Annotated in this window: 39 protein-coding genes; 35 read left to right on the top strand and 4 right to left on the bottom strand. The window is 44.2% G+C overall.

Features of this window, described 5'->3' with window-relative positions; translation table 11 throughout:
- The first annotated feature begins 18 nt into the window (after positions 1 to 18).
- The gene (locus HZA10_02025; GenBank protein MBI5195081.1) at positions 19 to 495 is read left to right on the top strand and encodes a hypothetical protein; all 477 of its coding nucleotides are present in this window, start codon (positions 19 to 21) and stop codon (positions 493 to 495) included.
- 53 nt (positions 496 to 548) lie between these two features.
- Here HZA10_02025 and HZA10_02020 read toward each other — a convergent pair whose 3' ends face one another.
- Positions 549 to 1,511, bottom strand: coding sequence for an SDR family oxidoreductase (locus HZA10_02020; GenBank protein ID MBI5195080.1), 963 nt, complete (start codon positions 1,509 to 1,511; stop codon positions 549 to 551).
- A 207-nt stretch (positions 1,512 to 1,718) separates the two neighbouring features.
- Between HZA10_02020 and HZA10_02015 the strand changes: the two genes are divergently transcribed.
- From HZA10_02015 to HZA10_01915, 21 genes are all read left to right on the top strand, one after another.
- Complete coding sequence (locus HZA10_02015) at positions 1,719 to 4,412, top strand: valine--tRNA ligase (protein MBI5195079.1); 2,694 nt, start codon at positions 1,719 to 1,721, stop codon at positions 4,410 to 4,412.
- On the top strand, positions 4,405 to 4,887 hold the full coding sequence (locus HZA10_02010) for a hypothetical protein (GenBank protein MBI5195078.1): 483 nt from the start codon (positions 4,405 to 4,407) through the stop codon (positions 4,885 to 4,887). Before HZA10_02015 ends, HZA10_02010 begins: the two co-directional genes overlap by 8 nt.
- On the top strand, positions 4,884 to 5,768 hold the full coding sequence (gene nadC, locus HZA10_02005; GenBank protein MBI5195077.1) for a carboxylating nicotinate-nucleotide diphosphorylase: 885 nt from the start codon (positions 4,884 to 4,886) through the stop codon (positions 5,766 to 5,768). The genes HZA10_02010 and nadC overlap by 4 nt, the downstream gene beginning before the upstream one ends.
- A 36-nt stretch (positions 5,769 to 5,804) precedes the next feature.
- Positions 5,805 to 6,449 (top strand): fructose-6-phosphate aldolase, encoded by a 645-nt coding sequence (fsa, locus tag HZA10_02000; protein MBI5195076.1) that lies wholly within the window; start codon positions 5,805 to 5,807, stop codon positions 6,447 to 6,449.
- A 221-nt stretch (positions 6,450 to 6,670) separates the two neighbouring features.
- On the top strand, positions 6,671 to 6,892 hold the full coding sequence (locus tag HZA10_01995) for a zinc ribbon domain-containing protein (protein ID MBI5195075.1): 222 nt from the start codon (positions 6,671 to 6,673) through the stop codon (positions 6,890 to 6,892).
- A gap of 39 nt (positions 6,893 to 6,931) precedes the next feature.
- On the top strand, positions 6,932 to 7,780 hold the full coding sequence (locus tag HZA10_01990; GenBank protein ID MBI5195074.1) for a thermonuclease family protein: 849 nt from the start codon (positions 6,932 to 6,934) through the stop codon (positions 7,778 to 7,780).
- 318 nt (positions 7,781 to 8,098) lie between these two features.
- The gene (locus HZA10_01985) at positions 8,099 to 8,527 is read left to right on the top strand and encodes a peptidylprolyl isomerase (protein MBI5195073.1); all 429 of its coding nucleotides are present in this window, start codon (positions 8,099 to 8,101) and stop codon (positions 8,525 to 8,527) included.
- A gap of 219 nt (positions 8,528 to 8,746) precedes the next feature.
- Positions 8,747 to 9,547: a 3-methyl-2-oxobutanoate hydroxymethyltransferase gene (panB, locus tag HZA10_01980; protein MBI5195072.1), complete on the top strand. Its 801-nt coding sequence runs from the start codon at positions 8,747 to 8,749 to the stop codon at positions 9,545 to 9,547.
- Between the two features lie 18 nt (positions 9,548 to 9,565).
- Positions 9,566 to 10,324, top strand: coding sequence for an FAD-dependent thymidylate synthase (locus HZA10_01975; GenBank protein ID MBI5195071.1), 759 nt, complete (start codon positions 9,566 to 9,568; stop codon positions 10,322 to 10,324).
- 168 nt (positions 10,325 to 10,492) lie between these two features.
- Complete coding sequence (locus tag HZA10_01970) at positions 10,493 to 11,260, top strand: AAA family ATPase (protein ID MBI5195070.1); 768 nt, start codon at positions 10,493 to 10,495, stop codon at positions 11,258 to 11,260.
- A 154-nt stretch (positions 11,261 to 11,414) separates the two neighbouring features.
- Complete coding sequence (locus HZA10_01965) at positions 11,415 to 12,203, top strand: dihydropteroate synthase (protein ID MBI5195069.1); 789 nt, start codon at positions 11,415 to 11,417, stop codon at positions 12,201 to 12,203.
- A 141-nt stretch (positions 12,204 to 12,344) separates the two neighbouring features.
- Positions 12,345 to 13,283, top strand: coding sequence for an acetyl-CoA decarbonylase/synthase complex subunit delta (locus HZA10_01960; protein ID MBI5195068.1), 939 nt, complete (start codon positions 12,345 to 12,347; stop codon positions 13,281 to 13,283).
- A 101-nt stretch (positions 13,284 to 13,384) separates the two neighbouring features.
- Positions 13,385 to 14,728 (top strand): acetyl-CoA decarbonylase/synthase complex subunit gamma, encoded by a 1,344-nt coding sequence (locus tag HZA10_01955; GenBank protein ID MBI5195067.1) that lies wholly within the window; start codon positions 13,385 to 13,387, stop codon positions 14,726 to 14,728.
- Between the two features lie 90 nt (positions 14,729 to 14,818).
- Positions 14,819 to 17,032: a CO dehydrogenase/CO-methylating acetyl-CoA synthase complex subunit beta gene (gene cdhC, locus HZA10_01950; GenBank protein MBI5195066.1), complete on the top strand. Its 2,214-nt coding sequence runs from the start codon at positions 14,819 to 14,821 to the stop codon at positions 17,030 to 17,032.
- Between the two features lie 150 nt (positions 17,033 to 17,182).
- Positions 17,183 to 19,192 carry an anaerobic carbon-monoxide dehydrogenase catalytic subunit gene (gene cooS / locus HZA10_01945; GenBank protein MBI5195065.1) on the top strand — a complete coding sequence of 670 codons (2,010 nt, stop codon included), beginning with the start codon at positions 17,183 to 17,185 and terminating at the stop codon, positions 19,190 to 19,192.
- 4 nt (positions 19,193 to 19,196) lie between these two features.
- Entirely contained in the window at positions 19,197 to 19,670 is a 474-nt protein-coding gene (nuoE, locus tag HZA10_01940) for an NADH-quinone oxidoreductase subunit NuoE (protein MBI5195064.1), read from the top strand.
- 206 nt (positions 19,671 to 19,876) lie between these two features.
- Positions 19,877 to 21,679 carry an SLBB domain-containing protein gene (locus tag HZA10_01935; GenBank protein ID MBI5195063.1) on the top strand — a complete coding sequence of 601 codons (1,803 nt, stop codon included), beginning with the start codon at positions 19,877 to 19,879 and terminating at the stop codon, positions 21,677 to 21,679.
- A gap of 42 nt (positions 21,680 to 21,721) precedes the next feature.
- Positions 21,722 to 22,306 carry a 4Fe-4S dicluster domain-containing protein gene (locus tag HZA10_01930; protein MBI5195062.1) on the top strand — a complete coding sequence of 195 codons (585 nt, stop codon included), beginning with the start codon at positions 21,722 to 21,724 and terminating at the stop codon, positions 22,304 to 22,306.
- Positions 22,307 to 22,392: 86 nt separating this feature from the next.
- The gene (locus HZA10_01925) at positions 22,393 to 24,438 is read left to right on the top strand and encodes a molybdopterin-dependent oxidoreductase (GenBank protein ID MBI5195061.1); all 2,046 of its coding nucleotides are present in this window, start codon (positions 22,393 to 22,395) and stop codon (positions 24,436 to 24,438) included.
- 439 nt (positions 24,439 to 24,877) lie between these two features.
- A complete protein-coding gene (locus HZA10_01920) occupies positions 24,878 to 25,909 on the top strand; it encodes a response regulator (protein MBI5195060.1) in 1,032 nt (343 codons plus the stop codon).
- Positions 25,910 to 26,039: 130 nt separating this feature from the next.
- Positions 26,040 to 26,546 carry an NYN domain-containing protein gene (locus tag HZA10_01915; protein MBI5195059.1) on the top strand — a complete coding sequence of 169 codons (507 nt, stop codon included), beginning with the start codon at positions 26,040 to 26,042 and terminating at the stop codon, positions 26,544 to 26,546.
- A gap of 139 nt (positions 26,547 to 26,685) precedes the next feature.
- On the opposite strand, the gene HZA10_01910 is transcribed toward HZA10_01915, so the two are convergent.
- The 3 genes from HZA10_01910 to HZA10_01900 all read right to left on the bottom strand — a co-directional run bounded on the left by HZA10_01910 (position 26,686) and on the right by HZA10_01900 (position 30,552).
- A complete protein-coding gene (locus HZA10_01910; GenBank protein MBI5195058.1) occupies positions 26,686 to 27,363 on the bottom strand; it encodes a Crp/Fnr family transcriptional regulator in 678 nt (225 codons plus the stop codon).
- A 181-nt stretch (positions 27,364 to 27,544) separates the two neighbouring features.
- Positions 27,545 to 29,824, bottom strand: coding sequence for a cadherin repeat domain-containing protein (locus HZA10_01905; protein MBI5195057.1), 2,280 nt, complete (start codon positions 29,822 to 29,824; stop codon positions 27,545 to 27,547).
- 86 nt (positions 29,825 to 29,910) lie between these two features.
- Positions 29,911 to 30,552, bottom strand: a complete 642-nt coding sequence (locus tag HZA10_01900; GenBank protein MBI5195056.1) for a hypothetical protein — start codon at positions 30,550 to 30,552, stop codon at positions 29,911 to 29,913.
- 240 nt (positions 30,553 to 30,792) lie between these two features.
- On the opposite strand from HZA10_01900, the gene HZA10_01895 reads away from it, so the two are divergent.
- The 13 genes from HZA10_01895 (at position 30,793) to HZA10_01835 (ending at position 42,759) form a co-directional block, all read left to right on the top strand.
- Positions 30,793 to 31,161: a winged helix-turn-helix transcriptional regulator gene (locus HZA10_01895; protein MBI5195055.1), complete on the top strand. Its 369-nt coding sequence runs from the start codon at positions 30,793 to 30,795 to the stop codon at positions 31,159 to 31,161.
- 540 nt (positions 31,162 to 31,701) lie between these two features.
- Positions 31,702 to 32,490: a sulfite exporter TauE/SafE family protein gene (locus HZA10_01890; GenBank protein ID MBI5195054.1), complete on the top strand. Its 789-nt coding sequence runs from the start codon at positions 31,702 to 31,704 to the stop codon at positions 32,488 to 32,490.
- Between the two features lie 58 nt (positions 32,491 to 32,548).
- Positions 32,549 to 32,971: a DsrE/DsrF/DrsH-like family protein gene (locus HZA10_01885; GenBank protein MBI5195053.1), complete on the top strand. Its 423-nt coding sequence runs from the start codon at positions 32,549 to 32,551 to the stop codon at positions 32,969 to 32,971.
- 118 nt (positions 32,972 to 33,089) lie between these two features.
- Positions 33,090 to 33,611 (top strand): hypothetical protein, encoded by a 522-nt coding sequence (locus HZA10_01880; GenBank protein MBI5195052.1) that lies wholly within the window; start codon positions 33,090 to 33,092, stop codon positions 33,609 to 33,611.
- Between the two features lie 2 nt (positions 33,612 to 33,613).
- On the top strand, positions 33,614 to 33,940 hold the full coding sequence (locus HZA10_01875) for a winged helix-turn-helix transcriptional regulator (protein MBI5195051.1): 327 nt from the start codon (positions 33,614 to 33,616) through the stop codon (positions 33,938 to 33,940).
- 80 nt (positions 33,941 to 34,020) lie between these two features.
- Positions 34,021 to 36,381, top strand: coding sequence for an MMPL family transporter (locus HZA10_01870; GenBank protein ID MBI5195050.1), 2,361 nt, complete (start codon positions 34,021 to 34,023; stop codon positions 36,379 to 36,381).
- A gap of 142 nt (positions 36,382 to 36,523) precedes the next feature.
- The gene (locus tag HZA10_01865; protein MBI5195049.1) at positions 36,524 to 37,807 is read left to right on the top strand and encodes a sulfurtransferase; all 1,284 of its coding nucleotides are present in this window, start codon (positions 36,524 to 36,526) and stop codon (positions 37,805 to 37,807) included.
- Between the two features lie 11 nt (positions 37,808 to 37,818).
- The gene (locus HZA10_01860) at positions 37,819 to 38,259 is read left to right on the top strand and encodes a hypothetical protein (GenBank protein ID MBI5195048.1); all 441 of its coding nucleotides are present in this window, start codon (positions 37,819 to 37,821) and stop codon (positions 38,257 to 38,259) included.
- 64 nt (positions 38,260 to 38,323) lie between these two features.
- Positions 38,324 to 38,854, top strand: coding sequence for a rhodanese-like domain-containing protein (locus HZA10_01855; GenBank protein ID MBI5195047.1), 531 nt, complete (start codon positions 38,324 to 38,326; stop codon positions 38,852 to 38,854).
- A gap of 21 nt (positions 38,855 to 38,875) precedes the next feature.
- A complete protein-coding gene (locus HZA10_01850; protein ID MBI5195046.1) occupies positions 38,876 to 40,252 on the top strand; it encodes a YeeE/YedE family protein in 1,377 nt (458 codons plus the stop codon).
- 45 nt (positions 40,253 to 40,297) lie between these two features.
- Positions 40,298 to 41,083, top strand: coding sequence for an outer membrane lipoprotein-sorting protein (locus HZA10_01845; protein ID MBI5195045.1), 786 nt, complete (start codon positions 40,298 to 40,300; stop codon positions 41,081 to 41,083).
- Positions 41,080 to 42,369: a hypothetical protein gene (locus HZA10_01840; GenBank protein MBI5195044.1), complete on the top strand. Its 1,290-nt coding sequence runs from the start codon at positions 41,080 to 41,082 to the stop codon at positions 42,367 to 42,369. The genes HZA10_01845 and HZA10_01840 overlap by 4 nt, the downstream gene beginning before the upstream one ends.
- Positions 42,370 to 42,600: 231 nt before the next feature.
- Positions 42,601 to 42,759 carry a hypothetical protein gene (locus HZA10_01835; GenBank protein ID MBI5195043.1) on the top strand — a complete coding sequence of 53 codons (159 nt, stop codon included), beginning with the start codon at positions 42,601 to 42,603 and terminating at the stop codon, positions 42,757 to 42,759.
- Positions 42,760 to 42,924 lie beyond the last annotated feature (165 nt).

The following is a 42,924-nucleotide window of genomic DNA, read 5'->3' as shown; positions in this document are numbered from 1 at the left end:
ATCAAAAGGAGGATTACGATGAAAAAAACAATAGTTTTAACATTCAGTATTTTTATTTTTCTGTGCATGACGATGAGCGCCTATTCAGCAGTGGTTTCAATACATGACAAACATGCAGTTATTGGGGAAACGATTGAGATGCCTGTGCTGGTGGATGACGCCGCTGGCATAGCTGGATTTAAATTAAACATAACCTATGACGCATCTGTGCTGGAGGTTACCGGAGTAAGCGCGGGGAAATTAACTGCCGTCTGGATGGTGACACCAAATACAAATACAGCAGGCGAGTTAAGAGTGGCAGGAGTGGACATGACATTAAGCGGGCTTCAGGCAGGCAAAGGGAGTCTGGCAGTAGTGCAATTCAAGGTAATCGGCAAGACGACAAAAGACAGCGCCGCAGTGGGTTTTAATATCTGCACACTTTTAGATAGTAAGGGCGCTGTGATTAACTCTACAACTAATGCAGGAAAGATTAAGGTATCTGGCGGGAAGTGAAAGAATTAACATAAGGATTGAAACAATAAATGAAAGATAAAAAGAGGGATGGGTTAAGTGAAGAATGAAGACCTGACCCCATCCACTTCTATCTTCTTAAAATACGCGATTGTCTTTTTGAGCCCTTGTTCAAGCGGCACCTTGGGCTGCCATTTAAGAATTCTTTTGGCAAGCGTAATGTCAGGCTTCCTCTGCGTGGGGTCGTCTTCGGGCAGAGGCTCGAATACGATTTTTGAGCGGGATTTTGTGAGCTGTATAATTTTTTTTGCAAGCTCCATGATTGTAAATTCAGACGGATTGCCCAGATTCACGGGTCCCGTAAAATCATCAGGCGTGCTCATCAGCTTAATCAAGCCGTCAATCAGGTCGTCGGCATAGCAAAAACTCCTCGTCTGTTTTCCATTGCCGTAAATAGTAATGTTATCCCCTCTGAGCGCCTGAAGTATAAAATTACTTACAACCCTGCCGTCGTTGGGATGCATTTTAGGACCATATGTATTAAATATCCGAGCCACTTTTATCTTTAATTTATGCTGGCGCCGGTAGTCAAAAAAAAGCGTTTCGGCGCATCGCTTTCCTTCGTCATAGCAGGACCTGAAGCCGATGGGATTTACATTGCCCCAGTAAGTTTCAGGCTGGGGATGAATCATGGGGTCGCCGTAAACCTCGCTGGTAGATGCCTGAAGTATCTTTGCCTTCACGCGTTTAGCCAGTCCAAGCATATTAATCGCGCCGTGCACAGATGTCTTGGTCGTCTGCACCGGGTCAAACTGATAATGTATCGGTGATGCCGGGCATGCAAGGTTGTATATTTCGTCAACTTCAACATACAGGGGAAAACATATATCGTGTCTGATGACCTCAAAATACGGGTTTTTTAAAAGCTGTGCGATATTGGAGCGTGTGCCTGTATAAAAATTGTCAACACAGATTACTTCATTGCCTTCCTTAAGAAGTCTCTCACAAAGATGAGAGCCTAAAAAACCGGCGCCGCCTGTAACAAGTATTCTTTTCAACTGTAAGTCTCCTTTCCTGACACCAAATTAGTTTTCTTATCACTTTTTTTATAATAACTAAAAAAACTTGAAAGTTCAAATAGTTATTAAATGCTGTTAAAAACAGAAAGATACCGACAATAAAGTATGTGCTAAATATCTTGACATTTATTTATAATAGAAATACAATTTCACCACCATTAATTATTCAATTCGCAGGTATTCATAATGATTGAAAAAGGCTACAACCCTCAGGATATTGAAGAAAAGCGGTATAATTTCTGGCTTGAAAAAGGCTATTTTACGGCTGAATCAAAAAGCGATAAACCCGCCTACTGCATTGTAATTCCGCCGCCTAATGTCACTGGTTCCCTCCATTTCGGTCATGCGCTTGACGTGACGCTTCAGGATATTTTAATACGCTGGAAAAGGATGTCGGGGTTTAATGTTCTCTGGATGCCGGGCACAGACCATGCCGGAATAGCCACGCAGAATGTTGTTGAAAAAGAGCTGAAAAAAGAGGGTCTAAGCCGCCACGAAATCGGCAGGGAAGCATTTATCAAAAAGGTCTGGGAGTGGAAGGAAAAATACGGCGGCAGAATTGTGCATCAGTTGAAGCGTCTCGGCGCTTCATGCGACTGGAGCCGCGAAAGGTTTACGCTTGATGAAGGTTTATCAAAGGCCGTGAGGGAGGTCTTTGTACGGCTTTATGAAGAAGGTCTGATATACAGGGGAGATTACATTATAAACTGGTGCACGAGATGCCAGACTGCGCTTTCAGACTTGGAGGTTGAACATGAGGATGTAAAAGGCAAACTCTACTTCATAAATTACCCTTTTGCAGACGGGGAGGGCAGTGTCACGGTTGCAACGACAAGGCCCGAGACCATGCTCGGCGATACAGCCGTAGCAGTCAATCCTGAGGATGAAAGGTATAAAGATATTATAGGGAAGACTTTGAGACTGCCCCTCTTAAACAGGAAGATTCCTGTGATTGCAGACGAATTTGTTGATGCATCCTTTGGCACAGGCGCTGTGAAGGTGACGCCTGCGCACGACCCGAATGATTTTGAAATCGCAAAAAGGCACGGACTGCCTTTTATAAAGATAATGACCGGCGACGGCGTGATGTCAGAAGCGGCAGGCCCTTATCAAGGACAGGACAGATTTAAGTGCAGGGAAAACATCCTCAGGGCTCTCAAATCCGAAGGATTCCTTTCCGAGTATAAAGAGCATCTTATCGGGTTAGGCCACTGTTACAGATGCAAGACTGTTGTTGAACCGTATCTTTCAAAACAGTGGTTTGTGAAAGTAAAGCCCCTTGCAGACGAGGCGCTCAGGGCGGTTAAGGACGGCAGGATAAAGATAATGCCTTCAGGCTGGGAAAACAGTTATTTTGACTGGATGGAAAATATCAAAGACTGGTGCATATCAAGACAGATATGGTGGGGGCACAGAATTCCTGTGTGGTACTGTCAGAAAATGCAGAATGAAAAATGCAGAACGCAGAATGGAGTAATTGTATCAAGAGAAACACCTGCGGCGTGCCCCTACTGCGGCGCCGAATCTTCAGCATTGGTTCAGGAAAATGACGTGCTTGATACATGGTTTTCATCCGCGCTCTGGCCGTTTTCAACCCTCGGCTGGCCTGACGACACCGACGACCTGAAGACATTTTATCCGACGAGCGTACTTGTAACGGGTTTTGATATCCTGTTTTTCTGGGTTGCCAGGATGATTATGATGGGGCTTAAATTTATGGGAGAAGTTCCGTTTAAGGCAGTTTACATCCATGCGCTTATCAGGGATGCAAGCGGGCAGAAGATGAGCAAGTCAAAGGGCAACGTGATTGACCCCATAGAAATGATTGAGACCCACGGCGCAGATGCGTTTAGATTTACGCTTACGGCGTTTGCCGCTCAGGGCCGGGACATAAAGTTTTCCGTGGACCGGGTTGAAGGGTACAGGCACTTCATAAATAAAATTTGGAATGCCTCAAGATTTATCCTGATGAACATAAACCAACCCGGTGATGTAAAACCTGTAAGCGGGGTTGAGCATCTGAGCCTTGCCGACAGGTGGATTTTGAGCAGGCTTTCAACAGTGGCGCAGGATGTCAATGCGGCTCTTGCGGAATACAGGTTTAATGATGCGGCTGGAATTTTATATCACTTTATATGGCATGAATTTTGCGACTGGTATATTGAGATGGTCAAACCCGCTCTTTACGGAGAAGATGAGAATGTCAGGAGCGCCGCAATAAACACCCTTGTGCAAGTGCTTGAGGCGTCGCTCAGGCTTTTGCATCCGTTCATGCCTTTTATCACTGAGAAGCTCTGGCAGGACTTGCCGTCATCAGTGCGCGCCGGCGCGGAAAGTTTATGTGTGCAGAAGTATCCGTCTGCAAAAGATGGTATTATAGATGCAAGGGTAGAAGAGAAGATGGGCTTTATAATGGATGCCGTAACAGGGATACGCAATATCAGAGGCGAATTTAACCTGCCGCCGTCCCTTGAGTTGAAGGCGCTGATAAAGACTTCAGACGGCTCTAAAGACATTTTAAAGGAACATGTAGGTTATATTTCAAAGCTTGCAAAGGTCAAGGACGTTGAAATCGGCGACAATATACAAAAACCGGAAGACTCTGCTACTGTTGTAAAACCTGCGATGGAGATATTTGTTCCTTTAAGGGGGCTTTTTGATGTGGACATTGAGATTAAGAGGCTTCAGAAAGAGATTTCTAAAATTGAGGAGTCAGCCATTGTTCTTAAAAAGAAACTTACAAACCGGGAATTTGCAGCAAAAGCCCCTCAAGCTATTGTTGAAGAAAACAAGGCTAAGTATGAAGAATTTATAGGAAAAATTGAAAAAATTAAGGTGAACATACAAAAACTCAAAAAATGGGGGAGGCATGATGGGTAAGAAAGTTTTAGAGGTAAAATCAGGCGATGCCCAGATGGTGGAAGGCGAGTTTATTAATGTGAACCAGTGTTCTGTAAAGTCTGTTGAAGGCGGGCACGTTGAGCTTCAGCAGGTCGGCGCATTTACAATTGACGGCGAGAAGATTGATGTAACACAGGGCGCGGCGTTTATCTTAAGGGGCAATGAATTAAATATAAATCAGAGCGTCAGCGGAATGACTATAGCCGAAAACGCGTCATTGAATTTTTCTCTTACACCTTTAGCCGTGGCAAAGGAAAAAATCAGCATTGACAAAAGCGCAGTCGGCGTGATGATTTCAAAGGAAATAAAGGCAGGAAGCGCATCATCCCTGATAATGGTTGCAAATACTGTTAAGGGGAATGTCAACACGCTTCTTGACTGGCGTTCAGCCCTTGCATTCGGCGCTGTTGTCGGTGGAGTGCTGGGGTTAGTTAATCTGCTCAGAAATAAATGAAAAATTTCATCCTTCAACCTTCATCCCTGCCTGTCCGGCAGGCAGGCTTCAACCTTGATTTAATCTTGATGAATGCCCTTTCAGAGGATATAGGTCATTGCGATGTAACAACGTCTGCCGTTATACCCCCGGGCCATAAATCAAAGGCAGTGCTGATTGCTAAAGATGAATTTATCCTTGCAGGCATTTCTTTTGCCGGGAGGGTTTTCAGCCTGCTGGATGCCGGGATAAAATTTAATGCTGACAAAAAAGACGGCAGAAGAGTAAAAAAAGGAGATGTTATTGCACGGGTCAGCGGCAGTACGGCCGACTTACTGAAGGCTGAAAGGACTGCGCTTAATCTGCTTCAGCGTCTTTCGGGCATAGCAACCCTTACACACAAATTTGTTGAATGTGTGAAAGGGCTCCACGTTAAAATCACCGATACCAGGAAGACTGCTCCCAATCTCAGATTTTTTGAAAAATATGCGGTCCGGGCGGGCGGCGGCCACAATCACAGATTCGGTCTTTTTGACGGTGTGCTGATAAAGGACAACCACATTGCCGCAGCCGGCGGGATTACAAAAGCTGTGCGGCTTGCGCGGTCCAAAACGCATCACATTATGAAAATTGAAGTGGAGGCAAAAAACATCAAAGAAGTAAAGCAGGCGTTGTCCGCAGGCGCGGATATAATTATGCTTGACAACATGCCAGTCAAAGAGATGAAAAATGCCGTAAAAGTAATTCGCCGGCAAAATCCCAGCATACTCATTGAGGCATCCGGCAGTGTGACTTTGCAAAATGTCAGGCAGATAGCTGAGACCGGCGTTGACATGATTTCTTCAGGCACAGTCACCCATTCAGCCCCTGCGGTTGATATAAGCATGAAGGTACTTGACTGAAAATACCTACTATAAAAAAACAAAGGAGATTGAATTATGAAATTTTTTATTGATACGGCTAATGTCAAAGAAATCAAAGAGGCATACACGCTTGGAGTTATTGACGGCGTTACAACAAATCCATCGCTTATTTCCAAAGAAAACAGAAAACCCTTGGAATTACTAAAGGAGATCTGCGGTATAGTTAATGGTCCTGTGAGCGCTGAGGCGGTGAGCCTTGAGGCGGAAAAGATGATTGCAGAGGCAAAAGAATTATCCATGATTCATCAGAATATCGTTGTAAAAATTCCTATGACAAAAGATGGACTGAAGGCTACTAAAGCGCTGTCAAGCATTGGCATTAAAACCAATGTCACCCTCTTATTTTCTCCATCGCAGGCTTTGCTTGCGGCAAAGGCAGGGGCGACCTATGTAAGTCCTTTTGTGGGAAGGCTTGATGATATAAGCCATTACGGCATGGAACTTGTAAGCCAGATCCTTGAGATTTACGATAACTATGATTTTCGCACTGAAGTGATTGTCGCAAGCATACGGAATCCGCTTCACGTCGTTGACGCCGCAAGGATGGGCGCTCATATTGCGACAATACCTTTTTCCGTTATTGAACAGCTTGCCAAACATCCGCTGACCGACATAGGGATTGAGAAATTTTTAAAAGACTGGGAAAAGGTGCCGAAGTAAAAGGACTCTCCAGCAAAGGCATATATGCCCTCAAAATCTTTAGAAAGCAACAATGATTGTTGTCTGTCATGCTGCAAAAAGTTTTGAGCATTTGCTTTTGAACTGTTTATAAATGGCAACATGACATTTAGGTGTTGCACTACAGCTTTTTCGGACACACATGCCTTTGTAGTTGAGTAGTTTTTTGTTTGTCATTCCGGTGACAATAGAGAGGAACTGCAATGCCGATTTTTGAATATCACTGTCAGGAATGTAAAGAAGAGTTTGAAAAGCTCGTCTCCAATGCAAATAAAACTATTGAGATTTTATGCCCCAAGTGCAGTTCAAAAAATGTTAAGAAGAAGTTTTCAGTATTCGGCATGGGCGGCGTGGAAAAGAAGGTTGGTTCCTCAGGGTCAAACTGCGGCACGTGCAGTTCGTCGTCATGCAGTACATGCCGGTAAAAACAGTGTCAGAGTATCAAAGTGTCAAAGTGTCAGAGTATGATTAAGCATATCGCAGTTTTCATTTTATCCCTTTTTATCTTTACGGAATCCCTATGTGCTTCTTCCGCAGGCGGAAATAACCCGGAGCAGTGCGATTATCAGACAGTCACAAAGGTGATTGACGGCGATACCTTTGAATATTCAAAAGGAGTCAAGGTAAGGCTTATCGGCGTGGATACGCCGGAGACAGTTGACCCTCGCAAAGATATCCAGTGGTTTGGGACAGAGGCAGGCAAGAAATTAAGGGAATTAATTCTCGGCAGGAAGGTCTGTTTGAAACAAGAGAGGGACAGGACTCAGGACATTGATAAGTACGGAAGACTGCTCCGATATGCGTGGCTGGAGGATTTTTTTGTGAATGCCGAGATTATCAGGCAAGGCTATGGTTTTGTCTATACAAAATATCCGTTTCAATACATGGAAGATTTTAAGGTGTATGAAAGACATGCAAGGGAAAACAATCTCGGCTTATGGGACAGGGAAAAGCAGGTGCAATGGGAAAGGGAAGTTGAAAGGAATAAGTCCTTTGCTAAAACCTGCGGCGAGGTCAGAACCATATGTCCTGAAGAGGCCCTGAAAAACATCGGCAGGCACAGGACTGTGAGGTTTTTTGTTTCAAAATCTTATGACAGCGGCAGGGCAGTTTTTTTTAACAGTAAAAATGATTTTCACACCTCTGATAATTTTACGGCAGTTATATTTGAGCACGATAAAAAGAAATTCCATTCCGACCCTGCGGATTACTACAGAGGAAAGACCATTGATGTGAGCGGGAAGATTAAGAGCTATGAAGGACGCGCCGAGATAATCATGGATAAGCAGTCGCAGATTAGAGTGGTGCAGTAAGCATTGCGTTGGCATTTGAAATTAAAGGCATACATGCCCTCAAAACTTTAAGAAAGCAACAATGATTATTATCTGTCATGCTACAAAAAGTTTTGAGTATTTGCTCTTAAACTATTTGATAAAAGGCAGCATGACGTTTAGGTGTTGCCCTTAAAGTTTTTCAGGCACATATGCCTTTATTCTATTTGGCATTTGGATTTTGGAATTTGAAATTAAAGGCATTCATGCCAGCCGGCTTAAATGAAGTGTCAGAGTGAAAAATTAGATGGGTTTTTATGTTATACTGACACCTATTACTTGAATCAAAAAGGAGACAAAATGCAGGCTAAAAACGGAGATAAAGTTAAAGTGCATTATACTTTAAAAATTAATGACGGAGAAGTTGTTGATTCATCTGCGGGCGCTGCCCCGCTTGAATTCACATTAGGAGACGGAAGGATGATTCCGGGATTTGAAGGCGGAGTAATTGGGATGTCCGCCGGAGAGAAGAAAACAATCAATATCCCTGTTGATCTGGCTTATGGCCCTCGCAATGAAAGGATGGTTTTTGAATTTCCCAAGGACAAGTGCCCTGAGGGTTTTGAGCCCCAGCTCGGTCAGCAGATTCAGTTGAACAGGCCTGATGGAAAGTCATTTGTCGCAACGGTGACAGGCGTTACGGAGGGCGGCTATACAATGGATGCAAATCACCCTCTCGCAGGGAGAGACCTTGTCTTTGACCTGGAAATTGTAGAGATATCCGCGTAAAAGCAAAAACAAAACTGTCATACATAATTTATTGTATGCAGGGATATATATGAATGCCCTCAAAACTTTTAGAACGCAACAGAGATTATAAGATGTCATGTTACAAAAATTTATGGTTTTATCACTGGAGGACTAAACATTAGAGGCAACATGACGGGCAATTGTGTTGCTCTAAAATTTTTTCTGACATCCGTATATATCCCTAATATTTAAAATTTTATGCCTAAATTTACACTACATGATTTTTTAAAGAAGAAGCCGGAGCGTAAGAAAATCAGCATGCTTACCGCCTATGATTATCCTTTTGCGCAGATAGTGGATGAGGCTGGGATTGATGTGATACTTGTCGGTGATTCGCTTGGAATGGTGGTACAGGGGCATGAAAATACGCTCCCCGTGACAATGGATGAAATGATTTACCATACAAAAATGGTGACACGCGCGGTAAAAAATGCAATGGTCATAGGCGATATGCCTTTTATGTCTTATCAGGCAGGCCTTGAAGAAGCCGTAAGGAACGCCGGAAGATTTCTAAAGGAGGGCGGAGCCGCCGCAGTAAAACTTGAAGGCGGGGCAGAGGTTACAGAGCATATCAAGGCAATGACAAGGGCAGACATTCCCGTGATGGCGCACATAGGCCTTACGCCGCAGTCAATTCACAGGATGGGCGGATACAAGGTTCAGGGAAAGACTAAAGAGTCAGCTAAGAGGCTGCTTGAGGAAGCGCATATTGTTGAGGATGCAGGCGCGTTTTCCATACTGCTTGAGGCAATCCCCGCCGGACTTGCAAAGATAATCACAGAGGAGCTTTCAATCCCTACCATAGGAATCGGTGCAGGTCCCCATTGCGACGGGCAGGTGCTTGTGCTTCATGATGTGATAGGGCTGTTTGAAAGATTCACGCCTAAGTTTGTAAAGCAGTATGCAAATTTAAAGGCGGATGCGTTAAGGGCAGTTGCGTCATATAAAGAAGAAGTAGAAAAGGGGACCTTCCCCTCTGAGGAACATAGTTTTAAATAAAGGAAAAAGGACTCCATAATGCCTGAGTCAAAACTTAAAGTAATCCTTCTGCGTTATACGCCGAACCCAGAGGAGACTGTTGCAATGGCTGCAAAGCTCTGCTACAGCCCGTCTGACGTTGAATCGCTGAAGGGCAAGATTGAGGCAAAAGACCAGAAGGCATTTGTTGAAAGACTTGTGAAGATGGGGCATATGAGTCCTATTGAGCATGCATCCTTTACGTTTGCGATAGAAGGGATTTCAAGGGCCTGCTCGCACCAGCTTGTGAGGCACAGGCTTGCGTCATACTCACAGCAGTCGCAGAGGTATGTGTCGGAAAGCAGAGCACAGAATATAGAACACAGAACACAGGATTTTGATTATGTGATTCCAACTTCAATAAAAGAAGACAGCGAGGCAAAAAGGGCCTTTGAGAATTTTATGATTGAGGCGCAGAATGTCTATGACTTTCTTGTTGAGCGGCTGAATAAACATGGCGTTAAAGGCGAGTCAGCCAATCAGGATGCAAGATTTGTCCTCCCCAATGCCGCAGAGACAAAAATTATGGTCACGATGAATGCCAGAGAACTGCTCCATTTTTTCAGGCAGAGGTGCTGTAATCGCGCGCAGTGGGAGATAAGACATATGGCAGAAGAAATGCTTAAGCTTGTAAAAAACGCTGCACCAACCCTGTTTCATAAAGCAGGACCCGGATGCCTTTACACCGCATGCCCCGAGGGCGAATATTCATGCGGGAAGATAGAGGAAGTAAGGCACAAATACGGGATTAAAAAATGATCAGATATTAAGTAGTTGTCATTCCCGCTTGTCGGGAATCCCTCTTTATTACTTTTATTTAAGAAAAGATTCCGGACAAGCCGGAATGACGTTTATGTGGTTAAAAAACTAAAATTATAATAAGATGAACAATCAATATATACACAAGATTTACCTAACACTACTAATATGGCATACGTAATAGCTCTTGCGGGCAAGGGCGGCACTGGCAAGACGACAATCGCCGCCCTGATAGTCCGTTACCTCGCGGAAAAAAAACACAAGCCTGTTTTGGCTGTTGACGCTGACAGCAACTCCTGCCTGAATGAGGCGCTCGGCGTTCCTGTTCATGCGACAATCGGAAAACTGCGCGAAGAGTCGCTTGCTGTAGTCCGAAGCGGGGCCGAGCGTCCCGGGGGCATGAGCATGGAACAGCTTTTTGACTATCAAGTTCAGCAGTCCATCATTGAATCAAAGAAATTTGACCTGCTTGTCATGGGAAGGCCTGAAGGACCCGGATGCTACTGCGCCGCAAACAATATAATACGCAAATACACTGACAAACTTTCGGAAAAATATCCATATGTAGTAATTGACAATGAGGCTGGAATGGAGCATCTGAGCAGGAGGACTACACACAGGGTTAATCTTCTGATAGTAGTAAGCGACCCTACTGTTAAGGGCATTCAGACTGCAATAAGGATAAATAACCTTGTTGACGAATTACAGCTTGATGTTGACAGCCGCATGCTTGTGATAAACAGGGTTGCAGGCAAAGAGGGAGAAGAACTTAAACAGATAGCTGAAAAATCAGGACTTAAAACGGTAGGGCTTGTGCCTCAGGACGAGGCTGTATTTAAGTTTGACATGCGTGGAATGCCGGTTTTTGAACTTCCGGCTGATTCAGCCGTTGTTGTATCAATATTTAACATTTTGGATTTGCTGGGCATCCCTTAACTATTTAAAATTCTTATCTCGCCATAAGTACTCTTTACTGAAAAAATCTTCTGTGATATTATTAAAAACTTTCCTCTAAAGGCAGGTTTTTCCGAACAGACGCAATGTTGTCTGCAATTTAAACCTGATTAATTTCTCAAAGGAGACAACGGTTATGATTATTATCGGCGAAAAAATCAGTGTTATTGCTAAAAAAGTCAGGGAAGCGATGAATGCCCGCGACCCGAAGCCTATTCAGGAACTTGCGGATGCACAGTGGAAGGCAGGCGCGCATTTCATTGACGTCAACATCGGTCCGGCCGAGGAAAAGGGTGAAGATTTAATGAAGTGGATGGTTGAGAGCATTCAGGAAAAGGTACATGCCCCGCTGTGCCTTGACACCACAAACGCATCAGCGCTTGAAGCCGGACTTAAAGCCCACAATAATAAGTGGGGCAGGGCGCTTATCAATTCCACATCAAACGACCCTGAACGATTTGTAATACTTGAACTTGCGGCAAAACATAATGCGCAGATAATTGCGCTTACCGTAGGCAAAGGCGGACTTCCTGCGGATGCGGAAGAGAGATGCGCAATAGCCGCTGATATTATGGGCAGAGCGGCAGAGTATGGAGTGCCGCTTGAAGACATCTTTCTGGACCCGCTCATCTTGCAGGTCTGCACTACGCAGGATCAGGCAATGCATTCCATCAAGGCGATAAAGATGTTTCAGGAATTAAACGACCCTCCGATGAAGACTGTGGTAGGACTCAGCAATATCTCAAACGGCGTTCCAAAACAGATGAGAGGGCTGATTGACCGGGTATATCTGACATTATTAATGTATGAGGGGCTTACGGCGGCGATCATGAATCCTCTTGATAAAGAGCTTATGGATACATTGAAGACAACCGATGTATTCCTCGGCAAGACGCTTTATGCGCACTCGTATCTGGAAATGTAAAAGATAGGGTTCTCGGATTCAAGGTCGGAGTGACTCTTTGCGTAGACTCGCTTCGAGATTCGAGGGTTCAAGTAAAATATAAAACAATCACTGGAACCCTTGACCCCTTGACTGCTTGAATCCTAATAATTGGAGGTTATTATGTCTTACATGATTCCTAAGGAAACTTGCAACGGAAAGGTTTTGGGGCTGGAATTCGGAAAAACAAAGACGCTTAAAATCGGCAGCGAAAACACAATGCCGTTTCTTTCATTTGAAGGAAGCATCCCGAACAAGCCTGTCATTGCTTATGAGATTCAGGACATATCTCCGGATGACTGGCCTGATACTGTAAAAAATCAGTATGCTTCTGTCAGCGCCGACCCGGTTAAATGGGCGCAGTACTGCCAGAATGAATTAAAGGCGCAGGCTGTTGCATTGAGGCTGACAGGGACGCACCCGGACAGGGGAGACCGTTCAGCGCAAGATGCGGCAAAGATTGTAAAGGAGGTCCTTTCTGCAATTGATATTCCGCTGATAATACTCGGCTCAAACCACATTGAAAAAGATGCGCTTGTGCTTGTTGCGGCGGCTGAAGCGGCAAGCGGCTGCAACTGCATTATCGGCAAGGCGCAGGAGGGAAATTATAAGACCATTGTTGCCGCGGCGCTTGCCCACAATCATAAATTGATTGCAATGTCCGAGCTTGATATAAATCTTGCAAAGCAGTTGAACATACTTATCACCCAAATGGGTTTTGATAAAGAAAGGCTTATTACCGACCCGATGTGTTCAGCCCTCGGATACGGCCTTGAATACACATATTCAGTTATGGAGAGGATAAGGCTTGCAGGGCTTTTGCAGAATGACGCAACAATGCAGCCGCCGATTATCGGAGACGTGGGCATGTATGTCTGGAAGGTGAAGGAGACCTTTGCATCCGAGGCCGACGCGCCTCAGTGGGGAGCGATTGAGGAAAGAGGGATTGCGTGGGAGGCGCTTACTGCGTCTTCAATGCTTATTGCAGGCGCAAATTTATTAATAATGAGACACCCAAAATCAATCGCGACAGTGGAAAAAGTGATTGGGGAGCTTGTCTAAAAAGCTAACTAATGCAAGTTAAATTTATCATTGCAAATTGCAAAATGTAAAATGATAAATGCTAATTGATAAATTTAAAATGAGTTTTTACGGAGGTTAAAATGGCTTTATCAGGCGTAGAAATATTTAAACTTCTTCCAAAGACAAATTGTAAAAAATGCGGGTTCCCGACTTGCCTTGCATTTGCAATGTCTCTTGCACAGGCTAAGGTAGACCTTGCAAAATGCCCTGATGTATCAGAAGAATCCAAAAAAGTGCTTGGCGAGGCGTCAGCTCCGCCTATTAGGACATTTAGTCTCGGTTCTGGCGGCAAAGCCGTTAAAATGGGCGGTGAGACAGTCTTATTCAGGCACGACAAAAAATTTATCAACCCGTGCGTATTTGTCCTGAATATAAAAGATACATTAAACGATGATGAATTAAATAAGAAAATTGATGAAGTTCTGACCTCTGAAATTGACAGGGTCGGACAGAAACTGAGGATTGACGCAGTTTCAATAGAGTTTGCATCCAATGATGCCGCCCAGTATGAATCAGCGGTAAAACTTATTTCGCAGAAGGCGCCTGATACTCCGGTTATTTTAAACTGCAAAGATTCCTCTGCGGCAGAGAAAGCAGTAAAGACTATTGCCGGCAAAAAGCCCCTGCTTTACGGTGTAACCGCGTCAAATGCAGATGCCATGGTTAATATTGCCAAGGCAAACAAGATACCGGTCGGCGTTTGCGCCGAAGGGCTTGAGGCTCTCAGCGCGCTTACTGAGAAAATTAAGGGGATGGGCGTTGAGGACATTGTGATGGACCCGGGCGCAAAGACTGCAAAGGAGATAGTAGAACTCAATACCCAGATAAGACGCTCTGCTTTGAAAAAGGGTTTTAAACCTCTCGGTTATCCAATTATAAATTCCGCATTAAGGGAAGACAGCGTGCTTGAGGCGGCTGTGGCAGGAGTTGCAGTTGCAAAGTATGCATCCATTGTGCTGCTCGGCAGTATTGAAAAGTGGAAGAACCTGGCATTATTTACATTAAGGCAGAACATATACACCGACCCGCAGGTGCCGATGCAGGTTGAGCAGAAAATTTACAAGGTCGGCGAGCCGTCAGCGGAGGCGCCATTATTAATCACAACGAATTTCTCCCTCACATATTTCATTGTGTCCGGAGAAGTTGAAAACAGTAAAGTTCCAAGCTATCTTGCCGTTATGGACTGTGAAGGATTATCAGTGCTTACTGCATGGGCGGCGGGGAAATTCACTGCTGCAAAGATAGCGCAGTTTATAAAAGACAGCGGTGTAGAAAATCAGGTCAAGCACAGGGAGCTCATAATCCCGGGACAGGTTGCTATCCTGAGCGGCGCCCTTGAAGATAAGCTTGAGGGATGGAAGATTACCGTAGGCCCGAGAGAGGCAAACGCTCTTCCGTCGTTTTTAAAAAGCAGAACAGCATAAATTTTGAGAGCACAGAGCACAGATTATGAATCAACAAGTCTGAGTTCTGGGTTCTTGGTTCTGAGTTCTGATTAAATACAGGAGGTAGCAATGTCTAAGATAATTGCCTCGGCCGCCATCAGAGGCTCTCACAAACTTGTGCAGGATGCAGAGCAGATGCTTGATAAAGCCATTGCTGAAAAAGGCAAAGACTTTGTATTTGAATTTCCCGACACGGCATTTTATCTGCCTATGATTTATGCCATGACAGGCTTTGCGGTTAAAACCCTTGCCGACATGAAGGCCGGCCTCGGGATGGCAAAGGAAATGCTTCATCCTGAGCCTGAGGCGCACATCTGGAAACCGTATCTCGGAGAGGCGCTTGATTCAGGTATGGCAACGCTTTTTGCCGAAGAGATCATTCTGGCGTTAAAATACATAAACGGGCTTGAGCCTGTGACTGATTCTGAAACAGGTTATGTTTATAACGGATTTATAACAGACACAATACAGAGGAATCTCGGCATACAGCTTGTTGACGGGAGGATGCCGGGCTTTGCGGCTATCATCGGAGCGGCGCCTGACGAGGATACGGCGCTTAAAATTGTCAGGGAACTGCAGGAAAAAAACATCCTTATATTCCTTTCAGGACAGTCAAAAGATAAAAACGACAATATTACCTGCGTCACAAAACAACTGTTAAAAAAGAATGTCACTCTCGGATGGGATACTTACATCGTTCCGCTCGGACCGGAGACGGAGCATACGCTCTATGCGCTTGACTGGGCCATAAGGGCGTCCCTCATATTCGGCGGAAAAAAACCTGCTGATTTCAGAGAGCATCTCAAATACCAGAAAGACCGCGTTTTTGCATTTGCCATTGTGCTCGGAGAGCTTGATGACGTCAAATGGTCCACGGGCGCAGGCGCAATCAACATGGGATTCCCTGCAGTATGCGATACGGACGTACCGGTCATTCATCCAACCGGAGTATGCACTTACGAGCATGTGGACAAAGAGCTGGACCACAATAAAATTGTGCAGAGGGCTATTGAAGTAAGAGGGCTTAAAGTTACGGTTGAGAAGCCGCCGATTCCCGTTGCATACGGGCCTGCGTTTGAGGGTGAGAGAATCAGAAAAGAGGATATGTTCATTGAATTCGGCGGACAGCGCTCTCCTGCGTTTGAATGGGTGAGGACCAAAGAGCTTCATGAAATAGAAGACGGCAAGGTAACTATTGTCGGCGCAGATGTTGAGGAAAGATACAAAAAAGGCGGCGTGATGCCTATGGCAATAGTGATAGATGTCGCCGGCAGGAAGATGCAGAAAGACTTTGAGGCGATTATAGAGAGAAAACTCCATCACAACATAAATGAGGCGCAGGGACTCTGGCATATGGGACAGCGCGACATTGTGTGGATGAGAATCAGCAATCAGGCATACAAGGACGGAATCACGCTGGAGCATATCGGCGTGATACACAACACAATGGCTCATCACCGCTTTAAGTCAATCGTTGACAAGGTGCAGGTGACGCTTTATGTGGATGAGAAAGAAGTGCTTGCATTACAGGATGAAGCGCACAAAGTTTATAGGGAAAGGGATCTCAGGCTTGCAGGTCTGATAGATGAATCGGTTGACACCTTCTATTCGTGTCTTCTCTGCCAGTCGTTTGCCCCTTCGCATGTCTGTGTGATAAGCCCTGAACGCCTTGGCCTTTGCGGCGCATACAACTGGCTTGATACAAGGGCGGCATTTGAAATTGACCCGACCGGAGGCAATCAGCCTATTTTAAAAGGTGAGGCCATTGATGCAAACAAGGGCAGATGGGCAGGTGTTGATGATTATTTAAAGAGTAATTCAGCCGGAAAGGTGGAGACGCTGAATTTATATACAATAATGGATAATCCCATGACTTCCTGCGGGTGTTTTGAATGTATTGTTGCGATAATCCCCGAGGCCAACGGAATTATGCTGGTCCAGAGGGGGCACACGGGCATGACGCCTGCGGGCATGAAGTTTTCAACGCTGGCAGGGACGGTCGGAGGCGGAGCGCAGAACCCCGGTTTTATGGGAATCGGAGTAAATTTCATCACAAGCAAAAAATTCCTCTTTGCAGACGGCGGCATTAAAAGAATTGTCTGGATGACAAAGAGCCTAAAGGAGAGAATCGGAGAAGATTTCAAAAAGAGGGCGGAAGAAGAAGGCGTGCCGGACCTGCTTGATAAGATAGCCGATGACACTGTCTGCGAAGACTCTGAAAAATTACTTGAGTTCCTCACAAGCAAGGGACATCCCGCGCTTGAGATGGATCCGATGTTTTAAAGGGGGAATGTGGATTGCGGAATAAATTCTATCTTGTCATTCCCGCTTGTCGGGAATCTTTCTTAATTAAGGAAGGATTCCGAACAAGTCGGAATGACGGAACAAGCCAAAATGACTATATTCCGAATTTGATAGAAAATTGGAGGTTATATGGACGACAAGGTTATAAAGACGGCAAATAAAGAAGCGGCGCAGGTTCTGGAGTGGGGCGAATCCCGCGGAATAGAAACCTGCTTTTCAAGGGCTGAAAAACTAAAATCCTGCCCCATTGGCGAGAGCGGGGCATGCTGTAAGGTCTGCCACATGGGTCCATGCAGGCTTGTGGGTAAAAATGCGGAGGAAGAAGTTCATGGCATCTGCGGCGCATCCCTTCCGGTTATTGCGGCAAGGAATCTGGCGAGAATGGTTGCGGCAGGAACCGCGTGTCATGGAGACCACGGCAGGGATATGGTGTTTACCCTTCTTGCTGTTGCCAACGGAGAGACAAAGGACTTTCAGATAAAAGACGTAAAAAAACTTTATAAAGTTGCAGGCATACTCGGAATTGAATTTGAGGGCAGGCCTGTTAATGATGCGGCAAAAGACGTGGCCTTGAGATTTCTTGAAGACTTCGGCAGGCAAAGAGGCGAGGTGAATTACATAAAAAGGGCTCCCAAAAAGACTCAGGAAAGATGGAAGAAATTCGGCATTATTCCGAGAGGCGTTGACAGAGAAATCGCTGAAGTGCTGGACCGGACCACAATGGGCATGGACGCCGACGCCGACTCCATTTTGACTCATGCCCTGAGGGCGGCGCTTGCAAACGGCTGGGGCGGGAGCATGATATCCACAGACATTACGGACATACTCTTTGGAACGCCGGGACCTGTAAAGGCAGAGGCAAGCCTCGGTATATTTAAAGATGACGAGGTCAATCTTGTTATTCACGGTCATGAACCGACCCTTGCCGAGATGATAGTAGATGTTGTGTACGAGCCTGAGATGATTGCATACGCAAAATCAAAAGGAGCCAAGGGAATAAACCTCGGCGGGATGTGCTGTACGGCAAATGAAGTGATGATGAGGCACGGGATTCCTACTGCTGGCGGATTCACCAATCAGGAACTCGGCATTATGACAGGGCTTATTGAGGCGATGGTTGTGGATGTCCAGTGCATTATGCCTGCGCTCGCACAGCTTTCAAAAAAGTTTCATACAAAGGTCATAACGACCTCAGAAAAGGTAAAGATACCCGGCGCAACGCATGTGCAGTTTGACGAACACAGGGCCAAGGAGATTGCAAGGGAGATAGTGAGAACAGCCATTGATAATTTTCCTAACAGGAAAACAGAGGGAAGCCATATTACGGAAAAATTTCCAGTGATAGCGGGCTTCTCACAGGAATACATTGAATACATGCAGGGCGGAAGATGGCGCGCATCGTTCAGACCCCTGAATGATGCAATAATGGCAGGCAGGATCCGCGGTGTTGTAGGCTTAGCTGGATGTGATAACCCGAGAGTCCCTGCCACCGGCATACATAAATTTTTAGCCACCGAGCTTATAAAAAATGACGTGCTTGTCGTATCAACGGGATGCAGTTCTGCTTCATGCGGCACTGCGGGATTTCTGACCCCTGAGATGGCGCTTGAACATGCAGGACCCGGATTGAGAGAGGTCTGCGTGGCAATCGGAATTCCGCCGATACTGCATCTCGGGGCCTGCGTTGACAATACGCGGATACTGACCATTGCAAGCGCAATGGCTGAGGAAGGCGGACTGTCCGATGAAATTGGAGGAATGCCTGCCGTCGGCATTGCGCCGGAGTTTATAACTGAAAAGGCGATATCCATCGGATGCTATTTTGCGGCATCAGGCGTTCCGGTCATATTCGGAGGCGAATCTCCTGTGGGCGCAAGCAAAGAGGTTACAAAGATAATGACAGAGGTCTGGTTTGAACGCTTTATGGGGGCGCTTCATTTTGAACCTGACCCTGAAAAGATACTTGCCATGGCGCTTAATTACATTGACAAGGCAAGAGAGGCGCTTAAGCTTAGAAAATACGAACCCGGAAAATTCGGCGCAGAGAGGGTTCTCATGGATATGGCGGCAAGGAGAATTCTTGAAAAGGCGGCGGCGCCTCATGCAGGCGTCGGCGGGATAAATGAGGCAGGGTCCTGACGAGATGGATATAAAACCTGATGAGATTATCGGACATATCGGCGAAGTATTAACCGAGAAGCAGAAGAAACGCGGGATACTGATTCACGCATTTCAGAAGATTCAGCATGAGTACAACTTTCTTCCCGGAGATGCGCTCAAGGCTTTGTCTAAAAAGCTTGATATTCCGATGTCTGATGTTTACAGCACAGCGACATTTTATAAGCAGTTTTATTTTACTCCGCGGGGCAAAAAAATCGTAAGGGTATGCACCGGCACTGCATGCCATGTAAGAGGCGCTTCAAAGGTGCTCAATAAAATTAAGGATGAATTTAACTTGGAAGAGGGCGAGACTACGCCGGACCTTTCAATGACGCTTGAAACTGTTGGCTGTATCGGCTGCTGCGGATTGGCGCCTGTTGCAACGGTTAATGAAGACATTGTCGGCGAAATTGATATGAAAAAGATTGAGGAGATTATAGAGGCGGTAAGACAATAGTTCAACGTGGTTTAAAATTGTTTAAATAGTTCAATATGGAATGATTAAACGATTTAAACAATGTTGAACAATCTTTTTATTTTGAACGGTTTAAACAATGTTGAACGACTTTAAACGGTCAGTTATTTATGGCAAGACTTAAAAACATAAACGAACTCAGGGAACTCAGAAAGACGCTTGAGCAGGAAACATTCAAGCTGGACACTATGAGGGCCAAGGTCTGCTGCGGCACTGCATGCACTGCCACCGGCGCGTATAAGGTTATTGACACATTTAAAACCGAGGCAGGCAAAAGAGACGTGTCCCTTGAAATAGTAAAGACAGGCTGTCAGGGGTTGTGCCAGAAGGGACCGGTCCTCAAGATAGAGCCTGCGGATATTTTTTATCAGAGGACAAAACCTGAAAATGTGTCATGGATTGTGGGATACACAATCTTGGGCGGAGCGCCTTACAGACAGGGACTTTACAGAGACAATTTCCTGAGCGAACCTGTGCCCCTGATGACCGAGATTCCGTTTTATAAAAAACAGCTTAGGATTGCGCTCAGAAATAACGGCAGGATTGACCCCTGCAACATAAATCATTACCTTGCAGTGGGCGGATACAAGGCTCTTGAAAAAGCCCTCTTATCCATGACGCCTGACGATGTTTTAAACGAGGTTGATAAAGCGAATCTCAGGGGAAGGGGAGGAGCGGGATTTCCGGCAGGCCGGAAGTGGAAACATTCAAAGGGAGCGCCCGGCAAAATAAAATTCGTCATTGCAAACGGCGATGAGGGCGACCCAGGCGCATTTATGGACAGGTCTATTATGGAAGGCGATCCGCACAGCCTTCTTGAGGGAATGGCGCTTTGCGCATATGCCATAGGCGCGCAGTACGGGTTTATCTATGTCAGGCACGAATATCCGCTTGCAGTCAAAAATTTAAATCTTGCAATAAAACAGGCTGAAGAATTGGGATTGTTAGGTGAGAATATTCTGGGCACTGATTTTAAATTTACGGTTGACATAAGAGAAGGCGCAGGCGCGTTTGTGTGCGGCGAGTCAACGGCGCTTGTTGCCTCTATTGAGGGAGAAAGGGGTTTTCCGAGGGTAAGACCGCCGAGGCTTTCAGAGCCCGGAGGAGGACCGTGGGGATTCCCGAGCAACCTTAATAATATTGAAACTTACGCATGCGTTCCTGTGATTGTTGAAAAGGGTTCAGGCTATTTCCTTTCAATAGGCACAAAAAACTCGCCCGGCACAAAGGTCTTTGCACTCACGGGCAAGGTTAAAAATACAGGGCTTGTGGAAGTCCCGATGGGGATTACGTTAAGGGAAATAATATACGAGATAGGCGGCGGCATACTCGGAAACAAAAAATTCAAGGCGGTTCAGACAGGAGGGCCATCAGGCGGATGCATCCCTGAGAAATATCTGGATCTGTCTGTGGACTTTGACTCGCTTATTTCAGTCGGCTCCATGATGGGTTCAGGCGGCATGGTTGTCATGGATGAAGAGACCTGCATGGTGGATGTCGCAAAGTTCTTCCTCTCATTTACACAGTCCGAGTCGTGCGGAAAATGCCCCCCCTGCAGGATCGGGACGTCCCAGATGCTGGATATACTTAAAAAGATTACATCGGGTCAGGGGCAGGAAGGCGATATTGAAAGGCTTGAAGACCTCGGCAAAAAGATTGTTGCCGGAGCCCTCTGCGGACTCGGCAGCAGCGCGCCCAACCCTGTTTTAACAACGATTAAATATTTCCGCGAAGAATACGAAGAGCACATTAAAGACAAATACTGCAGGGCCAATGTCTGCAGCGGACTTGGGGTTTACACTATTGAACACTCGGAATGTTTCCTTTGCGGATTATGCAAACAGGCCTGCGTATTTGGGGCAGTAAAGGAATTGAGGAATAAATTTTTCATAGATCAGGATTACTGCACAAAGTGCAAGGCATGCTACACTGCATGCCCGATAGACGCGGTGAAGGTTGAGAAACAGAAACATTATAGCGTACAGCGTTGAACATTATAGCGCAAACGCAATAAACGCAACGCGACAAACGCGATGAACGAAATAAAAGAAAAAAAACTTGAGGACATAAAAAAAGAGGCTGAGGAGAAAAAATGCCTGGTGCAGAGGGCATTATATTTTGTGGATGAATTTCTCGCAGGTCCTATGTGCGGCAGGTGTTTCCCCTGCTCATTCGGAAGTTATGAGGCAAGGATACGTCTGAGGAATTTGTCTGAAGGCATAGGCAGTGAAGAGGATATTCTGCGTTTAAAAAGAATTGCAGAAAATATGCTTGAAGCCTCAATGTGCAAAAAGGGCAAAGACACTGCAAAATTCATAATGGATTATATTGATACAGAGGCGTTCAGGGGACATCTTACAGGGGTTTGTCCCGAGGGGGAATGTCACAGCCTTATTAAATATGTCATTCTCCCTGAAAAGTGCACGATGTGCGGCATCTGCCTTGACGCTTGTAAAGATTATGCAATCATAGGCGAGAAGAAGAAATCATATCTTTCAGGGTATCAGCCGTATGAGATAGCCGTGAAGAGATGCACGAAATGCGGGGACTGCATCAAGGTCTGCCCGTTTAAGGCGATAGAAATTACAACAGAAAAAGAGGCTGTTCAAGCGGTTTAAATCGTTCAAGTGTTCAAGGTTGAACAATCTTAAACGACTTAAACAATGTTGAACAATTTTGAATTAATTAAAGACGGAGGTTTCAAATGTCAAAGACAGTTAATCTTAAAATAGACGGGAAAGAGGTCCATGCGTCTGAAGGCATGAACCTTATTGCTGCGGCTAAGACCGCAGGGATTCACATCCCCAACCTCTGCTACATGAAAGGCCTGAGAGGCGTGGGCGCATGCAGGCTCTGCCTTGTTGAGATTGAAGGCTCAAAGGCTCCTATGATTGCCTGCACTACAAAAGTCAAAGAAGGCATGGTCGTAAACACGCAGACCGAAAAAATTCAGGAGATGAGAAAATTCGTCATTGACCTTATCCTCTCCATCCATCCGCTTGACTGCATGACCTGCACAAAGGCGGGCGTATGCAAGCTCCAGAAATATGCCTATGACTTTGAACTGAAGGAGTCGTCATTTACGAGAAAGAAATTCGGCTATCCTATTGATGAGGCAAACCCGTTCATAAAGCGCGACCCTGATTACTGCATACTTTGCGGAAGGTGCGTAAGGGTCTGCAAGGAGCAGGGGACCAATGTCCTGGAATTTATGGGCAGGGGCGTCGGCGCAAAGGTTGTCACAGCAATGGACAAACCACTTCAGGAGTCGTCATGCACATTCTGCGGAAGCTGTGTTGATGTGTGCCCTGTAAATGCCCTTCTTGAGGCTGACAGGTGGAGAAAGGGCAGGGAATGGGAATACACAAAAATTAAATCAGTATGCCTTTCCTGCGGAAACGCCTGTGACATTACAGTCAGCACAAGAGACGGAGAAGCGGTCAAGGTAAATGCAGGCGCAGACAAGGGCTCTGTGGAAAGATATATCTGCGCAACAGGCAGATTCGGATTTGATTCGCTTTTATCGGATGCAAGAGTTACGGCGCCGCTGAAGAGAACCGGCAAGGAGCTTAAGGAAACTTCATGGGATGATGCCTTAAAGACGGTTGCCGGAGGACTGAAAAATGCAGGCGAAGCCGCCGGCATTATAAGCGCGGGCGGGATTTTAAATCAGGATGCGTTTGTCCTCGCTAAGTTTGCCTCGGATGCCGTGAAGACAAAGAATGTTGATACGACCGTCAGCCTTTATGCTGACGCCGAATCTATGAAATATTCCAATACGGTGCAGATGGATTCAGCGGACTTGTTTATTGTTGCAGGGCTTAATCCCTCACAGTGGGAAAGGGCGCTTCCGGCGCTTGATGCGGGAATCAGGAAAATGGTTTCAAGGGGCGCAAAACTAATTGTGATAAATAATACCCCACCCCTTGATAAGAGAGGGCACGGGGGGCTGTCATTTATAGCAAACCTGAACATTCAGGGTGATGAGGCGCAGACATTTGCCCGTATTGCAAGGGCCATGATTTTAAACGGCATTAAGGCGCCGAAGGAACTGGAGCCGGAGATCGCAAATGTTGATGTCACTGAAGAAGCGGAAAAGGCAGTGGAGCTTTTAACTGCGGCAAAAGAGCCTGTCATCTTAACGGCGCCTTCATTATTCGGAGCGGCAAAAAATATCAGCATGATTATCAATGCCAAGGTTGCCGCAGTGCCTTACGAAGCTAATGCACGGGGCGTTATTGCAATGGGCTTGACTTCAGACGGCAAAACCTACAGCGAAATGGTTCAAGGCAAAGGGATTAAAGTCCTCTACGTAATCGGCGAACCGCCTGTCAATAAAAGACCGGACGTTGAGCTGCTCATTGTCCAGACATCATATCTTACAGAGCTTGCAAAACAGGCTGATATAGTTCTTCCCTCTGCGGCGTTTCTTGAATCAGATGGAACGATTGTAAATTATTTAGGCAAGGTCAAGAATGTGACAATGGCAGTTGAACCTCATGGCGAGGCAAAACAGCACAAAGACATTTTTATTGCGCTTTCAAAAGCAATGGGCGCGCCCATTAAGGAATCAGCCGCAAAGTTTAAAACTACATTTGAAAAAGGCGCAAAACAGAAAGTCAGCCCCTTTGAGAAAAAGCAGGGGCTTGATATGGACCCTGCGGAATTCACTCAGTCTGTCAATGAGCCCCTCGTTTGCTCGTCAAGGCTGTTATGGCTTAAGGAAGCGGAAAAGGCGGCAGCGGTTTAGAAAAATTAAGACCATGAAGGCGGCGTTTAAGAAAACGCCGCCTTTTTTTATTTTGTAAAATCGGTTGTTAGATGTATAATTACTTATGACAACGGCATATTCCACGATTAATGCGGCATTTAAGTACCCGCTAAAAGAAGAAGAACTGGACTTGCCCCGGTTTAATAGACACAATTAAAGGTAAAATTGGAAGCAAAGGAAGAGGTGTCTATGTCAAACCGGAGGTTTACAGAGGAATTCAAGTTCGAGGCAGGATGCAGCGGGTATATTGAAAACCGATATATCCGATTAGGATTATGGAGAAGATACACTCTATTATAGACAAGAAGCTGAGAAGTTGAGAAATTAAGAAATGGAGAAAAATGCAGATAAATTCTGTTTTTAACTCAACTTCTTATCTTCTTATTTTCTTAACTTCTTTTTTAACCCCGGGGGTGCTATGAGAATTCTTATCGTTGAAGATAATGCTGATGACAGAAGGCTTTTGAAGTATAACCTTGTATATCACGGCAATGAGGTGATAGAGGCTTCTGACGGGTTAGAAGGGCTTGAAAAGGCTAAGACGCATAAGCCTGACCTGATTATCTCCGATGCCCTGATGCCGAGGATGGACGGCTTCCAGTTTTTAAGAGCCGTCAGGCAGGATGAATCAATTAAGAAAATCCCCTTTATTTTTTATTCTGCTGTTTATACCGGTCATGATGAGGCAAGGCTTGCCATATCTCTGGGCGCAGATGAGTTCATTATAAAACCAAAGGAGCCTAATGAATTCTGGGATGAGATTAACAGCACCCTTGAGGTGTTGAGCCTTAAAAGAGAAAAGCCTGTCACTGCGGAGCTTCTTGAAGAACATAAAGAATTCCTTGAGAAGTACAGCCAGATTGTAGCGGCAAAGCTTGAGGAAAAAGTCAGGGAGCTTGAGACGGCAAAGAAAGAGATTTTTGCAGTCCAGCAGAGGCTTCAGTACCTGCTTTCATATGCGCCTGCAGTTATTTTTTCCATGGAAGTTGAACCTCCTTACGACATTACTTTTATCAGTGAAAATGCGGCAGCACAAACAGGCTACGACGCCTTGTATTTTGTGGAGAACCGAAATTTTTGGGCGGACAATATTCACCCTGAAAACAGTGACCGTATTTTGAAAGAATTTGCACAGTTGTTTGAAAAGGGACAGACTGTTTTTGAGTGCCGCTTCAGACGCAAAGACGGAACATACATCTGGCTCAGGGATGATGCAAGGCTGGTGCGTGATGATAACGGCAAGCCGATGGAAATAGTGGTTTCCAGCATAGAGATCACAGAGCGCAAGACAGCGGAAGAAGAGACCCAAAAAAAAATGGAGGAATTGGAGAAATTTTACGAAGCGTCAATCGGCAGGGAGCTTAAGATGAAAGAGCTTAAACATGAAATAGAAAAACTGAAGCATGAGATAGAAAGGTTGACTGCCGAACTGGAGAAGTATAAGAAATGATACAGGATACAATGTAAATTTATCAATGTAAAGTTAGCATTTAAAATTAGCATTTTAAAATGCTAATTGATAATTTTGCAATGAAAGGCTCTGTGCCCCAGTGGCGCTAGATTTTTGTGGTATTGGAAATATGTCCTACATCCTCATTGACGGATACAATCTTATCGGCATTGTCCACAGGGACATTGAAGAAGCCCGTAGTAATTTAATCTCCCGGCTTTGCGAGTACTCAAACCTGAAGCATCACGATGTCACCGTAGTCTTTGACGGCTGGAAAGACGGACAGTTGAATGAAACAAGCATGCAAAAGGGCAGGGTTACTGTTGTTTTTTCAAGGCTCGGAGAAAAGGCAGACCTTGTAATTAAACGGATTCTGTTAAAAGACAAAAAGTCATGGATTGTTATAAGCTCTGACAGGGAGATTGCGGATTTTGCACGCAATAGAGGTTTTGTCTCCCTTACTTCAAGTGAGTTTGAGAGGAAACTTTATTTAGCAGGCAGTATCACTGAAAAAGATGAAGATAAGGCTATACAGGACGAAGAAGAAAATGAAACTGGGACTGTTAGGCGCAAGGGCAATCCATACAAACCTTCAAAAAAGCAGAAGCAAAAACAATCAGCTATTAAAAAGCTTTAATGAAGACGTCATTCCTGCGAAGGCAGGAATCCAGAGGTATTTTACAAGGAACTGGATTCCCGCTTAAGACACGCGGGAATGACAGCCCTGAAGGTATATTTTCGGCATAATAACGTCATAGTTTTAAGATGTTATAGATTTATTCCTCAAGGAACTTATGAAGTAATTTTGTGTCAACCGTAATCTTTCTCTGAAGGGATTTTACCATGCCCTGTTTTTGAAATTTGCTCATAGTCCTGATGCTCGTTTCAACGGTTGTGCCGACCATCTCGGCGATTTCCTGCCTTGTAAGCGGAAAGTCTATTTTCCTATACCCCTTGTCATCAGTGCCGACTTTTTCCGAGAGCTTGAGCAGAAGCGAGGCAATTCTTTTTTCCACGCGCTCTGTGGCAATGTTTTTTAAGGTCTCATGTGCATCCCTCAACCTGCCGCTGAAGTATTTCACAACCTCAAGTTTGAGCGCGGGATGTTCTTCCATAATGTTGATGAGGTTTTTGCGGTTAATCCTGATTACGCTGACCGGCTCCATAGCCTGCGCTGATGCCGGTAAGGGTTTTTTATCAAGCACGGCAACACCGCCGAAGATGTCGCCGGGGGACATGATTTCAAGTATGATGTCCTTGCCTGTTATTGTGTGTTTGACTATCTTAACCCTTCCTGATGCTGTGACATAAAACCAGTCCGAAGGGTCGCCCTCCATGAAAATATAGGCATCGTCTTTAAAACTAAGGTGTTCAAAAAGAGGGCTTATCTCTTTTAACCCCTCATCTTTAAGGGAGGAAAATACGGTGGTTTTTTTAAGCAGGTCTGTAATCATTTTTAACCCCATCGTATACAGTAAGAAGTTTACCCCATTCAGTCACTTACAAAGTGTATTTAATTTTCTGTTTGTTGTCAAATAAAATCTCCAGGAGGATTATAAAAAAAAGGGGGGCAAGCGCCGATACATCGGCGCTTGCCCCCCTTTTATAAAACTTACAGGTTACATTGCTCTTCTTTTAATCATCTCTATCGTCTTTGCAATCTTTCCTATCATGTCTGTCATCTCTGTCCCGCTCATCCCGGTCCTCTCTCTTCCTGTCGTCATTATCCTGATCGTGAGGAACACGGACTTTCACCTTTGCAGTACTGGTATTACCTGAACAATCCGTTGCCGTAATTGTTATGGTGTAAACTCTTCCCTTACCACGACCTGAACGTTCAGCGCGCAGTTGCAGGTATATTATTCCTGTGGTCTGATCTATCACCGGTTCAGTCCAGTCAGGTCCTGTATCTCCGCTGCCTAAACCATATTGAGGTTCATTGCTTGTGACGGTTGTGTTTAAAGTAACGGGACAGCCGCTGTTGTCGGTCGCATTTGCTGCAATAGCGATATTCACCATTATATGATTTGGCGGCCAGAGGATATATTTATTTGCAACAGGTTTAATTGTCGGAGCTATGTTATCAATTATTTGTACTGTAATATACTTTATATCCTGCTGATTAAATCCATCAGAGATTTTAAGACTGATTGTGTGCATACCAAGGCTCAGGTTTGATACAACACAATCAGGAAGCAGGACAGCAGTTCCGCCTGCAACTGACTGAATACTTCCGGAGCATAATACATTTGTTCCTTCGGCCCATTCGTAATACAGCATGTCGCCGTCAAAATCAGAAGCATCACCGGGCAGTATTACAGGAGTGTTAATAACATAAACTCCGGCTCCGCCGGGGGCCGCATGAGGCAAGGAATTGTTTATTGTCAATATCATTATATTTGAAGATGTGGCCAGTCCGTCGTTTGCTTCAAAGGACAAGGTATGCGCCCCCAAGCCGAATGAAAAAGTGCTTAAACTCAGAGAACATTCACCGTTTAGCCCAGCAGGGGTCCAATCCTGCAGGACAGTCAATACATTCCCGGCTCCATCTGTCTCGGTCCACCGGCATGTAATCGCATCGCCGTCAAAATCTGTGGCAGTGCCTTGAATTGCAGTTACGGCAATTTGATCGCTTGTAACGGTAATATTTTCTCCGGCATTGGCAATCGGCGGTGTGTTGTTTATTGTCAATATCATATCATCAGATGATGTTGCCTGACTATCAGTCGCTTCTAAGGTCAGGGTATGCACCCCTAAGCCGAGTGAAAGAGCGCCTAAACTCAGAGGACATTCACCATTTATCCCGGCAAGGGTCCAGTCCTGTAAAACGGCTGTTCCTTCTATCCAGCGGCATTGGAGGAGCGTGTTGCCGTCAAAATCCGTTGCAGCGCCCTGAATCGTTGTTGCGGCAACTTCTTCACTTGTAATAATAATATCATTACCGGCATTGGCGTGGGGGGCAGTGTTGTTTATTATTAATGTCATATTGTCTGATGATGTTACTTCCCCGTCGTTTGCATCAAGGTTCAGAATATGTGTTCCCAGTCCAAGTGAAAGAGCGCTTAAATTCAGAGAGCATAAACTGTCTATCCCAACAGGGGTCCAGTCCTGTAAAACACTTAAAACATTTCCTGATTCATCTATTTCTGTCCAGCGGCATGTAAGCGTATAAGCAGCATCCGCATCGGTCACAGTACCGTTAATCGCAGTTGCTGCAACTTGATTGGTTGAAATAGTCACGTCCGGTCCGGCATTGGCGGCAGGCGGGGTGTTTAGCGACTGAAGACCGTCTATCAAACCAAATGTAATCGGGCCTGAACTGTTTGTTGTAAAATTTCCTGAGGGGGGGACATATAATTGCATCTTCATTCCGCTGACATTTGTAGAACCCAGATAAGCCGCCAGCTCGGAGATATACCTTGAAGGATGCGCGCCGTCATCTCCATTCGGGCGCAAGACTACATTGTGTAAATTGAGGGTGGCAAGGTCATTGGTATTCAGCCATTGATTTAACCAGACAAAATACAGGCCTTGCTGTGTAAATACACTATCAGCTAATGTGGAAGTAAAATAAACATAACCATCGGATGAAACAATTGAAAGAGTGACATCATCCGGGTTAGACGGGTCGCCATTGAAACTATAATTTCCGGTCCTGACCGCTCCGGAAAGCACTATTTTTGCGCCATAAATAGTTTCAATGCCGGAAACATTAGCTTTCCAAACATTTCCGTTTTGATAATCCATTTCACTTACAGATGCATTAAGGGTCAATGAACCCGTTCCAATTCCAGCGGTAGTGTTATAACTGCCGCTAAAACGCACCCATGGAAGCAGGGTAGCCGCCCAATTGTACTCTGCAAAAATCGTCAGAGACAAAATAACGGTTAATACAATAAGCAATTTTCGTTTCATGTTCATTTTTCGTCCCTCCTTACAATTGACAGACTATAAAATAATATCCACTTATATTTTGTTTAATTAATAATCAGGAAACGCCGTTAAATTCTTTTTTTGCGATATCGTCTGAATGCCAATACCGCACTGCCGGCAGCAAACAGTATTGCACTTGCAGGTTCTGGTGCGGCTACTATGCCGCCAAAAGCCCCGGAGGAAGTAGCTATAAAATCTTCCGGATTTCCATTCTCCATTTTCGTAAAGTTCATAGATATAATGCCACCCCCTCCGCCATTGGCAAGCAATTCATTTACATAACGTGAATCAGGAGCGCCGCTGACAGGCGTGATATTAGAAAGACCGGCCCATTCCACATCTCCGTTTACTACAACAAAATTATAAAGATTTGCAGTAATAAAGCCGTCAATTGAAAAGTCAACAGAGCCGGCAGTTCCTCCGGGAGGCGGCCCAAAACCCAGGTTATTTTCGGCGCTATTCATAAGCGTGCCAAATGACAGCGCAGCGTACAATATAGGATCATCAAAACCATAAGAGGTATCGGTATACTCAATCCAATACGCCGTGACATCTGTGAAAGAAAGTTCTCTTGTAGCGGCATCATAATAGTAATTTCCACCAAAAGTTAAATAAGGCGGCACTACGGCTGAAACATTGGCTGATAACAGGAAAATACCCGCTAACAAAAATAAAATACCTGTTAAAAATTTTTTCCGGCTTATTTTCATTTTAAAGCACCCCCGCATTTTTTAACGTAGAAAATTTTATTAAATGTCATGAGCATGCATAGCTTGCACTACAATAAAATCATAAGTTAAATTAATAGCATTGTCAAGATTTTTTATAGTTTCTTATGGGAGGTATAAATATTTTTTATAGTGTGCAACGATGCAACAGTGAGAATGGCCTTCCCTGCATCAAAAATTTCCCCTTGACAAATACATAAAAATATAATAATATTTGCATATATGGAAAAATCACAAAAAATTGAGGCGCTTAAAGCTATTGCGCATCCGGTGAGAATAGCCATACTTGAGGAACTTCAGAACGGCGTGAAGTGCGTCAGTGATTTTACAACATTCCTTTCCGCCAAAGGCGGATCTGCATTTGGCAGAGAAATCAGCCAGCCGAATGTTTCACAGCACCTTGCGGCATTAAGACATGCCGGACTTATTGATTATTATGTTGACGGAAGATTGAGGTGCTACTTTTTAATAAATCCGATAATACCAGATTTAATTGAACTGCTCAAAAAAGATTATCCCGATGAATTGCCAAGACCTAAATGCTGTCCGATAACAAAAAAGGGGACTTATCCCGGTAACCGTAAAAGATAAAATTATTTAAACACAGAGAAAAACATAACTAAATTTAGCCACAGATTGGCACGGATTAACACTGAAAACACAGAGAGAAAATACAGATTAAAAAAATCTGCGTAAATCTGCGGCTGAAGAATAAAAAGGAGGCAGTGATGAAAAAAAATGTTGTTAAGCTATATGTCAATGAGCCGAGGGGCAAGAGGTGACAGCAGAACACCGAAGCCGCCCGGTGGGCGGAAAAAGAGCTTGGCGCAGAGATTATTGTAATTAAAAAGACATCGGATGAATATAAAATGGAAAATAACCCCTTGCCGTGTCCGTCTGTTGTGCTGAACGACAGAGTGCTGGCAAACAACGGGACAGTTACTTATGAAGAACTAAAGGCGGAGATAGAGAAAAAATATTAGCCACAGATTTACACAGATTAACACAGAGGAAAACTTTGTGTTTTCAAAAAAGACGTCATTCCTGTGAAAACGGGGATCCAGAGATGTTATTAAAAAAATACTCTGCGGTCTCTGTGGTTAAATTTTAGAATATAAAAAGGGGAATATTATGGATATACCATTTTTAATTACACTCGTTCTTCTCGGACTCGGCGGCGGTTTCCTGTCAGGACTGCTCGGGCTTGGAGGCGCTATTTTCATGATACCGCTTCTGCTTTATGTCCCGCCGCTTTTAGGCGTCGGACTTCTGGATATGAAAGAGGTGGCTGCCGTAAGCATGGTGCAGGTTCTTTCCGCATCTTTGTCCGGGCTGATTGTTCATCACAAAAACCGTTTTGTCAGCAAATCCATTCTTTTGTATATGGGGCTCTGCAATGCCGTTGGAAACCTTGCAGGCTCCCTGCTTTCAAAATACACAAAAAGCACTTTCCTTTTAGCCGTATTTGCGACAATGGCTGTTATTGCGGCGATAGTCATGTTTATCCCGAGACGTGAGCAGGGTGAGAACATTTTGCCAGAGGATGTTAAATATAACAAGCTTCATGCTTCATTGATAAGCCTTGCAATAGGTACATTCGGAGGCATGGTCGGAGCGCCAGGCGCATTCATCTATATCCCTGCTATGATATATTTTCTGAATATTCCAACCCGCATTGTAATAGGCAGTATGCTCGGGGTTGTGTTCATGGGCGCTGTTACAGGCACTATCGGCAAACTTGCAACCGGGCAGATAATCTGGCCCTATGCGATAGCCCTTGTGATTGGCACGGTTCCCGGGGCTCAGATCGGAGGAAACATAAGCAAAAAGGTCAATACCAAGCACCTCAGGATGATTATTGCAATAATTATTGCAATCACAGGGCTGAGGATGTGGTGTCAGGTATTGACAGGACAATAAACAGTGTTAGAGACTCAGAGTCTCAAAGTGTAAATACTGATAAATAACGGAGGAAAAAATGGAAAAAATAACTAAAAACGTTTCGGTGATGTGTTTTCATGACGAGTTGTGTCAGGTCTATAATGCGCTTATGACCGCATACAGTCTCTTGAAAGAGGGGTCTAAGGTCACAATCTTTTTTGGGTCGCGCGGGGTCAACGCCCTTCATAAGGACAAGGTAAATAAACTTGTTTGCATGCCGGACCAGCCCAAAGAAGAAAGCGATGCCGTTATGAAGAGGATGGAGGATATGAACCTCCCGACGGCGGAAGATTTACTTTTCATGCTCTACAAGGAGGGAGCGAGGCTGCTTGCCTGTCCCTTGAATGTGCCGCTGTTTAATATGAAGGAAGAAGATTTTGTTGACGGTGTTGAAATAGCCAGTCCGGCTACGTATTATAAGGATATAGTTATTAAGGCGGATATGAATTTGACGTTTTAATAGAATACAGGGGTCAAGCGGTCAAGGATTCCAGCGGCTAAGTGTTAAAGCAACTACGAAATTCACTTGAATCCTTGAACCCATGAATCCTTGAACCCTAATTAAAAGGAGGCAGGTCATGGAAAATTTTATCTACACTGTATTGCTCATATTTCACAACATTGCGCTTGTCGGGTGTGCGGCTGCGCCTTTTTACAACCTGAGGCTGGTTAATCAGCGCGCGCAATTCGGCAAAAAACTCCATTATCAGCTTGACAAGGTTGTGGAGGACACAATTCAGGGGCTGGAGCCTTACTGCTGGACATTCATCTTTGTGCTTTTTGTGACAGGATTTGGTTTCCCAATAACCTACTATGCCTTTCACGGGCAGTTGAAGGAATTTGATGCTGTCGTATTTACGGCATTTGTACTGAAACATGTCTTTGTCATAGGCATGGTTGCAATGGCAGGGACTATTGCATTTACCATCAACCCTAAGATAAAGGAGGTATTCTCCAAATTTTCTCCCGACGCACAACCTCAGGAAGATATGGTGAATAAATTCTTCGGCTTACGGGCCAAGAGGAAAAAACTGTGCAAGATATGTTTTGTATTCTCAATTCTTATTCTTGCAATAAGCCCGGCGCTTAGGTATTATTAGCTATGAACAAAAAAATCTCAGAGATACACGCCGACATATGTAAAACACTGGGAAATTCCAAAAGGATTGAAATCCTTAACGCTCTCGGAAACAGAGAATTAAGCGTCAGTCAGCTTGTAGCTGTGCTCGGTATAGCTCCGGCAAACGTCTCACAGCACCTTGCCGTTATGAGACAGAAAGGCATTCTGACGTCACAGAGGAACGGGAACAACATTTTTTATAAAATTTCCAATCCTAAGGTGATAAAGGCCTGCAGCCTTATGAGAGAGGTGCTGCTTGAGAGGTTTAAGGAAGGAGGCAGGATAGCAAGGAGATTGTCCGGCAAGTAATTTTTTTAACAAGAATATTCAAAATTTAGAATATTCTAAATTATTTATATTCTAATCATTAGATTGGAGGTTGAGCAAACATGAAAAAATTTTCCCTTGTTGAATTCTCTGTTGCACATCCTAAGCTGGTTGTATTCCTGACCATTATTATCACTGCTGCTTTTATGACCCAGTTCCCAAAAGTTAAGACAGATACCAATCCCAAAAACATGCTCCCTAAAACATCTGATGTAAGGGTCTGGAATGATGAAGTTGACAGCGCCTTTGGACTGTATGAAGACATGATTGTTGTGGGTATTACTAATGAAAACGGGGTTGTCAATCCTGAAACACTAGAAAAGATTAAGGCGATAACAGATGCGATAACGCGTATTAAGGGCGTTGCCTCAAGGGATGTGAACAGCTTTCCTACAATTACCAACGTGACCGCAGAGGAGGGCCTTTTAAGGGTGGCTCCTCTAATGTCTGATATCCCGAAAGAAGGTGAAGGGCTAAGGGCATTTCAGAAAAATTTATTTAAAAACCCGCTGTTTTTAAACCGCATTATCTCGGCAGACGGAAAGACAACGGCGATTTATGTTCCGCTTGAAAAAGGAGCCAATGGCAAAGAAATAGCGGACCGCATAAGGGAAATATTAAGGAAACAAAACGGCGGCGAAAAATACTATGTGGCAGGGGACCCTGTTGCAAGGGATACCTTCGGCGCCGAGATGTTCAAGCTAATGGCAGTCTTTGCCCCAATCGCAGGAATGGTCATGCTCGCTGTCAGATATTTTATGTTCAGGGACCTTTTCCTTTCTGTCACGCTTATGATGGACGCCATGATAAGTATTGTCTGGAGCATGGGTCTTTTGATAGCTCTCGGGTTTCCTGTCCATATCATGAGCTCCATGGCGCCTGTATTTCTGATGGCGATTGCCACAGACAGCATCCATATTTTTAATGAATTTTACTTCCGCTACAATGAGAAGAAAGACAAGAAGACTGCAATCATAGAGACGATGAAAGCTGTAGGCCGTCCTGTGCGCTATACGGCGCTGGCAACCGCCGCGGGGTTTGCCGTGCTTTTATTTATGAACATTGTCCCGGTCAAAGTTTTCGGCGGGCTCATTGCATTCGGCACTGTGGTTTTAAGGATTTTGAGTTTCAGCTTTATACCGGCGATGTTTACCTTTGTCAAAGAAAAAAATATAGAGAAGGCATCGCATGGCGAAGATATTACCGCCGGCTGGACATCCGGATTTCTGAGGAACCTTGCCGGATTCGGGACGCATAAACCGAGAGCAACAGTCACGATAGGCATTATATTTTTTGTTATATCCGTTATCGGAATATCAAGAATTGTGGTGAATAACAATATGGTGGACTGGTTCAAGAAGGACAGCGAAATACGCATTGCGGACAGGGAAATAAATAACGCGCTTGGAGGCACATCTCTCGGTTATGTTGTGGCTGTTTCTGAGGAAGAAGAGTTTATCAAGAATCCGGAGACTATGAGATATTTAGAAGGACTGCAGAGGCACATTGAAAAACTCCCTGAGGTTGGAAAGACATTTTCGGCAGCCGATTATGTAAAGAGGATAAATCTTGTTATTCATGACAATGACAGTAAATACGACGCAGTCCCTGATACAAAAGAAGCGATAGGGCAATATCTCTTTTTATTCGGCATGTCGGCAAAACCGTCTGATTTGGACAATGTAGTGGATACTGCATTTAAGAAGGCAAACATATGGGTACAGCTTAAGACATGGGATGCCGGTGCAATGAAGGATGTGATGAATGCGGTTGACGAATACAAAAAGATGTATCCGATTCATATGGAACTAAAACCTGCTGGAATTGCTTATTTTAATCTTGTATGGAATCATGAGGTCCTGTGGGATATGGTTAGAGGTTTTATCCTTGCCCTGATTGTTGTGTTTGTGATACTTGTCTTGAATTTCCGTTCGGTCAAATGGGCGGTGGTAAGCTATGTGCCGCTGGTATTTACCGTTATCTTTATTTACGGAGTTATAGGGTTTTCGGGCAAGAGATTTGATATGCCCATATCTGTGCTTTCCTGTCTCAGTCTTGGCATGGCAGTTGACTTTGCAATTCATTTTATAAGCAGGTTTAAGCGGAGGTTTGCCGAGATTCAACAATCAGTAAATAATAGCCGGCAGCAGAGCCCGTACGCTAAGGACTATTGTCCGCCGGCTGCTTTAGTGATTGACGCGTTACTCTGGACTGCGGCAAGGCCTGGCAAGGGAATAATGCGTAATGCGGTTCTCTTTGCAGCATCTTTTGCTGTGATGATATTTGCCCCGCTTACGCCGTATATTACCGTCGGCGCATTTATCGTCAGCATGATGCTGCTGAGTGCAGTGATGACAATAGTTTTCCTGCCGGCGCTGATAATGCTTACGAAATGCTGGCTGTTTAAGGGAGGTGATAAGTAAGTTCTTCTTGAAAGGAAGAAAAGGGGAGTGCAGGTGCAGGATACAGCCCCGTGAAGGACAAACTTAAAATAAAATTAAGTTTGATAACCGCATCCTGCACTCCGATTATAACATAATTTATTAGTTATAAGAGGAGGGAAACATGAATTCTCAGCAGACAATAAAAGGAGTAATAATAGGGGGAGTTGCAGTTATTCTCGGGTTCTTAGTGGTTTACAGCCAGACAGGCATACCCGAAGGGTCAAAGGAACAAACACATCAAGCTGCCGCTGCCGGGTATGGCGGCGCAGGTAGTCCAAGAACACCACTTCTTGAGTATGTAGGCTCACCTGCCACGCCAGAGGAGGAAAAGACACTGAAAAAGATGAACCTGTACCTGCTGACACAACCTGAAGAATTAGAAAAGAGCCTCGGTATGTGGATAGTGGTTGATTGCCGTCCAAAAGATTTATATGATGAAGGCCATATCCCTACGGCAATACATCTCGGTGAAACCTGCAACGATTTTTTCAGAGATGATCTGGAAATAAAAGGAATAACGGACAGGTCTCAGGAGCCAGGGGAGAGAAAGCAGGAGGCGGCTGCGCCTGGTTATGGAAGCGCGCCTGGCTATGCACCTGCAGCAGGATACGGAGGGACAGTTAGTCCGAAGACAACCGTGATGAATTCCGGGACCAGAAGCGGGTTGTTAAAAGATTTAGCGCTGGGACAAGTGGAAAATCTTGAGAAAAAGCTTGGCAGGATTGGAATCACCCGCGATAAAACACTTGTATTTTACGATCAAAGGGAAAATTCGGATGAAGCTGGAAGGGGCAGATATTACGGCATCTTTTCAGGGTATGTTTTTGTTCCGTTCTGGTATATGGAGTATTTAGGGCATAAGGATGTCCGTGTGCTTGACGGCGGCATTGGAATATGGACAGCGGGGGGCAAGCCGCTGGAGCAGAAGACGAATAAGCTTACACCGGTGCAGTTTAAAGCGGATGTGGTAAAAAGCAGGCTTGCAACTACTGAGGAAGTTCTGAAAATAGCAAAGAAAGAAGAAGACGCCCAGCTCATTGACAGCAGGACCATAGCCGAATATCTGGGGGAATCTCCGACCCCTCCGGGACATTTTTTAGCTGATAAGATAAAGAGGGCGGGCCGTATACCAAATACAATACGGAATGTCCCACATTTTTATCAATTTATAGACCCGCAGACTGCTAAACTCAGGCCGATATACCAGCTTCAAAGACTTTACGGTGGTTTGGACAAAGACAAGAGGACGGTGCTTTATTGTTACATAGCAAACCGTATTTCGTTCTCTTACTTTGTGCTCAGGCTGCTTGGCTTCAAAGACCCTGCTATTTACCATGATAGCTGGATTGTCTGGGGCAATGACGAGACCCTGCCTGTTGAGACAGGCAAGAAAGTCGCAGATTAAGGAGAGACAAAATGAATGTAAGAATTTTGAAGAAAATCTTAGCGCTGATAGTTGTGCTTTCACTGTTTTTGCCTATAGTTTTCACAGCAACGGCTGGACCAAGAGGGGGAGAAGAAGAATTAAAAGAACGCATAGAGATAACAAACAAAAAACGTGTTACCCCTAAGGAGATAAAAAGATTTGAAGAAAGTCTTAAGAGTTATTTCTTTGAAATTGTGGATTTTGATGTTATTGATAGGGTGATGAAAGCAGTTGATCTTAAAGAAATTACCCCCGGAGATGCGCTTACAGTGATAGTCATTGTAAAACTCTCTAAAAAATCTGACAAAGAGATAATAAAAATGAAGAAAGAAGAGAAGAGCTGGACAGAGATTACGAATGCAGTAGGTATAAAACTGAAAGATGTAGTTAAAGAAGTCAAGGAATTCCAGAAGATGTCAGGATGTGCATGAAAAACAGTGAACGGTAATCAGTGAACAGTAAATAAAAAGATATAAAGCCATCGGAGGTTAATATATGAAAATAATCAAAATCTTACTCTGTCTGGTTTTTGTGATAGCAATAGCATTTCCAACCTATGCTGATGACTTAGAATTAGTCAAAAAAATAGACACAGTAGTAAGCCAGGGACCAGAGAATGGAAACTATTTTGTAGGGGCAAATGATGTTTATATGTGGTTGAAGATGAAAAAGACTGATTTTTTAGCGGTTGATGTCAGGATTGGCGAAAATGCCCTTAATGTATACAAGGCAGCGCATATTCCTGGAGCTATATATATCCCGTACAACGAGATATTTAAGCCCGAAAACCTCCAGAAACTTCCAAAAGATAAGAAAATAATTTTTGTATGCCACATGGGTGCAAGTGAGGCGTTACTTATAGTGCCTATGAGAATGCTCGGATATGATGCATATGGGATGCTTTTAGGAATGGCTGGCTGGCAGAAGGATTACCCTGCTGCTGAGTATGTGCAGGGATTAATAGATGCTCCAAAGACAAAGAATTATCCACTGGAAAGTGGAAAAAGTGAAAAAGAAACTAAATAAAGAATTTTTAAAGGGGGTTGTATGAAGAGAATATTTACAAAACCATGGTCTTTTGTATGGGGCGGATTTTTAGTTGGTCTTGCAGAGGTAATTTATTTCCTTAAATATGAGACGCCGATACCGATAACCACAGGACTTGCAAAGATGTTTGGTTCAATTGAGGAAAATATTACAAAGACTAATTATATCACCAGGCTCTATGATGCAGATATCCATTGGATTATAATCGGCATTTTAGTCGGCGCATTCCTTGTAACAATCCTTGAGAGGGAACATAAGGCCTGGGCCAAATATCCCTTTAGTATTGCGGCGCTCTCATTTTTAGGCGGGGCAACTTTTGGGCTTGGCACAAGGATTGCGCAGGGATGCACTACATGGCACTATTTGGGCGGAATTGCGGCTATGAGCCTTACATCTTTAGTTGTGGCAATGGTGAGCATTCCATTTGCATTTCTTGCGTTTCTGTTTATGGCAAAACTTAATGTTGCCGGTTTTATGAAACACCATGAGACACACGCAACTGTCAAGCACTGTGTTGAACTTGAATATCCAACTGAAAGTTTATGTTATGACCCTGAATATAAACCATATAAGGATCCTTTAAGAATAGTCCTGACAGCATTCTTATTTCTATTATTAATATCAACTTTTTGGACGGCATTCAAAGGAGAGACATCTAACAGTATTGGACGACTGCCATGGACAGAAATATCTCTTAAGACGTTGGTTGGATTTTTACTTGGTTTTGGCATTGCAAAAACAGGGTTTGGAACAGAATGCGCTGTTATGGCGCCTCATTCCCTTCATATGCCAAAAAATTTTTTTGATACTATGAAGGTGGCAAAGATAACACAAACAATGTTTACAGGACTCATGCCCTTTACAGCATTGCTTATAGCTATCCTCATGCTAAATATAACGATACTTATTACTTGGATATTCTTTGGCTGGGATATTCCGGTTGTTGTAGAGGCTGGCAAGTATAAGTGGGGGTTTCATTGGGGACATCTTATTGGAGGGCCTCTCCTCGGCATAGGCGCTGTGCTTATGATAGGCTGTGAAATAAGATCATATGCAAGAACAGCTATGGGATACCTTACTGGCTTGGCGGCCCTCCCGGGGTTTTTCTTTGGATATCTGCCATTTACGCTTTATAGGGAAAAATTTGAGGAGTTATTTTTTGCCAAAGGAATTATTGAAGAAAGAAATATCCTTGAACTTTTACCTGATATTCCCTATATTCAATATGGGTTTGCAGTTCTTTATACAGGAATTCTTGCAGCGCTTCTCATATGGGCAATAAAAAAGGGTTCTCAGACAATAAAAATAACCCCTAAGGAATATATTACTCATTCAACAGACGAGATATTTCTCAAAGGGCTTCAGAAAAAAACATAGGGGTGTAAAATAATGAACAAACAATTTAATAGGAGGTTTAAGACGATGAGATTTTTCATTTTGTTACTTATAATGCTATTGCCTGTTGAGACATTCGCTCTTGATGCCACTGATATTATGAAGAAATCTCAGGAAGCTTTTCTTTATCAGGGCAAAGACTTTAAGGCTCGGGTAATGATGAAATTAATTAGCAAGGGTGGTCAGGAGAGGGTAAGGGAAATGACAATGCTGAGAAAAAATTACGGCGCATCAGGAGGCGAGCAAAAATATTTCATGTATTTCTTTCAGCCTGCCGACGTAAAAGATATGACGTTTATGGTTTATAAATTTCCTGCAAAAGATGATGACAGGTGGCTGTTTATACCGGCAATTAACATGGTTCGCCGGATTGCGGCGCAGGATAAGAGTTCAAGCTTTGTCGGCTCTGATTTTACATACGAAGACATATCCGGAAGGGATATTGAGGATGATACGCACAGCATTGCAAAGGAAGAAAAAATAGGCGCAAGGGACTGCTATGTGATAAAAAGCGCTCCAAAGGCTCAGGATGCTGATTACAGTTACAAACTCTCATGGATTGATAAAGTCAATTTCCTGCCGTTAAAAGAAGAGTATTATGACAAGAAGGGCGAGTTAAACAGGGTTTTTACTGCAGATGAAGTTAAAGATGTGAAGGGTTTTCCAACGGTTACAAAAAGGGCAATGAAAAATCTTCTGAGCGGACACAGGACAGAGGTAACATTCACAAAGACGGATTACAACATCGGCGTTGAGGACAGCCTTTTCAGCGAGCGATTCCTCAAACAACCACCCAAGAAGTGGGTGGAATGAGAAGCCGTCAGCGGTTAGCTGTTTGCAGTCAGTTAAGACGGAGTACATTTATTGTCTGTGCTCTGTGTTCTGTATTCTACGCTCTGTCTGTTTCATATGCAGCTGCATCAGAGACCTCTATTCACGGCTTTCTTCAGGGCAATTATTCTGCGGACCTTGACATGTCCAATCCTGACGGTGGCGATTTTAAATGGGCTGAGGAGAGGATGCAGTTAAAGCTTGATACAAACAAAGAACCATTCCGGTTATTTTTTAAAACAGATGCCTATTATGACCATGTTGACGAAAAGACGGATTTGGAGATGAGGGAAGGATATGTTGATTTTACTTCTTCAAAATGGGATTTAAGGATTGGCAGACAGGTTATCACATGGGGCGTTGGCGATTTAGTTTTCATAAATGATGTATTCCCCAAAGACTACGAAGCATTCTTTTCCGGCAGACCGATGGAATATTTAAAAAAGGGAGTTGACGGCATAAAGATAGGCGTATATCCATCCTCTGTCTCTGCAGAGGTAATTGTTATTCCATTTTTTGAACCGAATGTTTATCCTCAAGGCAATAGGTTTTACATGTTTGACCCCATGCCGTTGGTTACAAACAGGGAAGAGAGGGAGCCGTCAGGCAGTCTTGATAATACAGAGACCGCTTTCAGGATATACCGCGATATTGCCGGCTTTGATACATCGGTATATTTTTACAAGGGGTTTTATAGGCAGACTTCAATGCTGCCTGACAGCATGTCATCCCCAACCAAGATTGACCTTTTTTATCCTGAACTCTCTGTTTACGGCGCAAGCACACAGGGAAGGGCGCTGGACGGCGTCCTGAGTATTGAGGCGGGTTATTACGATTCAAGGCAGGATGAAAACGGAACAGACCCCATGATACCTAATTCGCAGTCCAAAAATTTATTTGGTTATCAGAGACAGATATGGGAAGATTTTACTGCGGGACTTCAGTATTACTGTGAGTACATGCACGATTATTCAGACTATGAAAGAAATGTACCGTCAGGATTCCCGCAGGAAAATAAATTACATCAACTTACTTCGGTAAGACTCACACAACTCCTGATGCATCAGACGCTGAAGCTTTCCCTTTTTTCTTTCTACAGTCCGTCTGATGGTGATTACCTGCTGAATCCCGAGATTAAATACAATTTCTCAGATAATATCTGGGCTGCTATTGGGGGAAATATCTTCGGCGGCGGCGACGAGTGGAGCCAGTTCGGGCAATTTGAAAAGAATGATAATCTGTATGCTCAGATGCGATATGAGTTTTGAACCGATAGAACCCTGTCGGAAGATGCGTCTCTCTTTATCCACATGCGGATATTATGCATTTAAAATGCAGAAATGTCCAGCATTCATTTTGTCCATCAGGCATTTGCTGGACATTGACCGTGTCAAGCCTTTTTGCTATACTTCGCGTAACAGACTAATAACGGACCAACAAACTGTCTAATGGGCAAGGCAAGCAAAATATACTGTTGTTTATGAAAGGGGACAATTGATATGCAAAATCATATAGATGAACAGCATCTTGCACGCGAGAAAGGCAGTAAAATTATTGATTCTATGGATCATGAATTTCATGATGCATCAGATAGAGTCATTGCTATTGTCGGTGTCGCATACCTTGGTGGAAAATTGGGGTCAGGTCTTGAAATATAAGATTAATTGTGTTAAAGTTGTAAGAAATGGCAAGACCCTTAAGAATAGAATACCCCGGAGCAGTGTATCATGTAACTTCACGGGGTAATGCAAGAAAGAAAATATTCAAAGACAATACGGATAGGGATAAATTTCTTCACACCTTAAGTATTGTTATAATAAGGT

It is taken from the genome of Nitrospirota bacterium (assembly GCA_016212185.1).
GTDB lineage: Bacteria > Nitrospirota > Thermodesulfovibrionia > UBA6902 > DSMQ01 > JACRGX01.
Note: the sequence above shows the minus strand (reverse complement) of the source record. Positions and strands in the feature narration are given on the sequence as shown.

Excerpts from the sequence above, each read along its gene's own strand:
- HZA10_01850 (MBI5195046.1), top strand. The coding sequence starts at position 38,876 with ATGAAGAGAATATTTACAAAACCATGGTCTTTTGTATGGGGCGGATTT.
- HZA10_01860 (MBI5195048.1), top strand. The coding sequence starts at position 37,819 with ATGAATGTAAGAATTTTGAAGAAAATCTTAGCGCTGATAGTTGTGCTT.
- cdhC (MBI5195066.1), top strand. The coding sequence starts at position 14,819 with ATGTCTAAGATAATTGCCTCGGCCGCCATCAGAGGCTCTCACAAACTT.
- HZA10_01845 (MBI5195045.1), top strand. The coding sequence starts at position 40,298 with ATGAGATTTTTCATTTTGTTACTTATAATGCTATTGCCTGTTGAGACA.
- HZA10_01920 (MBI5195060.1), top strand. The coding sequence starts at position 24,878 with ATGAGAATTCTTATCGTTGAAGATAATGCTGATGACAGAAGGCTTTTG.
- HZA10_01885 (MBI5195053.1), top strand. The coding sequence starts at position 32,549 with ATGGAAAAAATAACTAAAAACGTTTCGGTGATGTGTTTTCATGACGAG.
- HZA10_02015 (MBI5195079.1), top strand. The coding sequence starts at position 1,719 with ATGATTGAAAAAGGCTACAACCCTCAGGATATTGAAGAAAAGCGGTAT.
- cooS (MBI5195065.1), top strand. The coding sequence starts at position 17,183 with ATGGACGACAAGGTTATAAAGACGGCAAATAAAGAAGCGGCGCAGGTT.
- HZA10_01970 (MBI5195070.1), top strand. The coding sequence starts at position 10,493 with ATGGCATACGTAATAGCTCTTGCGGGCAAGGGCGGCACTGGCAAGACG.
- HZA10_02025 (MBI5195081.1), top strand. The coding sequence starts at position 19 with ATGAAAAAAACAATAGTTTTAACATTCAGTATTTTTATTTTTCTGTGC.
- HZA10_01930 (MBI5195062.1), top strand. The coding sequence starts at position 21,722 with ATGAACGAAATAAAAGAAAAAAAACTTGAGGACATAAAAAAAGAGGCT.
- HZA10_01890 (MBI5195054.1), top strand. The coding sequence starts at position 31,702 with ATGGATATACCATTTTTAATTACACTCGTTCTTCTCGGACTCGGCGGC.
- HZA10_01935 (MBI5195063.1), top strand. The coding sequence starts at position 19,877 with ATGAGGGCCAAGGTCTGCTGCGGCACTGCATGCACTGCCACCGGCGCG.
- HZA10_01865 (MBI5195049.1), top strand. The coding sequence starts at position 36,524 with ATGAATTCTCAGCAGACAATAAAAGGAGTAATAATAGGGGGAGTTGCA.
- HZA10_01895 (MBI5195055.1), top strand. The coding sequence starts at position 30,793 with ATGGAAAAATCACAAAAAATTGAGGCGCTTAAAGCTATTGCGCATCCG.
- HZA10_01835 (MBI5195043.1), top strand. The coding sequence starts at position 42,601 with ATGCAAAATCATATAGATGAACAGCATCTTGCACGCGAGAAAGGCAGT.
- HZA10_01915 (MBI5195059.1), top strand. The coding sequence starts at position 26,040 with ATGTCCTACATCCTCATTGACGGATACAATCTTATCGGCATTGTCCAC.
- HZA10_01875 (MBI5195051.1), top strand. The coding sequence starts at position 33,614 with ATGAACAAAAAAATCTCAGAGATACACGCCGACATATGTAAAACACTG.
- panB (MBI5195072.1), top strand. The coding sequence starts at position 8,747 with ATGCCTAAATTTACACTACATGATTTTTTAAAGAAGAAGCCGGAGCGT.
- HZA10_01995 (MBI5195075.1), top strand. The coding sequence starts at position 6,671 with ATGCCGATTTTTGAATATCACTGTCAGGAATGTAAAGAAGAGTTTGAA.
- HZA10_01900 (MBI5195056.1), bottom strand. The coding sequence starts at position 30,552 with ATGAAAATAAGCCGGAAAAAATTTTTAACAGGTATTTTATTTTTGTTA.
- HZA10_01990 (MBI5195074.1), top strand. The coding sequence starts at position 6,932 with ATGATTAAGCATATCGCAGTTTTCATTTTATCCCTTTTTATCTTTACG.
- nadC (MBI5195077.1), top strand. The coding sequence starts at position 4,884 with ATGAAAAATTTCATCCTTCAACCTTCATCCCTGCCTGTCCGGCAGGCA.
- HZA10_02010 (MBI5195078.1), top strand. The coding sequence starts at position 4,405 with ATGGGTAAGAAAGTTTTAGAGGTAAAATCAGGCGATGCCCAGATGGTG.
- HZA10_01880 (MBI5195052.1), top strand. The coding sequence starts at position 33,090 with ATGGAAAATTTTATCTACACTGTATTGCTCATATTTCACAACATTGCG.
- nuoE (MBI5195064.1), top strand. The coding sequence starts at position 19,197 with ATGGATATAAAACCTGATGAGATTATCGGACATATCGGCGAAGTATTA.
- HZA10_01925 (MBI5195061.1), top strand. The coding sequence starts at position 22,393 with ATGTCAAAGACAGTTAATCTTAAAATAGACGGGAAAGAGGTCCATGCG.
- HZA10_01905 (MBI5195057.1), bottom strand. The coding sequence starts at position 29,824 with ATGAAACGAAAATTGCTTATTGTATTAACCGTTATTTTGTCTCTGACG.
- fsa (MBI5195076.1), top strand. The coding sequence starts at position 5,805 with ATGAAATTTTTTATTGATACGGCTAATGTCAAAGAAATCAAAGAGGCA.
- HZA10_01870 (MBI5195050.1), top strand. The coding sequence starts at position 34,021 with ATGAAAAAATTTTCCCTTGTTGAATTCTCTGTTGCACATCCTAAGCTG.
- HZA10_01960 (MBI5195068.1), top strand. The coding sequence starts at position 12,345 with ATGTCTTACATGATTCCTAAGGAAACTTGCAACGGAAAGGTTTTGGGG.
- HZA10_01840 (MBI5195044.1), top strand. The coding sequence starts at position 41,080 with ATGAGAAGCCGTCAGCGGTTAGCTGTTTGCAGTCAGTTAAGACGGAGT.
- HZA10_01965 (MBI5195069.1), top strand. The coding sequence starts at position 11,415 with ATGATTATTATCGGCGAAAAAATCAGTGTTATTGCTAAAAAAGTCAGG.
- HZA10_01985 (MBI5195073.1), top strand. The coding sequence starts at position 8,099 with ATGCAGGCTAAAAACGGAGATAAAGTTAAAGTGCATTATACTTTAAAA.
- HZA10_01855 (MBI5195047.1), top strand. The coding sequence starts at position 38,324 with ATGAAAATAATCAAAATCTTACTCTGTCTGGTTTTTGTGATAGCAATA.
- HZA10_01975 (MBI5195071.1), top strand. The coding sequence starts at position 9,566 with ATGCCTGAGTCAAAACTTAAAGTAATCCTTCTGCGTTATACGCCGAAC.
- HZA10_01910 (MBI5195058.1), bottom strand. The coding sequence starts at position 27,363 with ATGATTACAGACCTGCTTAAAAAAACCACCGTATTTTCCTCCCTTAAA.
- HZA10_01955 (MBI5195067.1), top strand. The coding sequence starts at position 13,385 with ATGGCTTTATCAGGCGTAGAAATATTTAAACTTCTTCCAAAGACAAAT.